Below are 53893 nucleotides of genomic sequence, written 5' to 3'. Positions count from 1 at the left end.
CGCTGCCCGCCCTCTCCCGGACTCACCGGACCCTCGCGCCGGACCTGCCGGGGCACGGCTTCACGCGGACAGGCCCGTTCGCGCGGCTCGGCCTCGTTCCCATGGCCGGGGATCTCGCCACCCTGCTCGCCGCCGAAGGGGCGGCGCCCGAGCTGATCGTCGGCCACTCCGCCGGGGGGGCGCTGGCGCTGCAGCTCGCGCTGACGCTGCCGGTCCCGCCCGCGCGGCTGGTGCTGGTCAACCCGGCCCTGGCGGACTTCCCCGGCCTCGCGGGCCTCGTCTTCCCGCTCGTGGCGAAGGGGCTGGCGTTCAACCCGCTCACCGCGCCGATCGTCGCGCGCATGGCCACGCCTGGCGCGGCCCGGCGGGTGATCGAGGGGACGGGATCGGTCATCCCGGCGGACCAGCTCCGCCACTACGGCCGCCTCTTCGCGAATCGGGCGCACGTGTCGGGCACCTTGCGGATGATGGCGTCCTGGAGCCTCGCGCCCCTGCGGCGCCGGCTGGGCGAGGTGGCGTGCGAGGTCACGATCCTCGCCGGGGCGAACGACCTCGCCGTGCCGCCCTCCGTGGCCTCGGACCTCGCCGGAAGCCTGCCCCGGGCGGAGGCCCGCCTTCTGCCCGGGCTGGGCCATCTCCTGCACGAGGAGGACCCCGAAGCGCTGGCCCGGCACCTTCCCTGAAAGGCGAAGGGCCGCCCGGCAGGACGGCCCTTCGCGGCTTCGGCCCCCCGGAGAGAGGGGGTGTGCGGCGTCAGGAATCGCCGCCCGCCGGCATCTCGGAGGCGTCCATCAGGAAGCCCTGCTGCTCCTCGGTGAGCTCCGGCCCTATCGAGACGAGGTAGGCGTAGACGTCGTAGGCCTCCTGCTCGTCGCGCAGGCGGTAGGACATCGCGCCGCGGGCGCGGCGGCTGTCGAGAACCTCGCGCAGGTGGCCGGTCGGGTCCTGGACGTAGGGCACGAAGTTCGCCTCGTCCCAGACCATCCCCTGCTCGCCCGCCTCGACCATCGAGTCGGAGTAGCGGTCGTAGGTGTCGAGCGATCCGGCCTGGCGCAGCGCGACCCCGTAGAGGTTCGGTCCCGTCCGCGAGTTGCGACCGGCCACGATCTCCCCGGCCTCGTTCTCGACGACGTGGCAGGACTGGCACTGGCTGAACACGGATTCGCCCGCGGCGGCGTCGCCGGTGACCTGGGCGAAGGCGGGCGCGGCCAGCAGGGGCAGCGCAGCGATCGCGGTGAGCTTCTTCATCGGTATCCTCCCGTAAGTGCCGATAGTTACATCCCCCAGCCAGCTAATGCGCCGCGCCGGCCCGTCCAGTTCGACCTGCGCGAAACCGGCGGCGTCATGCCATGACGGGCCCCGGCATCAGGCCACCTGCCGCGCGAGGGCGCACCGCGACCAGAGCGCGGAGAGCGCGGAGACGAGCTTGGCAGTGTCGGCCTCCGTGTGGCTCGGGCCGGGGGTGAAGCGCAGCCGCTCGGTGCCCTTCGGCACGGTGGGGTGGTTGATGGGCTGCACGTAGATGCCGTGCTCGGCCAGGAGCGTGTCCGAGATCATCTTGCACTTCACCGGGTCGCCCACGGGCACCGGCACGATATGCGAGGGGTTCGGCATGTGCGGGATCCCCGCCGCGTCGAGGGCGTCCCGCAGCCGCGCCACGGCGCGTTTCTGGCCCATCCGCTCGAAGCGCGAGGCCTTGAGGTGCCGGACGCTCGCGGTCGCGGCCGCCGCGCAGGCGGGCGGCAGGGCGGTCGTGAAGATGAAACCCGACGCGAAGGAGCGGACGAAGTCCACCAGGCTGGCCGAGCCCGCGACATAGCCGCCCATCACGCCGAAGGCCTTGCCCAGCGTGCCCTCGATCAGGGTGACGCGGCCCATCAGGCCCTCACGCTCGGCGACGCCGCCGCCGCGGGGGCCGTACATGCCGACCGCGTGGACCTCGTCGAGATAGGAGAGGGCGCCGTGGGCCTCGCAGACGTCGAGGATCTCGGCGATGGGGGCGACGTCGCCGTCCATCGAGTAGACGCTCTCGAAGGCGACGATCGGGGTCGCGCCCTCGGGCAGCGCGGCGAGCTTCTCCTCGAGGTCCCGCGGGTCGTTGTGTGCCCAGATGCGCTTCTCCGCGCGCGAGTGGCGGATGCCCTCGATCATGGAGGCGTGGTTCAGGGCGTCCGAGAGGATCACGGCGTTCGGCAGCCGCGCCCCCAGCACGGAGAGGGACGCCCAGTTCGACACGTAGCCGGAGGTGAAGAGGAGAGCCGCCTCCTTGCCGTGGAGGTCCGCCAGCTCGGCCTCCAGCTCGGCATGGAAGCGCGAGGTGCCGGAGATGTTGCGCGTGCCGCCCGCGCCCGCGCCCGCGGCGCGTGCGGTCTCGCACATGGCGTCGATCACGGCGGGATGATGGCCCATGCCGAGGTAGTCGTTCGAGCACCAGATGGTGACGTCGCGCCCGCCCTGGCCGTGATGGGCGGCGGCGGGGAAGGCGCCGACGCGCCGCTCGAGCTCGGCGAACCAGCGGTAGTTCCCTTCGGCGCGCAAGGCGTCCAGCTGCGCGTCGAACAGCGCGTCGAAGTCCCTCATGTCTTCCCCTTCGTCTTCTCGTCCGGCGCGGGCACGGCCCATCGCCACAGCTTCTCGTCGGGCAGCGGCAGCACCATCAGCCAGTGCTCCAGCAGGGCCAGGGCCGTCAACGTCATCAGCAGCGCGGCCGCCGCCGCCCCGCCCGTCGTCCCCGCAGATATAAGCCCATGCGCCCACCACGCCACCGCAGCCGACAGGGCGGTCACGGAGAACGGGAAGAGCCAGTTCATCCGGGCCCGGCCGAAATGGCTGGGAAGGTGGGCGAGCGCGTCGGGCAGGAGGTGCGCGTGAAAGCGCGGCACGCCGAGGAAGAGGTTCAGCTTGGCGCTGATCCGCGCCCCGAGCAGCGTGAGGTAGGTCCAGAGCGCGACGAGGTTCTCCGCCCCCTGCAGCGACAGGGCGACCGCCCCGAGACCGAGCAGGAGCGCGATCTCGTGATGGGCGAGCGTGCCGAAGGCCCGCCCGAACCGCATCCAGCCCCTTGCCCCCGGCTGGCCCGCCGCCCGCGAGGGGCCGGTCACGATGCCGGAGAGGAACGCCAGCTCGACCCAGCCCCAGATCGCCAGCGCCGAGAGGAACGCGCCCTGCACCCCGGCCACGTCCGTACGCGCGCCCGTCTCGCGGACGCCCCAGAGGCCGAGGAACACCATGGGCAGCGCCATCAGCACGCTGACCGTGTGCGCGTCCCCGCCCAGCCGGTCGGCGCGCTTCACCCGCCAGAGGATCGCGACCGTCGAGGCCCACCAGACCGCGACGGCCATTCCCGCGGAGGCGAGGACCTCAGCCAAGGCTCGCCCCCGTCCCGCGCGCGCAGGCGCCCCGCGGGGATCCGGCGGCGCGAGGACGCCGTCCCGCCCCGAAGGGGCCGGGCCGCGGCGCGGCCGGGCGGAGGCGGAGGCGCTCCGCCATCAGTAGGCCGGCTCCATCCGGACGCTCTCGGGCGGGGTCCGGCGCTTCACCGGCAGGGTGTAGAGGCGCACGAAGCAGGCGCCGGCGCGGGCGCCAGCGCCCAGCTTGCCCAGAAGCCCGCCCAGGCCGCCCCTCGCGCGTGCGCCCTCCATGTCGACCATCGCCCGCTCCAGCCGCTTCAAGGTCGGCACCCAGGCGGGGTGATCGATGTCCAGCTCGACGGGGAAGACCTGGGACGCGATCGCGCTGGTCTTGCGGAACACTTCCTGGTCGTACCAATCGATGTCCACGCCCAGGGCCTCGTGGAAGCGGGGCCGGGCGTGATCGCGCACCCACATGGTCGCGTAGACCGCCGTCAGGAAGAAGCGGATCCACAGGACGTTCCGCCCCGCGGTCAGCTTCGGGTCCGTCCGCATCAGGAGCGCGAAGGCCTCGCCGTGCGAGAACTCGTCGTTGCACCATTCGCGGAACCACTTGAAGATCGGATGGAACCGGTGCTCGGGATGCGCCTCGAGGTGGCGGAAGATGGTGATGTAGCGCGCGTAGCCGATCTTCTCCGAGAGGTAGGTGGCGTAGTAGATGAACTTCGGGCGGAAGTAGGTGTACTTCTTCTCGCGCGTCAGGAAGCCGAGGTTCACCGCGATCCCCGCCTCGCGCAGGGCGTCGTTGATGAAGCCGGCGTGCCGGGCCTCGTCGCGGCTCATGTAGGAGAAGAGCTCGCAGATGTCCGGGTTCGTGCCCCGGCGCTTCATCTCCTTGTAGAGCACGCAGCCCGAGAACTCGGCCGTGCAGGACGACACGAGGAAGTCGATGAACTCGGCCTTGAGGGCGGGCTCCATCCCCTCCCAGTCGATGGCGTCCCATTCCTCGTTCTTCTTGAAGTGGCCCTTGTTCGGGTCCGACTTCATCTGCGCCAGCAGCGCGTCCCAGTCCGCCCGCACGGGCGTGACGTCGATTCGGTCCATCTCGTCGAAGTCGGTCGTGTAGAACCGGGGGTTCAGCATGTGGCTCTCGGTGGCCATCGCGGTGGTGGCCTCGCTGTCGATGGCCCGCTCCGGCCTCACGTCGGTCTGCGCGTTCATGCCGCGTCCTCCAGCTTCAGGTCCTCGGAGAAGGAGAACTCGCACAGCTCCATGAACTCGAGGTCGCCGGTCAGGCGGGTCCAGGCGCGGCGCAGCGGCCCGGCGCGCCGGATCGTGGCGGTGCGCCTCTCGGTCACGCTCTCGCCGTAGCCGGCGATCACCGGCGCGCCGGAGACGGTGACGCTATCGCCCGGATGGATGACGGAGCCATCATCGAGGCGCACGTGCGCCGACAGCTCCTCGAAGACGTGGACGACCTCGACCGTGCAGGGCGCGATGTCGATCTGGCCTTTCAGCAATCCCATGATGTTCCCTTCCGTGTTGCGCGGCACCTCGTTGGCGGGCGCCGTCGGGCTCGGCCCCAGGGGCGCGCGGGGGCGCCCAGGGGCAGGTCGTCAGGTCTCGAGGAAGCGGCGGAACGCCTCCTGGCTGTCCGGCCCAAAGGAGCGCGGGTCGACCCGCCAATCCGTCTCCGGGTCGACGAGGATCAGCCGGCCGTCCTCGAACTCGATCAGGCGCACGGGGGCGGCCTGGTCGATCAGGCGAAGCGCGCGCCGCCGCTCCAGAGCGCGGGCGTAGCTGTCGATGAACCCCGCAGAGCGCCCCGAGAGGTCGGCGATCACCTCGCCGCCGTCGGTCACGAGGACCGAGCCCTCGGCCGAGCGAAGGAACCCGATGGGCCGCTCCTGCGCGATCGGGTCCATCGCGGGCACGCCCTGCAGCGGCATGTCCGTCAGCCGCGCGAACGCCACGAGGGAGAGCGCGCCGAGCATCACGGCGAACATCCCCTTGATGAGGATCGGGGGGATCATGTCGCGGTCGCGCTCGCGCAGGACGTCGAGCTGCTCGTCCGTGGGTCGCATGGCGGGTTCTCCTCCTATTCGGCCGGCACCGCGCCGGGCATGGGCGCGGGCGCGGCGGCGGGGCGCGGCACGGGCGCGCCGGTGGCGTGGCGGGCGATCAGGTCGGCGACTTCGGCCGCCTCCGCGATGGAGCGGAAGGCGGGCTGCGGCTCGCGCGCGTGCCAGGGCCGGGCGTGGGGCCAGAGGTGCCAGTAGGACAGCCGCTCGCCCCGCCCGATGGGCTGGAAGGCGATGGTGCCGTGCCCCGACCGCGAGAGCGCGAGGTCGGCCGCGCCGATCCGGTCCAGCGGCATCTGCAGGTTCAGCGTCAGCGCCGCGCCGATCCGCATCGCCACGCGGTGGGTGGTCAGCGTGTAGACGGTAGCCTTGGCCATAATCCAGGCGCAGCCGAAGAGGATCGCGAGGGCGATCCCGCAGATCAGCGCATAGGTGGCCACGACTCGCCCCGCGTCCGCCCATGTCCCGTCCGCCAGCGTCGCCCCCGCCCGCCAGAAGGCGAGCAGGGCGAACCACCCGGCGATCCAGCGCGCCTTGAGGGCGTCGACGGCCAGCCGCCACGGGGACGGCGCGCCCTGCCAGACGATCCGCTCGCCGGGCGGCAGGGCCTCGGGCAGGCCCCGGACCGGCTCGGGGCGGATGTCGTCGTCGGGGCGCGTCGTCATGGCCTCAGCTCCCCATGCGCGAGGGGTGGGCGTACATCGTGCCGCCCCCGAACCAAGCGGTGATCTTCTCCTCCTCCAGGAGGGTGATCTGCCGGTCCGACCTGACCTGGGGGATGCCCGCGAAGTGCTGCGGGAACAGCGAACGGACGTTCACCCGGTCGGCGCGGATCTTCGCGAAGTAGATCGGGATCAGCCGCTTGCCGCCGCCGTCCTCCTCGCGCAGGTCGGCCTCGAGATAGCGCACGAGATGCTCGGGCTCGTCGATCCACATGTCCGAGACCGTGCCCACGACGCCCCCGTCGGCGGCCACGACCGGCAGACCGCGCGGGTCGTTCCCGGCACTGTGGCGGAAGCCCTCAAGGTGCCGCATGGGCACGATCTTCGGATGGCCCTTGCCGTCGAGCTCGGGCACGTCGCGCCGCGGCGCCCAGGACCCCGGACCCACGCCCCCGTCCATCGGGTCGCCGAGGGGATGGAAGGGGAAGCCCTGCGTCGGGGTGGTCTTCTCGAGGGGCAGGACGCGGTCCTCCGGCTGGTAGTCCGGCACGGTCTTCTCGCCCCGCCCGTGGGGCAGCACGAAGGTCTTGGGGGCGGGCAGCGGGAACGGTCCCTGGTTCGGCGAGGGCGCGCCCTCGTCGGTCTCCAGCGGGTAGCCCTCGCGCATGTTCTCGGTCTGCAGGTAGTAGATCAGGATCGCGAAGAAGAGCCAAAAGCCCCAGATGGCGACCTGGGCCAGGTCGATGTGGTCGAGGATCATGTCGATCTCCTTCTTGCGGGCGTCACGACGGGAACTCGGCCAGCCCGACAGGCCGTCCCACTTGGATGGGGCGATGGGTCCGCACGAGCGGCCCCAGGACGATCAGGGTTACGAAGAGCAACCCGATCTCGAGGTGGTAGACCACCGAGTAGCCGGTCCCCGGCACCGCCAGCGCGGAGCCGAGGTGCCCCCCACCCGCCAGGGTGCCGACGAGGTCGCGAAGGCCGCCGCCCAGCGCGATGGCGAGGCCGGCGGCCGTCGCCTGCGCCGCCCCCCACGCCCCGAGCGCGAGGCCACGCCCGGCCTCCCCCCGCACCGGCATGGTCATGGCGGCCATCAGCGTGGCCACGGCGAAGAGACCGCCGCCCAGCCCGATCCCCGTCGCCCCGGCATAGAACAGCACCGCCGAGCCGACCGGCGCGGCGAACACCACGGCGCAGAACGCGGCGATCCCGGCCAGCACCCCCGTCGCGGCGAGGCGGTAGGGGTTCCAGCCGTTCGCGATGGCCCGCCCAGCGAGGAGGAACCCGACGAGCGCCCCCCCGGCCCAGAGAGCCGTCAGCAAGGTCGTAGCCGAGACCGAGAGACCGAGGATCTCGCCGCCGTAGGGCTCCAGGAGGATGTCCTGCATCTGGAAGCCCAGCGTGCCCAGGGCCACCACCGCCAGGAGGCGCCCGGCCTGCCCGCCGGCGGCGTAGTCGGACCAGGCGGCGCGGAAGGCGGGGCGCGGGACGGCGCGCTCGGCAGCCGTCATGGGGGCCATCCGCTCCTGCCGCCAGAGGGCGACGAGGTTCAGCACGAGCGTCGCGACGGCCGCCCCCTGCACCACCCGGATCAGCCGGACCGGCCCGAAATCCCGCAGCAGCCAGCCGACGATCACCGCCGAGACGCCCATCCCGACGAGGAACATCACGTAGAGCAGCGCCACGACCTGGTGGCGCGTCTCCTCCGTGGCGCGGTCGCAGGCCAGCGCCAGGCCGGCGGTCTGCGTCATGTGCAGCCCGATCCCGGTCATCAGGAAGGCCATGGCGGCCAGCACCTCGCCCGCCCAGGAGGGCCCCACCGCCTGCTGCCCCGACAGAACCAGTAGGGCGAAGGGCATGATCGCCAGCCCCCCGAACTGCCAGAGCGAGCCGAACCAGAGGAAGGGGATGCGCTTCCACCCGATGGCGGAGCGATGCGTGTCCGACCGGAACCCCAGCAGGGCGCGGAACGGGGCCACCAGCACGGGGATAGCGATCATTCCCGCGACCACGACCGCGGCCACGCCCAGCTCGACGATCATCACGCGATTCAGCGTCCCCAGGAGCAGAACCGAAGCCATCCCGACCGACACCTGGAAGAGCGACAGCCGCAGCAGCTGCGCCGCCGAGAGGTCGGGCGAGGCCGCGTCCGTGAACGGCACGTATCGGGACAGCGCGCTCATCCGGGGGTCCTCAGCGCCATGGCCTGCGAGAAGTAGAACCCCGACGACACCGGCGCCCCCGCCGTCATGCCCGGCATTGCCCGCAGCACCGCACAGGGGGCGTGGGGCACGATGGCCGGGCTGCGGTCCGCGCGGGGGAACGCCTTTCCTGCTAGATGCATCGCGGCCAGCAGGGGCGTGCGGGGCGCGATGGTGAAGGCGACCAGCGGCGCCATCCCCCCGAGCCGTCCCAGCGCGCCCACGAGATCGGGCATCCTGTAATGGATCAGGCTGTCCATCGCGACCACGGCGTCGAAGCGTCCCAGAGCGGGGTCCGTCATGTCGTTTGCGCGCAGGCTCACGCGGCTTCGCAGATGCGCGGGCAGCCGCCCCTCCGCCACCGCGAGGAGCGAGGGCGCGAGGTCCACGCCCACCACCTCGGCCCCTCGCTCGGCGAGGGCCACGCACATCTCGCCCGGCCCGCAGCCCGCGTCGAGCACGCGCAGCCCCCCCAGATCGTCCGGCAGGAGGTCCAGGAGGGTCGCCCGCATCCGGTCCCGGCCCGCCCGCACCGCCAGGCGCACGCGGCTGACGGGCGCGTCCGAGGTCAGCGCCTCCCACGCCTTGGACGCGGTGCGGTCGAAATACCCCTCCAACCGGTCGCGCGTGGCGGCGTATGTGCTCGGCGCGGCCATCAGTCGAAGCCCAGAAGCTCGAAGATCTCGCGGTCGGGCAGCGGCTCGGGGGCGAGCGGCTCGGTCCCGTTCCAGAGCGTGCGCGCCAGCGACACGTATTCCGCGCGGGCCATCACAATGTCCTCGTCGTCGGGCATCTCGAAGAGGGTCTTCTTCTTCAGGCGCGAGCGGCGGATCGCGTCGATGTCCGGCATGTGAGCGATCCGGTCGAAGCCCACCGTCCGGCAGTAGCGGTCGACCTCGTCCGTGTCCCTCGAGCGGTTCGCCACGCAGCCGGCCAGCCGCACGCCGTAGTTCTTCGACTTGGCCTGAACGGCGGCGATGATCCGGTTCATGGCGTAGATCGAGTCGAAGTCGTTGGCGGTGACGATCACCGCGCGGTCGGCATGCTGCAGCGGGGCCGCGAAGCCCCCGCACACCACGTCGCCCAGGACGTCGAAGATCACGACGTCCGTGTCGTCCAGCATCCGGTGCTGCTTGAGCAGCTTCACCGTCTGCCCGACCACGTAGCCGCCGCAGCCCGTGCCCGCCGGCGGCCCGCCCGCCTCTACGCACTGCACGCCGCCGAAGCCTTCCGTCACGAAGTCCTCTGGGCGCAGCTCCTCGGGGTGGAAGTCCACCTCCTTGAGGATGTCGATCACCGTCGGCTGGAGCTGCCCGGTCAGGGTGAAGGTCGAATCGTGCTTCGGGTCGCATCCGATCTGCAGCACCCGCCGGCCCATCGTGGCGAAGGCCGCAGACAGGTTCGACGAGGTGGTGGACTTCCCAATCCCCCCCTTGCCGTAGACGGAGAACACCTTGGCCCCCTCGATCCTCGCGCCGGGGTCCTGGTGCACCTGCACCGACCCCTCGCCGTCCTCTCCCCGGATGGTCGGGGGCCGTGCGTCCAAGGGGCTCATGCCGCCTCCTCTCCGGGGCCCTGCCCCTTCGATGTCGTGGAAATGCTCCGATGGGCTCGAGGGGCGACGCCCCCCGGCCCGGCCCGGCCGGGCGCGGCCGGGGGGAGGTGGAAGACCCCCCTCACGCGATCCCCTCCAGCCGGTCTTCCAGCGCGTCCGCCGCGCCCTGCAGGGCCGCCAGCGTGTCCGCATCGGGCGCCCAGTACTCCCGATCGGAAGCCTCCAGGAGGCGGTTCGCCATCCGGCCCGCGGCGACGGGGTTCAGCGCCGCCAGCCGCTCGCGCATCGCGTCGTCTAGCAGATACGTCTCGGAGAGGCGCTGATAGACCCAGGGCTCGACCTCGCCGGTGGTCGCCGACCAGCCCATCGTGTTCGTCACGTGCGCCTCGATGGCCCGCACCCCCTCGTGCCCGTGCTCCAAGAGCGGCTCGAAGAAGCGCGGGTTCAGCGCGCGGGAGCGGGTCTCCAGCGCGACCTGCTCGCGCAGCGTGCGCACCTTCGCTGCCCCCCGCGTCTGGTCCCCGATGTAGACCGCCGCCTCCGTGCCCCGCGCCCGCTTCACCGCGCGCGATATGCCGCCCAGCGTGTCGAAGTAGTGATCGACCGTGGTGACCCCCAGCTCGACCGATTCGAGGTTCTGGTAGGCCACCTCGACCCGCCCCAGCACGCCCGCGAGCAGGTCGGGCCGCGCCGCGGCCTTGCCGTCCCGCCCGTAGGCGAAGCCCTTGCGCGCCTGATAGGCGTCGGCCAGCTCGTCCTCGCCCTCCCAGGCGCCGGCGTCGATCATCAGGTTCACGTTCGCGCCGTATGCCCCTTCGGCATTGGAGAAGACGCGCAGCGCGGCCTCCTCCAGGTCGCAGCCCGTGGCCTCGGCATGGGCCAGGGCGTGGGCGCGGATCGGGTTCGCCTCCTCCGGCTCGTCGGCCGTCGCGCACTTCCACGCAGCCTCCGCCAGCATCCTGGTCTGCAGGGGCAGGAGGTCGCGGAAGATGCCCGAGAGGGTCATCATCACGTCAACCCGCGGGCGGCCCAGCTCCTCCAGCGGGATCAGGTCCGCGCCCGAGAGACGGCCGAACGCGTCGAAGCGGGGCATCGCACCCATCAGCGCGAGGGCCTGCGCGATGGGCTGGCCGTCCGATTTGATGTTGTCCGACCCCCAAAGGACCAACGCCACGGCCCTGGGCAACCCGTGGTGGGCGGCCAGCAGGAGGTCGGCTTGGCGCCGCCCTTCCTCCATCGCCCAAGCGGTGGGCATGCGGAACGGGTCGAAGGCGTGGATGTTGCGCCCCGCCGGCAGGATCGCGGGCGAGCGGACCAGGTCGCCCCCCGGCACGGGCGGGACGTAGCGCGCCGAGAGCGCCCTCATCAGCCCGTCCATCTCGTGCGTGCCGGTCAGAAGGGCGGCGGTGTCCTCCGAGGGCGCGTCCATCTCGGCCAGGGTGGCCGCCACCTGCGCCTCGGACGGCGTGCGGCCCAAGACGTGGAAGCCGTCGGTGATCAGCGACTCCTCGGTCTCCGCCAGCGTCCGCCAGAGGTCCTCCGGCTCGCCCGCGAGGTCCACCGCCGCCGCCTGGTCGCGGATCAAGTCGCGCAGCCCCTCTGGCGGCTCGGCCTCGGCGCGGAAGCGGGCGAGGGAATCCTTCAGCTCGGCCAGCCCCTTCCAGAGCCCGGCCTTGGCCAGCGGCGGGGTCAGGTGCGTCACCGTCACGGCGTTGGACCGGCGCTTGGCCAGCGACGCCTCCGAGGGGTTGTTGGCCGCGTAGAGGTAGACGTTGGGCAGGTCCCCGATCAGCCGGTCGGGCCAGCAATCGCCCGACATGCCGACCTGCTTGCCCGGCATGAACTCGAGCGCGCCGTGCATCCCGAAATGCAGCACCGCGTCCGCGCCGAAATCCTCTGCGAGCCAGCGGTAGAAGGCGACGAACGCATGCGTGGGCGCGAAGCCCTTCTCGAAGAGAAGCCGCATCGGGTCGCCCTCGGTCCCGAAGACGGGCTGAACGCCCACGAAGACATCGCCGAAGCGCGTGCCCAGGACGAAGACCCCCGCCCCGTCCGACTGGTGGCGGCCCGGCGCGGGGCCCCAGGCCGCCTCGACCTCCGCGAGCCAGGGGTTGCCCCTGACCATCGCGTCGGCCGTCACGCGGTCCGCGATCGCCGCCGGTTGTCCCTGCGCCTCGCCCCCCGAGAGCACCGCCTCGCGCAAGGCGTCCACATCCTCGGGCAGGTCGACCTCGTAGCCGTCCGCCTTCATCCGGGCGAGCGTGTTCCAGAGGCTCTCGAACACGGACAGGTAGGCCGCCGTCCCCACCGCCCCCGCGTTGGGCGGAAAGCCGTAGAGGACCACCGCGACCTTCTTCCCGGCGTTCGCCTTGCGCCGCAGCGCGGCCAGCCTCGCGACCTTGCCGGCCAGCGCCTCGACCCGCTCGGGGTGCGGGGCCATCGCCCGCTCGCCGTTGCGGCCGGCGAAGACGGTGGGGCAGGCCGCGCCGTCGAGCTCGGGCAGCGCGACGAGCATCGTCGTCTCGACCGGGCCGAGACCCTGGGCGGACCCTTCCCACTGGGCCAGGGTCTGGAACTCCAGGGGATGGGCGGCGAGATAGGGCACGTCGAGGCGCCGCAGCGTCTCCACCGCCGCCTCGCTGTCGTTGTAGGCCGGCCCCCCGACGAGGCTGAACCCCGTCAGGGACAGGAGCGCGTCGACCCCCCCGTGGTAGGCGTCGATCGCGGGCCGCCCGTCGAGGCCGCCGGCGAAGGCGGGCACGCAACGCAGGCCCCTCGCCTCCAGCGCGCGGATCACGGCCGCGTAATGGCCCGTGTCGCCCGCCAGCACGTAGGATCGCAGCATGAGGAGGCCGACCGTCGCCACGGGCCGCGCGGGGGCGGGCAGGTTGCCCGCACGGGCGGTGACGCCGACGTCCGGGTGCCAGAGGCCGAGCTCGGGATACTCGATCGGGGCGGGGGCGGTGCCGCCCTGCCAGTCCTTCGGACCGTAGCGCCCGACGAGGTTGCGCACCATCGCCTCGACGTTCTCTTCCGACCCGCCGAGCCAGTACTGCATGGAGAGGAACCACGCCCGCAGGTCCTGGGCCTTCCCGGGCACGAGCCGCAGCAGCTTCGGCAGCCGCCGCAGCATCCGCATCTGCCTCGCGCCCGAATCGCCGCTCGGCTTGCCCGAGCCGCGCAGGCGCTTCAGCAGCTTCATCGTCCCCGAGACGGGCTTGGCCATGTCGAGCCCGCCCATCTTCGTCAGCTCGACCACCGCGCGGTCCGAGATCATGCCGACCACGGCGTCCGCCTCCGGCCGCCGCGCGCGCAGGGCCGGCAGGATCGCCTCCACGTGCTCCTCGAGGAAGAGGAGCGAGGTGACGATCATGTCCGCCCGCCCGATCCCCTCGCGGGCCGCGTGCAGGGCGGCGGGGTTCCCGCCCCATTCGGCGGCCGCGAACACCTCGAGCGAGAGGCCCGGGAAGTCGCCCTGCAGCGCGGCCTCAGCGCGGGCGACGGGACCGGCGGCATGGGCGTCCAGCGTGAGGATCGCGATCCGGTAGGCCGCGACCGCCCTGTCGGGCCGGATATGGCGGCCGCTATCGAGCAAAGTGGGCCTTCGCCTCGTAGAGCGTCTCGCGGTCGATCCGGGCGATCCCGCGCTCCTGGGCGAAGCCTTCCGTATTCCGCCGCGCCTTGCCCCGCACGAAGAAGGGGATCTTCCTCAACTCGTCCTCCGCGTCCGGCAGCCAGACGACCTCCAGGCGGGTGCTCCCGCCGGCGGCGGCGGCCTCGGCGCCGGGCTGTGCGGGGGGGGCCGCACGGAGGTCGCCGGGGCGTTCCGGGACCGTCGAGGTAGCGCCGTGATGGCTGGGGCCGGCCTCGTCGCTGAACTCGAAGTCGCCCCGGAACATGTGGAGGAGGTGGTCCTCCAGCCCCATGACAAGGGGGTGCACCAGCGTGTCGAAGAGGACGTTCGCCCCTTCGTGCCCCATCAGGGGCGAGTGGCGGGCGGGGAAGTCCTGCACGTGGACGGGGGCGGAGATCACCGCCGTCGCGACGCCGAGGCGCTTGCCCACGTGCCGCTCCATCTGGGTGCCGAGGATCAGCTCGGGCGCGGCGGCCTCGATGGCGGCCTCGACCTCCAGGTGGTCGTCGGTGACGAGGGCCTCCACGCCCATCTCGCCGGCCAGGGCGCGCAGGGGGCGGGCGTATTCGCGGTTGTAGCAGCCGAGGCCGCAGACCTCGAACCCCATCTCGTCCCGGGCGACCCGGGCCGCCGCCATGGCATGCGTGGCGTCGCCGAAGACGAACACGCGCTTGCCCGTCAGATAGGTCGAATCGACCGAGGCCGACCACCAGGGCAGGCGCAGGCGGGATTCGTCCGCCTGCAGGGCGAGGCCGGTGATCCCCGCGACCTCCGCGAGGAAGCCCCGCGTGGCGTCCACCCCGATCGGCACGGTCCGGGTGAAGGGCTGGCCGTGCTCCTTCTCGAGGTAGCGGGCGGCGGCCTCGGCGGTCTCGGGATACATCAGGACGTTGAAATGGGCCGCCGGCAGCCGGGCCACGTCCGAGGGCGACGCGCCCATGGGCGCCACGACGTTCACCGCGATGCCCAGCCCCTCCAGCAGCGCGCAGATCTCCTCCGCGTCGTCGCGGTGGCGGAACCCCAGCCCCGTGGGGCCGAGGAGGTTGCAGGAGGCCTGCGCCGTCCGCTCGCACGGGGCGGCCAGCGCCCGGACGATGCGGTAGAACGTCTCGTCCGCGCCGAAGTTCTCCTTGCGCTGGTAGGAGGGCAGTTCCAGCGGGATCACGGGGACGGGCAGGTCCAGCGCGGCCGCGAGCCCGCCGGGATCGTCCTGGATCAGCTCGGCCGTGCAGGAGGCGCCGACGATCATCGCCTCTGGGCGGTGCCGCTCGTAGGCCACGCGGGCGGCGTCCTTGAAGAGCGTCGCCGTGTCCGCCCCGAGGTCCTGCGCCTGGAAGGTCGTGTAGGTGACGGGCGGGCGCTCTCCCCGCCGCTCGATCATGGTGAAGAGGAGGTCGGCATAGGTGTCGCCCTGGGGCGCGTGCAGGACGTAGTGCAGCCCCCGCATCCCCGTGGCGACCCGCATCGCGCCCACGTGCGGCGGGCCCTCGTATGTCCACATGGCCAGCTTCATTCGGCCGCCTCCAGCCGGACGTTGGGGTGCAGGCCGCGAAGCGCGGCCCGCCGCCGCAGGGGCCGCGAGAAGAGGCCGGCCAGATCGCCCGCCTGCTCGTAGAAGTGCACGGGGCTGAACACGAGCTCGATCGCCCACTTCGTCGTCAGCCCCTCCGCCTCCAGGGGGTTGGCGAGGCCGAGGCCGCAGACCGTCAGGTCGGCGCGCGCGCCGCGCGCGCGGGCCAGCTGGGCGTCCACGTCCTGCCCCTCGGCCAGCACCGGCCCTTCCGGGATCAGGTCGAGGTCGGGCCCGTGGATGCCGCGGTGCACGTAGGGAGAGGCGATCTCGACCGCCTCCATCCCGCATTCCCGCACGAGGAACCGCCCCAGCGGGATCTCCAGCTGCGAATCGGGGAAGAGGAACACGCGCCGGCCCCGCAGCGCCTCGGCGGCCTGGGCAACCGCGCGGCGGGCGCGGGCGCGGGGGGCGGCCGTCACCGCGTCGAACAGCGCCTCGTCCACGCCGAACGCCTCCGCGACGGCGCGCAGCCAGAGGGTCGTGCCCTCCTCGCCGAAGGGGAAGGGCGCGGGAAGATGGCGGGCGCCGCGCCGCACCAAAGCGTCGTGCGTCTCGGCCAGGAATGGCTGGGCCAGGGCGAACGCCGTCCCGGGGCCCACGGCCGGATGCGCCCCGGCCCGCCCACCCGGCAGGACCACCGGCTCGATCCCGAGGCCCCCGAGAAGGCGCCGCATCTCGTCCTCGACCGCGTCCGGAAGCGCCCCAGCGACCAGGAGCTGCCGCCGTTCCGTCCGCTCGAGCCCCGGCACCATGGCGGCGAGGCAGGCGTCCTCGCCCTCCGTGAAGGTCGTCTCGATCCCCGAGCCGGAGTAGTTCAGCACCCGCACGTCCGGATTGGACCCGTCCAGCCGCTCGGCCGCCTTCGCCAGGTCCAGCTTGATCACCTCCGACGGGCAGGATCCCACGAGGAAGAGCTGGCGGATGTCCGGCCGCCGCGCGAGCAGGCGCGCCACCTCGCGGTCGAGCTCCTCGTTCGCGTCCTTCAGCCCGGCGAGGTCGCCCTCCTCCAGGATGCAGGTGCCGAACCGCGGCTCGGCGAAGATCATCACCCCGGCGGCGGACTGCAACAGGTGCGCACAGGTGCGCGAGCCCACGACGAGGAAGAAAGCGTCCGGCATCTTGCGGTGCAGCCAGACGATCGAGGTCAGCCCGCAGAACACCTCGCGCTGGCCGCGCTCGCGCAGGATGGGGGCGGCGATAAGGCTCACGCCGGCACCGCCGAGCAGCGCGCGAGACGCAGCTTCCAGACGAACTGGACGAAGTTGACCGCGTAGGCCGCATAGGCCGCGAGGGCCAGCGCCATGAGCGGGCCCGGCGCAAGGAGGCCGCCGAGGAAGGCGGCGAGGTAGAGGAGGTGCAGCGCGATCACGCCCATGCTGACGACGTCCTCCCAGAAGAAGGCCGGCGCGAAGAGCCACCGGCCGAACACCTCCTTCTCCCAGATCGAGCCGGTGACCATGATCGTCAGCAGGAGCGCGGTCTTCGCGACCACGGACCAGGCGGCGGGGCCGAAGGCGCCCGCGCCCGCATACCAGCGCGCCATCAGCGCCAGGGACACGAGGAACGCGGCGAACTGCAACGGGGCGAGCACGCCTTGCACCACGGTCCAGGCGCTCGCGTCGCGGCGGCGCCGCTCCTCCGGGGTGTAGAGCGGAGGCGCGGGGCACGGCACGGGACCGAGCGGAGGGGTTCTTGCAGGGATTCTTCCGGCCGTCATGGCTGGCATCGTATACGCGATAGAGGATGTGTCAATCTGACTTGACACCATACCGTTCCGGTCGGCGGACGGTTGTCTGTAAGCTTGAGTTGACAGTGAGGCGGGCATGCGTAACCTGCGAAGGGTGCCGCGCCCGCCCGCCATCCCGGCAGGTTCCTGCGGGACGGGCATCGGAAGGCTCCGACATGCTGGATGACCAAGCCCTGTCGACAGACAATCCGCGCGCCCGGAACGGAGCGGAGGCCCTTGCGCGGGGCGTGATCCCGATCCTCGCGGGGAGGGCCCGCAGGCGCACCGACAGGATCGTCGCCGGGCGGCTCCTCGTCGCGGCCGCCTCGCCCGACCCCCGCGCGATCGGCCGGACCGCTTCCGACCTCCTCGCCGAAGGCGTGACGGCGAGCGCCATCCTCGACCATGCCATACCGGCGGCCGCACGCGCCTTGGGCGAGGACTGGTGCAGGGACCGAAGCTCCTTCGCGGCCGTCACCGTGGGCTGCATGCGCCTTCAGTCTCTGATCAGGCCGCTCGAGAAGCCGCGCCCCGATTTCGGCGGACCGAACGCCCCGAGCGCCATCGTCGTCCTGCGCAAGGGACGGCAGCACGCCCTGGGCGCGGCGGTCGCCGCCTCGCAGTTGCGGCGCGCGGGCGTCGGGACGGTCGCCGCGCTGGGGCGGCCCGACATCGAGACGCTGGAGCTCGTGCGGCACGGGCGCTTCGGGATGATCGCCCTCTCGCTGCCCTGCGGCACGGATCTTGAGTCCGAGACCAGATTCATTAGGTCGCTGCGAGCAGCCGCGCCCGGGGCGTCCATCGTCGCGGGCGGAAGCGCCGTCGAGGGCGGGGAGGCGGCCGCGCTCGCCACGCTGGGGGTTGATCATGCCGGGACCAACATCGTCGAGGCGGCGCGCCGATGCGGGCTGATCTCCGCCGAGCCGATCCCGCTGCCGCTTCCGAAGGGCTGGATGCGGTGAAGGGGGGCGAATCCTGGCACCAGGATGGCCTACCCCTCCTGTCGCCGGACCGGCTGGGCGAGGTGCTCGCATCCGTCGCGGACCTCATCCTCGTGATCGACGAAGAAGGCCGCGTGATGGGCGTCACCGCCTCCTCGGGGCTCCGGGAGGCCGAGAGCTGGCGCGGCCTCGACCTGCGCGACGCCCTCACCCGTGAGAGCGTGCCCAAGCTGGAGGAGGCGCTGGCCGCGCTGAAGGCGGGCAAGGCGCCCGCACCGGCCGAGATGAACCACCCCTTGCGCGGGGGCGGGCAGCTGTGCGTTCGCTATGGCTTCCATCCGCTGCCGGAGGGCGGCGCGCTCCTGGCGGGGCGCGATCTCGGACCGATCGCCGAGCTCCAGTCCCGCCTCGTCGAGGCGCAGGTCGCCGTCGAGCGGGAGTACGAGCGGCTGCAGTCCCTGGACACGAGGTTCCGCGTCCTCCTCTCGCAGGTGGGCGATCCGATCCTGATCCTCGCGGAGGGCACGGGCCGGATCGAGGACCTGAACCCCGCGGCCGCCACCCTCATCGGCACCCCGAGGGAGGAGCTGCAGGGCGCCGCTCTGTCCGACGTGATGGGGGGCGTGACCGCCAGTGCGCTCTCCGCGTCCGAGGGCATGGGCGTCCGGGCGAGCCTGAGCGGCGAGCGCTCGGTCGAGGTCCGCGCGACGTCCTTCCGCGCCGGGGGGGAGCGCCTCCTCCTCGCCGTGCTCTCCCCGGAGGAGGCAGCGCCCCCGCGCGACCGTCTCACGGGATCGCTGCGCGCGCTGTGGCGCGCGGCCCCCGAGGGGTTCGTCCTGACCGACGCGCGCGGAATCGTGGTCGAGGCGTCGGACGGTTTCCTCGCCCTGATCGACGCCTCCGGCGCTGCGGAAATCCGCGGCCGCTCGCTCGCCGGGCACCTGGGGCGCGGGCAGACCGACCTGAAGGTGCTCCTCGACGGGGCGGGGCGCGGCGGAGCAGTGCGCGGCTTCGCGACGCGGCTTCTCGCGCAGACGGGCCGCGAGACCCCGGTGGAGATCTCGGCCACCGCCCTCGACGGAGAGGGGCCGGCCTTCGGCTTCGTGCTGCGGGACGTCGCGCGGGCCGAACGGGGCGGCCCGGCGATGGGCGAGGACGACGCCGCGTCGGTCGCCGGCCTCGTCGGCAACGCCCCCCTCCGGGAGATCGTCGCCGACACGACCGACGTGGTCGAGAAGATGTGCATCGAGACGGCCGTGGACCTGACGGGCAACAACCGCGTCGCCGCGGCCGAGATGCTGGGCCTCTCGCGCCAGTCCCTCTATGTGAAGCTCCGGAAGTACGGCCTTCTGAACAAGGGGAGCTGACCCCCTTCCGCGGGCTCAGGCGTCCAGGTTCTCGACCGATAGGGCGTTGGCTTGGATGAACTCTCGCCGGGGCTCGACCACGTCGCCCATCAGCTTGGTGAACACGTCGTCGGCCTCGGCCATGTCCTCCACCCGCACCTGGAGGAGCGTGCGCGCCTCCGGGTCCAGCGTCGTCTCCCAGAGCTGGCCGGGGTTCATCTCGCCGAGGCCCTTGTAGCGCTGAAGCTGGAGCCCCTTCTCGCCTTCCTCGAGGATCGCGTCGAGCAAGGTGAGCGGCCCGTTGACGGGCGTCTCCCGATCCTTGCGGACGAGCCTCGCCCATCCCGCGTAGACCTCGCGCAGCGCGTCCGTCATGGCGCCCAGGCGCCGTGCCTCGGGACCGACCAGGATGGCCCCGTCCAGGGTACGCGCCTCCTCCACACCACGCAGGGTGCGGGTCAGGCGGATGCCGCGATCCTGGGTCGGGCGTCCCTGCCAGCCGCGCTCGTATTCCAGCGCGACCTCGTCGAGTCGCGCCGCGACCCGGTCCGCCGTTCCCTGCAGGTCCTCCGCGGCGCCGGCGACGAAGGCCCCCGCGATCGCCGCCTGCTCGAGGATGCGGCGGGGGTAGTGGGTGGGGAAGGACTCGACCGCGCGCCGGGCGTCGCGCGCCTCGGCCACGACGCGTGCGAGATCCTGGCCGACGATCTCCTCGCCGCCCTCCAGCCGGAGGGCGGTGCCTTCGATCCCCTGGGCGATCAGGTAATCCTCCAGCGCGGGCTGGTCCTTCAGGTAGACCTCGGACTTGCCGCGGCTGACCTTGTAGAGCGGCGGCTGCGCGATGAAGAGGTGCCCCCGCTCGATCAGCTCGGGCATCTGGCGGTAGAAGAAGGTCAGCAGGAGCGTGCGGATATGCGCGCCGTCCACGTCGGCATCGGTCATGATGACGATCTTGTGGTAGCGCAGCTTGCCGAGGTCGAACTCGTCCCGGCCGATCCCCGTGCCGAGCGCGGTGATCAGCGTCCCGATCTCCTGGGAGGAGAGCATCCGGTCGAAGCGCGCCCGCTCGACGTTCAGGATCTTGCCCTTCAGCGGCAGCACCGCCTGGTTGGAGCGGGCGCGCCCCTGCTTGGCCGAACCGCCGGCGCTGTCCCCCTCGACGATGAAGAGCTCGCGCAGGGCGGGATCCTTCTCCTGGCACTCGGCGAGCTTGCCGGGAAGGTTCGCCACGTCGGACGTCGCCTTCTTGCGCGTCAGCTCGCGCGCCTTGCGCGCCGCCTCGCGGGCCATGGCGGCCTCGACGATCTTGCCGACGATCACCTTCGCCTCGGCGGGATGCTCCTCAAACCACTCGGAGAGCTTCTCGTTCACGAGACCCTCGACCGCCGGCCGCACCTCGGAGGACACGAGCTTGTCCTTGGTCTGCGAGGAGAACTTCGGGTCCGGCACCTTGACGGAGAGCACGCAGGTCAGCCCCTCGCGCGCATCGTCGCCGGTGAAGGCGATCTTCTCCTTCCTGGCGAACCCGTTGGCCCCGGCATAGCGGGTCAGGGTCCGCGTCAGCGCCCCCCGGAAGCCCGCGAGGTGCGTGCCCCCGTCGCGCTGGGGGATGTTGTTGGTGAAGGGCAGGACCATCTCGTTGTAGCTGTCGTTCCACCACATCGCGATCTCGACGCCGATGCCGTCCCGCTCGCCCTCGATATGGATGGGCTCGGGCAGCATGGCATGCTTCGAGCGGTCGAGATGGCGCACGAACTCCTTCACGCCGCCATCGTAGTGCAGCTCGACCTCCAGGGGGTCGGCCGGACGCTCGTCGCGCAGGACGATCCGCACGCCGGAATTGAGGAACGCCAGCTCGCGCAGGCGGTTCTCGAGCGTCTTGTAGGAGTAGTTCAGGTCGCTGAAAGTGTCCGTCGACGCCATGAACCGCACCTCGGTGCCGGTGCGGTCGGTGTCGCCCATGACCTCCAGGTGCCGGACCGTGTCGCCATGCTCGAACCGGGCGACGTGCTCGTGGCCGTCGCGCCAGATGCGCAGCTCCAGCCAGTCGGAGAGGGCGTTCACGACGCTGACCCCGACCCCGTGCAGGCCGCCCGACACCTTGTAGGAGTTCTGGTCGAACTTCCCGCCCGCGTGGAGCTGGGTCATGATGACCTCGGCGGCCGAGACCCCCTCCCCCTCGTGGATGCCGACGGGGATGCCGCGGCCGTTGTCGGAGACCGAGACGCTGGAATCGTCGTGGATCGTGACCGTCACGCGGTCGGCATGGCCGGCCAGCGCCTCGTCGATGCCGTTGTCGACGACCTCGTAGACCATGTGGTGCAGGCCGGAGCCGTCGTCGGTGTCGCCGATATACATTCCGGGCCGCTTGCGCACGGCCTCCAGCCCCTTGAGGACCTTGATGGAATCGGCGCCGTACTCGATCGGCGCTGCGGCGTCTTCGGCCATGGTGGAAAACCTTTCGGAAGTTGATTGGGATATAGGGATTCGCGAGTGGGTTGTCACCCGCGCGGCACGGGATGCGGGGGGCCGAGGGCAGCCCGGATCGCCGCCAGCCCGTCGGTCAGCGCCGCCGGTCCCGGAGAGAGGATCAGGGGCGACTTGATCTCGTGGACGCGCCCGTCGCGGACGGCCGGGATCCCGTCCCAGCCAGGGCGGCGGGCGATGGTCCCGGGGCGCACCTTGCGGCCGCACCAGGAGGCGAGGATCACGTCGGGCGCGGCCTCGATCACCTCGCGGGACGTGACGACGCGCCCTTCGGCCCTGGGGTGCGCGCGACCCGCGAAGACGTCCACGCCGCCCGCGACGGCGATCAGTTCGGACACCCAGCCGATGCCCGTGATCATGGGCTCGTCCCACTCCTCGAAGTAGACGCTCGGGCCGGGGGGCGCGGGGGCCAGGCCTGCGGACAGGTCCGCGACGAGGGCCTCGGCCCGTTCGGGCGCGTTGACCAAGGCGCCGACGGTGCGGACCATCCCGAGGATGCCCGCGACGTCCCGCTGGTTGAACCCGTGCACGGCGACGCCCGCGCGCATCAGGGCGGCGGCGAGGTCCGCCTGCACGTCCGAGAACAGGAGGACGAGGTCGGGCCGAAGGGCGAGGATCTTCGGCACGTCCGCCGTCTCGAAGGCGCCGACGCGGGGCTTCTCGCGCCGCACCCGCGGCGGGCGGACGGCATAGCCCGTGACGCCCGCGATTCGGTCCTCCTCGCCCAGGAGGTACAGCGTCTCGACCGTCTCCTCGGAGAGGCAGACGATGCGGCGGGGCCCGGTCACGCCGCCCGGAGGAGGCTGGCGCCGCCGTCCTCGGAGGCGGCGACGCGGGTCGCCCCCTCCCTCAGCGCCTCGAAGAGCTCGGCACCGGTGCCGGTCATCCAGGCCTGCGCGCCCAGCGCCTCGATCTCGGCGTAGAGGGCGGCGCGGCGGCCGGCGTCGAGATGGGCGGCCACCTCGTCGAGAAGGAGGATCGGCGGCGTGCCCAGGTCCTCGGCGAGGGCGCGGGCATTGGCGAGCACCAGCGACAGGAGGAGGGCCTTCTGCTCGCCCGTGGAGGCCAGGCGCGCCTCGACCCCCTTCTCGGCCCAGAGGGCGGCGAGGTCCGCGCGGTGCGGCCCGGCGAGGGTACGGCCCGCGTACATGTCCGTCCGGCGTCCGTTTCGGAACGCCGCGGCGAGCGCCTCCTCGCCCGGCGGGTCGTCGCCGGTCAGCGACAGGCCGGCGGCGGGAAAGGCCGTGACGGCCCCCGCCTGCGCCTCGGTCAGGCGCCGGACGGCATGGAGGCGGTTGTCCTGTACGGCGGCGCCGGACCGGGCCATCTGCCGTTCGAGCGCGGCGTACCAGGCGGGATCGTCGGCGCCGTCCTTCAGAAGGCGGTTCCGCTCGCGCATCGCCTTCTCGTAGGCCAGCGCGGCCTCCGCGTGCGTCGGCTCGAAGGAGAGGGCGATCCGGTCGAGGAACCGCCGCCGCCCCTCGGCCCCTTCCGTCCAGAGGCGGTCCATCGCGGGCACCAGCCAGACGATGCGCGCGATGCGGCCCAGGGCCACCTGCGGGACGGCCTTGTCGTCCACCCGAACGGTCCGGGTCGCGCCCGGCTCGGCACGGGTGTCGATCGCGTGCCGGTCGCCATGACGGCCCACCACGGCGCCGACGCGCCAGCCGACGCCTTCGGGGCGGCGCGCGATCTCCCCCGGGCCGGCCCGGCGCAGGCCCCGCCCGGGGGAGAGGAGGCTGACCGCCTCCAGCACGTTGGTCTTGCCCGATCCGTTCGGGCCGTGGATCGCCACCGGCCCCGGCCCGACCGACAGCTCCGCCGCCCGGTGCGAGCGGAAATGCGACAGGGTCAGGGTCTCGATCGCGAGGGCCATGCCCCCGATCTAGGGTCTCGGGGCGCGGAGGTGAATCCGTTCCTCGCGAGACCTTGCGCGTGGCGGAGGATCACACCCGCATGGGCATCACGACGTAGACGGCCGTCTCGTCCCCGCCCTCGCGCACGAGCGCGGGATCGCCGGGCGAGTTGAAGAGGAAGACGGCGTTCTCGCGGTCGACCTGGGCGGCGATCTCCTCCAGGTACTTGGCGTTGAACCCGATCTCGAGCGGCTCGTCGTCATAGGCCACGGCCAGCTCGTCCTCGGCCTGACCCGCGTCGGGGGCGTTCACCGAAAGGACCAGCCGGTCCTCGTCGAGCTTCATCTTCACCGCGCGCGAGCGCTCCGACGACACGGTCGCGACCAGCCCCACGGCGCGCGAGAAGTCCTTGGCGTCCACCTCCAGCGTCTTGCTGTTCGCGGTGGGGATGACGCGGGTATAATCCGGAAAGGAGCCGTCGATGACCTTCGACGTGAGGGTCAGCCTCTCGGCCCGGAAGCGGATCTTCGTGTCCGACACGGCGACGCCGATCACCGCCTCCTCGTCCGCGAGGAGCTTCTTCAGCTCGCGCACCGTCTTGCGGGGCACGATCACGCCCGGCATGTCCTCGGCGCCCATGGGCAGCTCGGCGTCGATCCGGGCGAGGCGGTGCCCGTCCGTCGCCACGGCGCGCAGCACCTTGCCGTTCGCGTCGGCCACGTGGAGGTACACCCCGTTGAGGTAGTAGCGCGTCTCCTCCGTCGAGATCGCGAACTCGGACTTGTCGAAGAGGCGCTTCAAGGCGCCGGCGGGCAGCGAGAACTCCGACTGGTAGTCCTGGCTCGCCATCTCGGGAAAGTCCTCCTTGGGGAGGGTCGCGAGCGAGAAGTTGGAGCGGCCCGCGCTGACGGAGAGGCGGCCCGACGCGCCATCCTCGGTCAGCGAGACGGTCGAGCCGTCGGGCAGCTTGCGGACGATCTCGTGCAGGGTGACGGCGTTCACGGTGGTGGCGCCCGCCCGCTCGACCACCGCGTTCGCGCGATCGACCACTTCGACGTCGAGGTCCGTGGCGCGGAAGGTCGCGTTCGACTCGTCGGCGGAGATCAGGACGTTGGCGAGGATGGGGATGGTGTTGCGCCGCTCGACGACGGACTGCGCATGGCCCACGGCCGCCAGAAGCTCGGCGCGCTCGATGGTGATCTTCATGGACCCGTCTCCCCTGTCTCGGACGGCGGAGGCTATCGCGGGCGCCGGGCCGCGCAAGGGGATTCTGCCCCTTCGCGGCCTTCCGTTGCGCTCAGGCTTCGAGAAGGCGGCGCAGGTGCTCGACGTCCTCGGCGATGCGGGCGTCGATCTGCTGCAGTTCCTCGATGCGGCGGACGCCGTGCATGATCGTGGTGTGGTCGCGCCCCCCGAAGGACCGCCCTATCTCGGGCAGGGACCGGTGCGTGAGCGTCTTGGCGAGGTACATCGCCACCTGGCGCGGCCGCGCGATGGTGCGCACGCGCTTGGGCCCGATCAGGTCGGAAAGGCGGATCGAGTAGTGCTCCGCGACCTTCCTCTGGATCTCCTCGAGCGAGACCTTCCGCTCGCTCGCCCGCAGGACGTCCACGAGGGCCTGCTGCGTCAGCTCGAGGTCGATCGGACGGCTCATCAGGTCGGCATGGGCGAAGAGGCGGTTCAGGGCGCCCTCCAGCTCGCGGACATTGCCGGGGATACGCTGGGCCAGGAACTCGGTCACGCCGTCCGCCATCTCGATCCCGAGGTCGTCGCAGCGGGCCTCGGACTTGGCGCGCAAGATCGACAGGCGCAGCTCGTAGTCGGCGGGATGGATGTCCACGACGAGGCCGCAGGCGAGGCGGCTGGCGATCCGGTCGTCGAGCTTCGCGATCTCCCCGGGCGAGCGGTCCGCCGAGAGCACGACCTGACGGCCCATGCCGACGAGCTCGTTGAAGGTGTGGAAGAACTCCTCCTGGGTCGAGTCCTTTCCGGCGATGAACTGGATGTCGTCCACCATCAGGACGTCGACCGAGCGGAAGAGGCCCTTGAAGCTCATCACGTCGCGCTGCTGCAGCGCTTGGATGAACGTGTACATGAACTTCTCGGCGGTGACGTAGAGGACCTTCGTCTCGGGCCGGGCGGCGCGCAGCTCCCAGGCGATGGCCTGCATCAGGTGCGTCTTTCCCAGGCCGACGGAGGAATGGAGGAAGAGCGGGTTGAACCCGGTGGCGGGACCTGCGGCAACGCGCCGCGCGGCCGCGTGGGCGAGGGCGTTGGCCTTGCCCACGACGAAGCTGTCGAAGGTCAGGCCCCGGTTGAGCGGCGCGTCGACCGCCCCGGGTGCCTCGGCGGATGCGGCGGCCCGTCGCGGCGCGACCTCTCCCCCCGCCACGGCGGCCCCGGCGGATGCGGCGGCCGGGGCCGCGGACGGGCCGGCGACCTCGAAGCCGAGGCGGTCCGCCGCGCCACCGGCGCGGGCGATCTGGCGGCGGATCTCCTCGCCGAAGTTGGTCAGCACGTAGTTGCCGAGGAAGGTGGTCGGCGCGGAGAGGGTGGCGACCCCTTCCTCGATCCGGGCAAGGCCCATCGGCTCGATCCAGTTGCGGAAGTTGGCGGCCCCCACCGCTTCCCGCAATCCGCCGCGGACCGTCTCCCAGAATGTCGCTTCCATCGCGTGCGCTCTCCCCAGTGCTCTCGCGGCGGGCCCCGCGGGCACGCCCCCTTCCCCTCGACCGGTCGAGCGCGGGGCCCATGCGGCGACCCCTGGCAGGGGGCCTCGCGCATCCTCTTCCCGCCGGGGCGGGTCCGACTGCCGGCGCAGGGCCTGGCGTCGGCGGGCGAAAGGCATCCCCCGGACGCGGCGGAGGCGGCACGAAGCACGCGATCCGGCGTCCGAAGGAACGACCGACACCTCCCCAGGCGCGGCCGATGGCGCGGTATGTCCGGGGTGGGGCCCTCACCGGCCTGGAAGCACGCCGCCGAGCGGCAAGCCCTTGCTTTCCCCAGGAAACCGGCCCGCGCCAGCCCCCAAGCATTCTACGATCTGGAAGCCACGCTAGGCCGCCGCCAGGGCGAGTCGCAACGCATCTTCACGGTTGACAACACGGAATCGGAAACGGAATCGCGAACCGCGTTGAATCCCGGCTACAATCGCCTGGAAGGCGTGTGGCGCGCCCGCAGCACACCCCCGGAGTGCCTGGAACCCGCCATGAGAGAGGGCGCCCGAAGGCGCCCTCCCGCTCTCCATGTCCCGGTGTCCGGCCCTCAGGACAGGGCCTTCACCCGGCCGGAAAGACGGGACATCTTGCGGGCGGCGGTGTTCTTGTGGATCACGCCCTTCGTGACGCCGCGCATCAGCTCGGGCTGGGCCGCCTTCAGCGCCTCGGCGGCGGCGGATCGGTCGCCGGAGGCGATCGCCTCCTCGACCTTCCGCAGCTGCGTGCGGATGCGCGAGCGGCGCGCCTTGTTTATGGCGTAGCGCTTCTCGTTCTGGCGGGCGCGCTTCTTCGCCTGAGGGGAGTTGGCCATGTCGATCCGGTCCTTTCGGGGCCCGCGGGGGGCGCTGATCTGAACGCGCGGGAAACCCCTCGGGCATCCGGGTTCCGAACCGGACCTCCGGCCTTGGCGGGCCTCACGCGCATGATGGCACGGCAGATAGCGGCGGGGCGATGCCCGCGCAACCCACCCTATCGGTCGCGGAACTGCGGCTCGCGCTTCTCGAGGAACGCGGCCATCCCCTCCTTCTGGTCCTCGGTGGCGAAGAGGGACTGGAAGAGCCGCCGCTCGAAGAGGACGCCCTCGGCCAAGGTCGTCTCGAAGGCGCGGTTGACGGCCTCCTTGGCGGCCATCGCCGCCAGGAGCGAGCGGTCGGCGATCTTGCCGGCGACGGCCCGCGCCTCGCGCGCCAGGTCCTTCGCGGGAACCACGCGGGAAACGAGGTTGGCGCGCTCGGCCTCCTCGGCCGTCATGAAGCGACCCGTCAGGTGCATGTCCATCGCCTTGGCCTTGCCCACGGCGCGCGGCAGCCGCTGCGTGCCCCCGAGCCCCGCGATGATCCCCAGCGTGATCTCGGGCTGGCCGAACTTGGCGTCGTCGCCCGCGATGACCACGTCGCACAGCATCGCCAGCTCGCACCCGCCGCCGAGGCAGTAGCCCGAGACGGCCGCCACGATGGGCTTGCGGATCGCGAGGATCGCGCGGACCTCGGCGCCGAACATATCGCCCTTGAAGACGTCCGCAAAGCCCTTCTCGGCCATCTCCTTCACGTCCGCGCCGGCCGCGAACGCCTTCTCCGAGCCCGTCAGGAGGACGCAGCGCACCTTGTCGTTGGCGTCCGCCTCTCCCAGCGCCTGCGCCAGCTCGCCCATCAGGGCGGCGTTCAGCGCGTTCAGCGCGTCCGGCCGGTCCAGCCGGATGGTGGCGACGTGGTCCTCCACCTCGACGGTGATCGTCTTGTAGGCCATCGCCCCATCTCCCCGGTTGCGGCAGGGGCGAAGGGTTAGCCTGCCGGCGCGGGGGATCAACCCGTCAGCGCTGGCAGGCCGGGCAGTAGAAGGTCGAGCGGCCCGCTTGCACGATGCGCCGGATCGTCCGGCCGCAGCCGTTCGGGCAGGCGCCCCCCTCGCGTCCGTAGGCCCGGAAGGCGTGCTGGAAGTAGCCGAGCTCGCCGCTGGCCTGGCGGTGGTCGCGCAGCGAGGAGCCGCCCGCCTCGATCGCCTCCGCCAGCACCTCGCGGATGACCGGGACCAGCGCCCCGGCCCGCGCGCGCGACAGGTTGCGCGCCTGCCGCCGGGGCGAGATGCCGGCGCGGTGCAGCGCCTCGCAGACGTAGATGTTGCCGAGGCCCGCCACCACGCGCTGGTCGAGGAGCGCGGCCTTGATCGGCGTGCGCCGGCCGGCCAACGCGTCCGCCAGCACCGGGCCGGAGAAGCCGTTGCCCAGGGGCTCCGGCCCCAGCCCTGCCAGAAGGGGGTGCGCCTCCGCCCCGTCCGTCCGCATCAGGTCCATGAAGCCGAACCGCCGCGCGTCGTTGAAGGTGACCCGCGCCCCGCCCTCCATACCGAGGACGACATGGTCGTGCTTCTCCCTCGGGGGGTGGTCATGGACGAAGGCGCCGAGCTTCAGGCCGCTGACCGTCATGCGCCCCGACATGCCCAGATGGACCAGCAGCGTCTCGCCCGTGTCCAGGTCGGCCAGCACGTATTTGGACCGCCGGCGCAGCCGGTCGACCCGCGCGCCCGTCAGCCGCTCGGTCAGCCGTTCCGGCAGCGGCCATCGCAGGTCGGGGCGGCGCACCTCCGCCCGCTCGATCCGCCGCCCCTCCATCGCGGGGATCAGGCCACGGCGGACCGTCTCGACCTCGGGAAGTTCGGGCATGGACCATCCGTTCAGGTGCGCCTCCAGCGTGCGCGGAGGCCGTCGGCGTCGGGAACGGGTGCGGGGATGCCTGCCCGCCGCCGATCCTCGAAGAGGCGCAGCATGTAGGCGCGGTCCGGCCCGATCGCAACGAGGCCCGCGGGGTCCCGCGCCGCGGTGCCGCCGAAGGACGCGGCGATCCGCAGCCCGGCCCACCCGTCCCCGCCACGCGATGCCGGACGATGGCGGGGCGCCGAAGGGCCGCCGCCGCGATCGCGTCCCCGGCGGGGCCCCGCGTTGCCGGCCCGGCCAGCGCGACCCGCCGGCACCGTGCGGGCGCTCTCCCTTTGTGTCCCGGGGCCGAGGGCTATATCGCCACGACGGATGGAAGCGGGGCACGAACATGGCGGAAGACGGACGGACCACCCATTTCGGCGCGCGCACCGTGCCCGAGGACGAGAAGGCCGGCATGGTCGAGGGGGTCTTCAGCTCAGTCGCCTCGCGCTACGACGTGATGAACGACGTGATGTCGGGCGGCGTCCACCGGCTCTGGAAGGACGCCATGATGGACTGGCTGGCCCCGCGGGACGGCCAGCGCCTGCTCGACGTGGCGGGCGGCACGGGCGACGTGGCGTTCCGCTTCCTCCGGCGCGCGCCAGGCGCGTCGGCCGTGGTCTGCGACCTGACCGCGCCCATGCTCGAGGCGGGTCGGCGCCGGGCCGAGGCCGAGGCGCTCGCCGACCGGCTGGACTGGGTGGTGGGCGACGCGATGTCGCTGCCCTTCGAGGACGCGGGCTTCGATCGCTACACGATCTCGTTCGGGATCCGGAACGTGACCCGCCCAGAGGACGCCCTGCGTGAGGCGTTCCGCGTCCTGAAGCCCGGCGGCAGGCTGATGGTGCTGGAGTTCAGCCAGCTTCCCAACCCGCTCCTGCAGCGGCTCTACGACCTCTACTCGTTCAACGTGATCCCCCGGATGGGGCAGGTCGTCGCGAGGGACCGCGACAGCTACCAGTACCTCGTCGAATCGATCCGCAACTTTCCCGACCAGGAACGGTTCGCCTCCATGATCCGCGACGCGGGGTTCGCGCAGGTCAGGTACCGCAACCTCTCCCAGGGGATCGCGGCGCTCCATTCGGGGTGGAAGCTCTGAGGGGACCGCACAACATCGTCCGGCTGATCCGCACGGGCGCCACCCTGGAGCGGACGGGCGCGATGCCCGTGATCCTCGACGCCTTTCGGGCGCCCCCGACGGTCCGCTGGGTGCTGCGTGGCCTTTGCCGGCCCTTCGCGTTCCTCGGCTACAAGGGCGACCCGGAGATGCCGCCCGCCACGCGGGCGCTGACGGCGCTGGGGCCGGCCTACATCAAGTTCGGCCAGATCATGTCGACCCGCCCCGACGTCGTGGGCGACGAGCTGGCGACCCAGTTGCGCGTCCTGCAGGACAAGCTGCCGCCCTTCCCCGTGCGCGAGGCCCTGCGCATGGTCGAGGAGGAGCTGGAGCAGCCCGTCGACGCCATCTTCTCCGAGTTCTCCGAACCCGTCGCCGCCGCCTCGATCGCGCAGGTCCACAAGGCACGCCTGCGCGAGACGGGCGAGGCCGTCGCGGTGAAGGTCCTGCGCCCGGGGATCGAGCGGGCGTTCCGGCGCGACGTGGACGCCTTCTACCTCGCCGCGCGCATCATCGACCTTCTCGCCCCCCAGGCCCGCCGCCTGCGCCCCATGGACGTGATCGAGCATTTCGACGGCGTCGTCCAAGGTGAGCTGGACCTGCGCCTAGAGGTGGCCGCCGGCGCCGAGTACGCCGAGGTGACGAAGGACGACGATGGCTTCCGCCTGCCCACCGTGCACTGGTTCCTCTCCGGCCGGCGGGTGATGACGCAGGGCTGGGTCGACGGGATCTCGGCCGGCGACGTGATGGCGATCGAGGCGGCGGGCCACGACCGCTACGCCCTGGGCGAGCGGGTGCTGCGCCTCTTCCTGAACCACGCGCTGCGCGACGGCTACTTCCATGCCGACATGCACCACGGGAACCTCAAGATCGCGCCGGATGGGGCCCTCGTGGCCTACGATTTCGGCATCATGGGCCGCATCGACGAGTACACGCGCCGGGTCTACGCCGAGATTCTGTTCGGCTTCATCCGCCGCGACTACCGCCGGGTGGCCGAGGTCCACTTCGAGGCGGGCTACGTCCCCCCCGACCGCGACGTCGACGAGTTCGCCCAGGCCCTGCGCTCGGTGGGCGAGCCGATCTTCGGCATGGACGCGAGCCGCATCTCCATGGGCCGGCTCCTCTCCTATCTCTTCGAGGTGACGGAGCGGTTCGGCATGGAGACCCGGACCGAGCTGATCCTCCTGCAGCGCACCATGGTCGTGGTCGAGGGGGTCGCCCGCTCGCTGAACCCGCAGATCAACATATGGAAGGTCGCGCAGCCCGAGGTCCAGGCATACGTCACCCGCTATGTCGGACCCAGGGCGCTGGCGCGCGACCTCGTGCGGACGGCGCGGGTGCTGTCGCGGTTCGGCCCCGTCCTGCCCGAGATCGCCGAGAGCGCGCTGATCGCCGCCCGCGACCGCCGCGTGACCCCCTCCGTGCGGGTCGAGAACGCCGCGCCGGCCGCGATCGTCTTCGTGGCGGCGGCGGGCGGGGCGGCCGTCGGGCTGCTGGCAGGCGCCCTTCTACTCGCCGCGCTCCTCTAGGGCGCGCGCAGGGCCTCGATCTCGGCGGCGGGGCGGCGGGTGCCGTCCGCGGCGACGACCACCGCGCCGGTGGGGGCGGCCTCGACCTCGGCGACGGTGCGGAATACCTCGACGGGGCGGGCGAATGCCGCACCGTCCGAGGACGTCCCCTCGAGGGTGAGCGTGTAGCGCCCCGCGGGCAGCGGCGCGCCGCCCGCCATGGGCACCCAATCCACCGAGCCGCCCCCCTGCGGAGCTCCTTCGCGCGCGAGAGTCGCGCCGCCCCCGTCCCGTACCACGATCTCGGCGTCGATCGCAGCGGGCAGGCGCAGCGTGAGGGCCGTGCCGTCCACCTCGACCGGCCCGGCGATCGGCGCCTGCCTTCCGAGCCACCCGCTGGGATCGCCCAGGGCGCCGGAGGAGCCCATCCGCTCGAGAAGCTCGTTGGTCCGGACTGCCTGCTCGACCCCCGAGAAGGTCGCGAGCTGGGTCGCGAAATCCGTGCTCTCCACAGGGTTGAGCGGATCCTGGTGCTTCATCTGCGCCGTCAGCATGGTCAGGAACGTCGCGAAGTCCGACGGGTCCGCACGCCCGCCGGGCGCGATGGCCGGACCGCCTCGGGCAGCGATGGAGAGGGGGGGGATATCGGTCATGCCAGTGTTCCTTCGAGGTCAGAGACGCAGGTCCAGCCCGCCGCCTGCAAGGTCGATCAGCCGCATGGGGGACGGGGCCGGCCGCGCCGCCTCGCCAGGCGGGGCCGGGCCCTCCGCTGCGTCCGGCGGGAACGGCGGCGCGCGCTCGCGTGCGCTTCCCCCGAAGTCGAGCGTGGCCTCCCCCCCGGTCTCGCGCTGGAGGAGATGCAGCAGCTGATCCCCATGGCGCCGGAAGAGCTCGAGGGTCTCGGGCCGATCCGCCGCGACGGTGACCGCGACGCCGTTCTCCGCCGGAGCGACGCTGAGGCGCAACTGCCCCAGCTCCGGCGGATCGAGGCGCAGCTCCGTCACCCCTCCGCCCAGGGCGTTCAGGCGGACCACGGCTTCGGCCACGGCCCGGCGCGCGGAAAGGTCGATAGGTGCGCCCGCGTCGGGTACGACGACCCGAAGGCCGTCGCCCCGGGCCGGCTCCGGCGGGGCGGCGGCTCCGGCGCCTTCCGTGCCGGGAACGGGCGGCGCCGCTCCGCGAACGCGTATCTCTTCCGGGCCGGACGGCCGCGGCGCCTGGGCGAAGGGCCCGGACCGCGGGGCCCGGGTGCGGCCTTCGGCGGCCGCGGCGCCTCGCGCGGCCTCGGGGGGCACGGCGGCCGCCTCGCTCGGACCCGGACCGGCGGCGGCCCCCCCGTTCCGGACGGGCATCCCGCGGCATGGGGCGACCTCAAGGGACGCAACCCCCCCGCCGGCTGCAGGGGGGTCGGGCCGAACCGCGGGCGCGCCGCTCGCCGCGCCACTTCGCGCAATGGGCGCTTCGCCCTCGGAGCGGGGTTCGGCGTCGCCGCCCGGAACGCGAGTTGGAGCCGGAGCGGCGGGCATCCCACCGCCCCCTCCTGCCCCGCCCTCCCCGGCCTTAGCCGCGTCGCCCGCGTCCGAAGAGGGGACGGAGGCGCCAGATTCGGCGCCCCCTTCCACAAGTTCCGCGAAGGCGTCCGCGCCCGGTTCCGAGGTCGCGCCTCCAGCCGCGGGGGGGGCGCCTCGGGGCACGGCACCCGAGGGGGGCGGCAGGGGGAGAATCGGGTTCATGCGCCGATCGTGCACCCCAAAGGTTTAGAATTTGTTCACGTCTCGCTCCGATACAGGCCCCCGAAGAGGAGGTCCCCATGATCGAACCCGTATCCCCCGCCGCGATCCACGCCCCGCCGGAACGCCTGCGCCTCGTGGCCGAGGCGCTCGAAGCGAGCTTCCTGGCGGAGATGCTCCGCCATTCCGGCATCGAGGAAGGGGCATCCGCGGGCGCCGACCAGATGATGTCGTTCCGCACCCGGATGCAGGCCGAGGCGATGGTGGAGGCGGGGGGGATCGGCTTGGCCGAATCGATCCTCGACGGCTTGATGGCGCGCTCCCATGACCGGTGAGCGCATCCTCCTCCGCCAGCGCGACGCGCTCCTGCGGGGGGACCTCGCGGGGGTGGCCGCCCTCATGCCGGAGGTCGAGGCCCTCGTCGCCACGGCGGCGGCCGGCGGCGGCGACCCCCGCCTGCGTGCCGCGGCGGCGAGGAACCGCACGCTCCTCGCGGGCGTCCTCTCCGCGGTCGCCGAGCGGCGCGCGCGGGCGCAGGGCCTGCGGATCTACGCGGCGGACGGCCACGCGCGCGCCATGCGGGCCGGCCGCTGACGGGATGCCCGCCGATTGCCTCGAATGCGAGGCGAATGCCCCGCCCGCGCGGCGCCGCGCTTCACCACTTGGTAACGTCCGTCGATGCAGGCTCGCCCTCATGCCGCCCCTGCGGCCCCAGCGCGGACGACGATCCGCGACAGCAGGCCGGACCGAGCGCCGGCCAGGAAAGGACGAGCGAAAGCATGTCGAGCATCCTCACGAACACGGGCGCGATGACCGCGCTTCAGACCCTGAAATCGACCAACGCGAAGCTGGCCGACGCCCAGTCCCAGATCGCCACCGGCAAGTCGGTGGAGAGTGCGAAGGACAACGCCGCCGTCTGGGCCATCTCGAAGGTCATGGAAAGCGACGTGGCCGGCTTCAAGGCCATCTCCGAAAGCCTCAGTCTGGGCGAATCGACGGTCGCGGTGGCTCGCAACGGGGCCGAGACGGTCACCGACCTGCTGACCGAGATCAAGGGCAAGATCGTCGCCTCCCAGGAGGAGAACGTCGATCGCGGGAAGATTCAGAACGACATCGACGCGTTGACCGACCAGATCAAGGCGGTCGTCGGCGCGGCCCAGTTCAACGGCCTGAACCTGCTGTCGGGGACGGAGGACGTGAACGTCCTGTCCTCGCTCGACCGGGCAGGCGACGGCTCGGTGACGGCGAGCAACATCACGGTGAACAGGCAGGACCTCTCGACGGAGGTCGGCCGCTACGGCGGGGGCGGGAACAGCCTGGCGGGCAACCTGACCGCGGGGGCCGGAACGGTCGGCTCGGCCGGCAGCACCGTCACGCTCTCGGCGACGGACGCGGCGGGCGGCTCCTACTCGATCACCCTTGGCAAGAGCACGGTGACCGTCGCCGCGGCCGGCAGCGACGCGGACACCGAAGCGGCGATCTCGCAGGCGATCAACGGGCTCGGCCTCGAGGGGATCAGCGCGACGATCGACGGCGGCGACGTCGTCGTGACCTCCACCCGCGCCTTCGAGGACGTCGGCGTCTCGGTGGCGGCCTCCGGCGGCGCGGCGGCGCTGACCGCCGATGGCGGCGCCTCCGCCACGCTCTCCGAGCGGGCCGAGAGCGTGACCTTCTCGGCCTCCGCGCCGGTGAACGACGGCGACAGCTACCGCGTCACCCTCGGCGGCACGGACTACGACTACGTCGCCGGCAAGGGCGAGACGGCCGAGGACGTGATCCGCGGGCTGCAGACCGCCATCGGCGGCGGCGGGATCGAAGGCGTCACCACCCGCGCGGTCCAGTCGGACGGCGCCTGGACGCTGAAGATCGACAACGCCGGCGCCGACCTCGGGCTGGCGGCCACGGGCGAGGACGGGGGCGATGCCTCGGGCGGGCTCTTCGGCCTCGAGAACATCGACGTCACGACCAATGCCGGCGCCGACGCCGCCCTCGGCACCATCGAGACGCTGATCGACAGCTCCATCTCCGCCGCGGCGGAGTTCGGATCGGCGCAGGGCCGGATCGAGACCCAGGCGAGCTTCATCGGCTCGCTCACCGACAGTCTGACCGCCGGGATCGGCAGCCTGGTGGACGCCGACATGGAAGAGGCCTCCGCGCGGCTGCAGGCGCTGCAGGTGCAGCAGCAGCTCGGCGTGCAGGCGCTGTCGATCGCCAACCAGGCGCCGCAGTCGATCCTGTCGCTGTTCCGCTGATCCCAAAGGGGCCGGGCCAGCGCCCGGCCCCCTGACCATACAGGGGCCGAACCATGACCCAAGAACGAGATCGCGCCATCGGCGGCTACGGGGCCGGAACGGGCATCGCCCGCGCGCCCCGCGATGCCGAGCGCGCCGCCTTCGCCCGCGTCACGCGGGCGCTCACGGCCGCGGCGGAGGGGCCCGTGCCCGCGCTCGCCGCCGCCGTGCACGACAACCGGCGCCTCTGGACGGCGCTCGCCACGGATGCCGCGGGCGCGGCGAACGGGCTGCCGGCGGACCTACGATCCCGGATCGTCTGGCTCGCCGCCTTCGTCCAGCGCGAGGGCGCTGCCGTCTTACGGCGCGAGCGGGGGCCGGAAGGGCTGATCACGGTCAACCGCGCCGTGCTCGAGGGGCTTTCCCCCGCCGCCGCGCCCGCCGCGGCCTGATCCGAGGGGCCGCCCGCCATGAGCTTCGCCCCCGTCCTGCCGGCCGGCGGCCTCGCCGGCTGGCGGTTCCTGCAGGGCGCCGGCGGGACGATGCGCGCGGCGCACGCCGCCTCGCCCGCCGTCGCCCGCCCGGCAGACGCCTTCGAACGCGTCGCCCCCGCCGCATGGACGTCCGCCGCGATCACGGGCGACCGCCAGGTCCGAATCGTCGCGCTGACGGCGTTCGGCCTCGCGCAGGACGCGGACAACCGCGCCTTCGTGGATAGGATCCTCGCGGAAGGCGCGGGCGCGCCGGGCGCGTTGGCCAACCGCATGGGCGACGGACGCTACCGGGCCCTCGCCGAAGGGTTCGGCTTCGACGGCGCCGTCCCGCGCACCCGCGATCCGGAGCAGGTCGCAGCGATTCGCGCCCGCTACGAGGCCCAAGCCTTCGAAGCCGCCATCGGCGGGACCCACCCGGACATCCGCCTGGCCCTCTCGATGGAGCGCGAGCTGACCGATCTGGCCGGGCGGTCGCTGTCGAACGAGGGCAAGTGGTTCACCGTCCTCGGAACGCCCCCGCTGCGCGCGGTGTTCGAGGGGGCGCTGGGCCTTCCCGCCTCGGTCGGCACGCTCGACGTCGATCGCCAGCGCGAGATCTTCGGACAAGCCGCCCGGCGGGCCCTCGGAACCGACGACCTCTCCCGCTTCGCGGAAGCAGGCGCACGGGACGCCCTGGCGGAGCGGTTCCTGGTGCGCGGCGCAGCCCTGTCGGGGCCATCGCCCACGGCCCCGGGCGCGGTCGCGCTTTCCATCCTCTCCGGCCTCGCCTAGGGCGCCGCCGTCTCCGCCAGCAGCGCCGCGAGGCGCGCGACGGCCTCCTCGGGCCCTCGGGAGGCGGAGGAGAGGAACCCCTCCAGCGCCTCGTGCGAGCGAACGGCGCGGTCCGTCGCCGCATCCGCCCCCGCCTCGTAGAGGCCGGAGCGCACCATCAGCTCGACCTCCTCGCGGGCAGCGGCGCGGCGACGCCCTTCGGCGATGATCGGCCGCTCGTCGGGCGCGGCGCAGCCCGGCAGCGCGCGCGACAGCGACCGGAGCAGGTCGATTGCGGGAAAGCGGCCCCTCTCCGCTATGGCGCGCGACAGCACGACATGCCCGTCCAACACGCCACGCAGGACGTCCGCCACGGGATCGGCCATGTCCTCGCCCGGCACGAGGACCGACAGCACCGCCGTTATCGCGCCCCCCTCGCCCCGGCCGGGCCCCGCCCGCTCCGCCAGCGTGGTCAGGCGCCGGGGGGTCCACGGCGCGTGGCCGCCCGGCCCGAGGGGGGCGCCGGCGGCGATCGCGACCTCGCGCTCGGCCTCGGCGAGACGGGTGACGCTGTCGCAGAGGAAGAGGACGTCGCGCCCTTCCGCAGAGAGGGCCTCGGCCGCCTCCATGGCGGCGAAGGGCGCGCGGCGGCGCAGCAGCGGGGGCGCGTCGGCGGGGGCGGCCACGATCAGCGCGCGCGCCCCCGCCTCGGCGAGGGCCCGGCGGAGGCCCGCGATCTCGTGCTCGCGCTCGCCGACCAGGGCGATGACGACGCAGTCGGCCGCCACATCCCGCGCGAGGGCGGTCAGAAGCGTCGACTTGCCCACGCCCGCGCCGGCGAAAAGGCCGATGCGCTGCCCCAGGCACAGGGGGAGGAACGCGTCGAAGGCTGCGAGGCCCGTCCGCAGCCGCCCGCCCAGGGGGCCACGCGGCCCCGTGGCGGCCGGCGCGGCCCGCCGAGGCGCGGGCGCCGGAAGCCCGTCCAGCGGTGCGCCCGCGGGATCGACCGTCCGTCCGAGCCAGTCCGGCCCCGCGCCGAGCCGCCCGCCCGGGCGCAGGACGACGCCCGCGCCCGGAGCCAGCCCCTCGCCCTCGCCGTCGAGAAGGACGGTGGCGGCCCCCTCGTCCATCCCGACCACCTCGCCTCGAAGGCCGCCGCCGACGACCTCGACGCCGTCGCCCAAGGCGGCGGGCAGCCCCGACACGACCGCGCGCCCGGGCGAGAGCGCCGTGATCCGGCCGAGCGGGCATGGCCGGGCGGCCTCCCGCAGGGCGTCCTTCAGGGATTCGAGTTCCGGTCGTGTCATTCCTGTTCTCCTCTCAACCTCCCGTTAAGCGAATCGGGGTTAAGGACAGGTTGAACGACGAAACGGGGGCGCGCCCATGCTCGACCACATTCCGATCCTCTCCACCGCAAGCGCCCTCGCGCGGCATGCAGGCGCACGCACGGAAGGCACGGCGCGCAACCTCGCCAACGCGGACACGCCGGGCTGGCGCCCCCTCAGGGCCTCGCCCTTCGATCCGGGCGCCCCGGGCCTGCGCGCGACGCGGCCCGACCACCTGGGCGGCTCTTCCGGCGCCGCGGTCGAGTGGACCCTGGGCGCGGCCACCAAGCCCAACGGCAACGGCGTCTCGGTCGAGGCCGAGATGGTGGAAGCCGCCCGCGCCCGCGCCGATCACGGCCTGGCCCTCGGGGCGTGGCGGGGCGCGATGGACGTCCTGCGCGCCAGCGTGGCGACCCGCTGATGGCCGGCGACGCCCTCTCCATCGCCGCCTCGGGCATGTCGGCGCAGTCGCGCCGCCTGCGCCACGTGGCCGAGAACATGGCCAATGCCGACACGCCGGGCTTCCGCGCCAAGCGCGTCGCCTTCGAGGCCGACGGCGCGGGCGGCGTGCGGCCGGGCGGGGTGACGCTCGACGCGCGGCCGCTGCCCCGGGTGCACGACCCCGCCCATCCGATGGCCGGCACGGACGGCTTCTACGAAGGATCGAACGTCGACCTCGTGATGGAAATCGCCGACTCGCGGGAGGCCCAGCGCTCCTACGAGGCGAACCTGCGGATGTTCGACCAGGTCAGGCAGATGCGGACCGCGCTGATCGACCTGCTGCGCCGATAGGAAGGGAACCCCATGATCGATCTCAACGCAAGCGCCGCGCTGCGCGGCTATGCCGCCGCCCTGCGCGAGGCGCCCGCCGCCGGGCCCGAGGCCGCGATCGGCCGGGCCGCCGACGGCTTCGCCCGCACCGTAGCCGAGGGCGAGCGGGCGGCCGTGGCCGCCATGACCGGCCGCGCCGACCCCCAGGCGATGGTCGAGGCCCTCGCGCGCACGCAACTCGCCGTCGAATCCGTCGTCGCCGTCCGCAACAAGGTCGTCGAGGCCTATCAGGAGATCCTGAGGATGCCCGTATGATGAGCGAGGGCGTCCTCTACGACGTGCTGCGCGACGGCCTCTGGGTCTCGGTCGCGATCAGCATGCCGATCCTGGCCGTCGCCCTGGCCGTGGGCCTCGCGATCGGGCTGCTGCAGGCGCTGACCTCCGTGCAGGAGATGACGCTGACCTTCGTGCCCAAGCTCGCCGCGATCGGTGTGACGTTCTGGATCACGATGGACATGATGACCCGCGCGCTCGTCGATCTCTGGACCGGGCGGCTGATGCCGCTCGCCGCCGGGATCTAGGGGATGTCCGGCTACGTCACCCTCGCGCGCGCCTCCGGCCTGATGGCCGAGATGCAGGGCATCGCGCACAACATCGCCAACGCCTCGACCACCGGCTACCGCCGCGAGGGCGCCGTCTTCGCCGAGCACGTCACCGCGCTGGAGGGGGCCCCTTCGGTCAGCCAGGCGCACCTGCACGGGCGGGTCACGGACCGCACGCAGGGCGCGCTGACCGGCACGGGCGCGCCCTTCGACCTCGCGATCGAGGGCGAGGGCTTCTTCCAGGTCGAGACGCCCGGCGGCCCCCGCCTGACCCGCGCGGGCGCGTTCACCCCTGACGAGGCGGGCGTCCTGCGGACCGCCATGGGCCACGCCGTGCTGGACGAGGGCGGCGCCCCCATCCTGCTGCCCGCCGACGCGGGGCCCGTCGCGGTGGCGCCCGACGGCACCATCTCGACGCCGCTCGGTCCCCTGGGGCGCATCGGCCTCGTCCGGCCGGAGGACCCCGCCGCCGCAACGCGCGAGGTGGGCACCCTCTTCCGGGCCGAAGGCGCCGTCCCGGCTGAAGGCGCCCGCGTCGTCCAGGGCGCCCTCGAGCAGTCCAACGTCGAGCCCGTCACCGAGATCGCCCGCATGATCGCCGTCCAGCGCGCCTACGAGGCCGCGTCCGCCTTCTCGCAGAAGGAAGGCGAGCGGCGGCGCGAGGCGATCCGAACCCTTTCCCGATAGGAGAAACCCGATGCGCGCCCTCCAGATCGCCGCAACCGGCATGTCGGCCCAGCAGATGCGGGTCGAGACCATCTCGAACAACCTCGCGAACATGAGCACCACGGGCTACGACGCCCGCCGGGCCGAGTTCGCCGACCTCCACTACCAGCAGGCCACCGCGCCCGGCGCCATCTCGGCGGCGGACGGGACGGTCGTGCCCGTCGGCGTCCAGCTCGGCCTCGGCGCGCGCGCCGCGGCGGTGGGGATGCAGCTCGCGCAGGGCTCGCTCGCCGAGACGGGAGGCGACCTCGACGTCGCGATCGAGGGGAACGGCTATCTCGAGGTGGCGCTGCCGGACGGGCGCCCGGGCTTCACCCGCGACGGCGCGCTCAAGCGCACGGCCGAAGGGCTGATCGTCAACTCGGACGGCTATCCGGTCGCCGGCGACGTCACGATCCCGGCCGACGCCCGGTCCGTCTCCATCAGCCCGGAAGGCGCCGTCTTCGCCTATTTCGCCGACGCCGCCGAACCCGAGGAGCTGGGCCGGATCGGCCTCGCGACCTTCACCAACCCCAAGGGGCTGGAGGCGCGTGGCTCGAACCTCTTCACGGAGACGGCCGCCTCTGGACGCGCCATCCCCGGCGCCGGCGGGGACGAGGGCTTCGGCGTCCTGCGCCAGGGCTACCTCGAGGAGAGCAGCGTCGATCCCGTCCGCGAGATCACCGAGCTGATCGAGGCGCAAAGGGGGTACGAGCTCAACTCCAAGGTCGTGACGGCCGCGGACCAGATGCTCGGCGCGGCGGTGCAGGTCCGATGACCCGCTGGATCCTCGCCGCCCTCCTGATCCTCGCCGCGCGCGCCGTGCCGGCCCAGGACGTCCTCGCGGCCCGCACCCTGCGTGCCGGCACCGTGATCGCGCCGGCCGACCTCCGGGCGGGCGACGCCGCCGCCGTCGACGCCCTCGCCGGCATGGAGCTGCGGGTCGCCGTCTATGCCGGCCGGCCGGTCGGCCCCGGCGACGTCGGCCCGCCCGCGGTGATGCGCCGCAACGACCCGGTTCGCCTCGTCCACGCGGGGGGCGGCATCCGCATCGCCACCGAAGGGCGCGCCCTCGGCCGCGCCGCCGCCGGCGAGCGGGTGCGCGTCATGAACCTCGCCTCGCACGCGACCGTCGAAGGCGTCGCCCGCCCCGACGGCACCGTTCTGGTGCTGCCATGAGGGGCGCGCTGATCCTCGCCGCGGGCCTGGCCGCCTGTGCCCCCATCCGGGAGGTCGGGCGCGCCCCGGTCCTGACCTCGCCGGCGAACACGCCCGAGAGCCACGCGCTGACGAGCACCTCGCTCGCCGAGGCGTCGTCCTTCGACGAGCCGCCTCTCGCCGCCGCCTCGACCTGGGCGGCCGGGGCGGGCTCGCTCCTCGATCTGCCGCGCGCGCGGGGCGTGGGCGACATCGTGACCGTGGTCATCGAGATCGACGACGAGGCCAGCATCGAGAGCGACGCGCGCCGCTCGCGCTCGGACCGCCAGCAGATGGGCGTGGACGGCTTCCTCGGCCTGCCCGAACGCGCAGCGGCGCACCTGCCGGCCGGGGCCTCCCTCGCCACGGCCGTGGACACCAGCTCCTCCTCGGGCTTCGACGGCAGCGGGCGGGTCTCGCGCGCCGAGAGCCTCGAGCTGCGGGTCGCCGCCGTCGTCACCGCCGTCACCCAGAGCGGCGCGCTCGCGATCAGCGGCACGCAGGAGGTGCGCGTCAACGCCGAGCTACGCGAGCTGACCGTGAGCGGGTTCGTCCGGCCCGAGGACATCTCCCGCCGGAACGAGATCCCGTCGGACCGGATCGCCGCCGCGCGCATCGGCTATGGCGGGCGCGGCCGCGTGTCCGAGGTCCAGCAGCCCCGCTACGGCGCGCAGCTGGCCGACCGGCTCCTGCCCTTTTGATGGGGCGCATCCTCGGCTTCGCCTTCGCCATCCTCGCCGGCGCGGCCGCGGGCGGGGGGGCCGCATGGTGGACCGCGCCGCCCGCCGGCCAGCCCGGGAAGACGGAGGAGGGCGAGCCGCCGCCCGAGACCCCGGAGGAGACCACCCCCGGACCGACGGCCACGGTGACGCAGCGCCTCGCCAACCAGTTCGTCCTTCCGCTCATGTCGGAGGAGGGGCTGCTCGGGCATGTGGTCCTGACCCTCGCCGTCGAGATGGACGAGGGTGCCCCCGACGTCCATCCTCAGTCGCCGCGGCTCCGCGACGCCTTCCTGTCGGCCCTCTCGGCGCATCGAGCGGATGGCGGGTTCGGCGCGGACGTGGCCTCCCCCGAGGAGCTCGAGGAGCTGCGCGCCGTTCTTCTGCGCGCCGGCCGGTCCGTCCTCGGCGAGGACCTGCGCGCCGTGCTGATCGGGGACCTCTCGGTCAGCCCGGTCGCGCGCTGAGGGCGCGCAGCACCTCGGCCCGGGCGGCGTCCCGGGCTGCGCGCCGGCCCTCCGCGCCCGCCTTCGCCGCCGCCATCGCCTCGGCCCCGCGCGCGCGGAGGAGCGCCGCCTCGCGGCCCGCCTCCGCGAGGGCGAAGCCCGCCCCCGTGATACCTTCGGACGTGCGGGCGGCGGCGGCCGAACGCACCGTCCCGCCCAGGCGGTCACGCTCGCGCTCGGCCCGGGCGGCGGCGGCGGCCGAGCGGGCCGCGACGAGCGCCGCCAGACGCGCGAGGTTTCGCGCGCCGTCCGTCACCGGGCGCGCCGCATGGCGTCGGCGAAGCGGATGAGGGCGGCGACGGCGCGCCAGGTCTCGGGCGGGACCTCCGATCCGATCTCGGCGGCCGCGTGGAGCCCGCGCGCGAGCGGCGGGTCGACCTTGACCGGCACGCCCGCCCCTTCGGCCGCCGCGCGGATCCTCAGCGCGACCTCGTCGAAGCCCTTGGCGACGCAGACCGGGGCCGAGCCGGGCGCGCGCGACCATTTCAGGGCCACCGCGTAGTGCGTCGGGTTCATCACGACCACGTCCGCACCCGGCACGTCCGCCATCATGCGGGTGGTCGCGATCTGCTCGGCGCGGGCCCGGCGGCGGGACTTGAGGTGCGGGTCGCCCTCGGCCTCCTTGGCCTCGTCGGTCTGCTCCTTGCGGGACATGCGGTTGCGGCGGCGATGGTCGAAGCGCTGCCAGATCAGGTCGATCGCGCCGACCCCGGCCGCCAGCGCCACGACGGGGCCCAGCATCGCCGCTGCCGGGCCGAAGCTCGCGGCGATGGCGGCCCTGTCCGGCAGCGCGGGCATGCCGGCGATGCGGTCCAGCTCCCGCAGGCCGATGATGACGAGCACGCCGCACAGAAGGCCCAGCTTCGCGGCGCTCTTGGCGAACTCGAAGAGGCCGGAGGGCCCGAACTTCTGCTTGGCCTGCGCGAGGGGCGAGACCTTGCTCGCCCTCGGGGCCAGCTTGCCGGGCGCGAGGACCACCGTGCCCTGCGCCGCCAGCCCCGCGACCACCAGCGCCGCCGGAGCCGCGACGAGGCCGGCGAGCGGCCCGGCCGTCCCGACGACCTGCGCAAAGGACGGCACGCCGCCCGCGCCCGCCAGCCGGAGCAGCCCGGCGAGCCGCTCGCCCGTGGCGAGGAAGGCGGAAGGCCCCGCGAGCGCGAGGAACGCCGCCGCGCCCGCATAGGAGAGAGCCGTGAGGAGGTCCTGCGACTTCGGCCCCTCGCCCTTCCTGCGCGCATCCTCGAGCTTCTTGGCGCTCGCCTCCTCGTTGCGCTCTCCCTGGTCCTCCTCGCCGCTCACGGGCCGAGCGGATCGCGCAGCCGGTCGCCCAGCGCGTCGAGCCAGACCGGAAGGAGGAGGGGCGCCGTCGCCGCCAGCAGCGCCAGCGCGGCGAGCGAGATCGCCGGTGCGCCGACGAGGGCGACCATCAGCTGCGGCATCGCCCGGCTGACCACCCCGAGCGCCAAGTTGTAGGCCAGCCCCACCGCCACGAAGCCTGCGGCCAGCCGCACCCCGAGGGCAAAGGCCGCGCCGGCCCGCGCGATGGTCCAGTCGGCCCCCTCGCCGGCCCCGAGGCCCAGGCCGGCCGGCAGCGCCTCGTAGCTCGCGGCGAGGGCCGCGGCCGCCTCCGCCGGCAGGCCCGCCAGCGCGGCCAGCGCCAGGGCCGCGACGGTCAGCACGTGCCCGATCGCCGGCAGCGGCTCGGAGACCGGCGAGCCGAGGAGCTGCGACAGCGACACCGCCTGCGCCGCCACCGAGCCCGCGATCTGCAGCGCCATGACGAGGGCCCGCAGCCCGAACCCGATCAGGAGGCCGGCCGCCGCCTCGCCGATGAGGAAGAGGGGCCCCGCGCGCTCGGGCAGCCCAGGGGCGACCACGGGCGCCACCACCGCCGTGAGGGCGAGGGCGAGGACTAGCCGGATCCGGGCTGGGACGACCCGTTCGCCGAAGAGGGGGAGGAGGAAGGCCGCGGCACCGATCCGCGCGAAGACCCCGGCCGCGCCCAGAAGCTCGGCGCGCGCCGCCTCCGCGATGGGCAGGACCAGCTCGACGAGGGCGTTCACGCCGGGACGCGCCCCACGAGGGAAGGCCGCGCCTCGAGGCCGATCTCGTCGTAGGAGAGCACCGGCGCGGTCAGGCCCGCGGCCGCCGCGACCGTGCGGAGGAACCGCCGGCGGCGGCCCGAGGTGACGACGGCGACGTCCGCGCCAGCGGCTTCGGCCAGCTTCTCGCCGAGGCCGGCGGTCAGCCGGCCGAAGAGGTCGGGGGGCAGGGCGACGTCGGCGTCCGGCGTCTCGTGGGCGGCGAAGCGCTCCTCCCATTCGGGGGCAAGCTGGATCAGCGGGATCGTCCCGTCCGCGCGGCGCAGCGGCGCGACCAGCTGGAAGCCGAGGCGGCGGCGAACGTGCTCGACCACGGCGTCGGCGCGCGGATCGGCGGGCCGGATCTCGGCGACGGCCTCGAGGATCGCGCCGAGGTTCCGGATCGACACCTCCTCCTCCAGGAGGGCGCGCAGCACCGACAGGAGGAGGTCGACCGGCACCTTGTCGGGGATCAGCTCGTCGAGGAGGCGGCGGTTCGCGGCCGCGCGCGCCGGATCGGACGGCTCGGCGAAGGCGTCCAGCAGCCGGCGCAGCGACTTCAGCGTCAGGAGGCGCCCGAGGTCGGACTTCACCACCTCCAGCAGGTGGGTGGCCAGAACCTCCGGCGGGCTGACGACGGTGAAGCCGTCCATCTCCGCGGCAGGCGCGGCGCCCGCGTCGATCCAGGCGGCCGGCGCGCCGTAGACCGGTTCGGTCACGGCCTCGCCGGGCGGGGGCGGCCCGCTTCCGGCGAGGGCGAGCATCCGGCCGGGGCGCAGGACCCCCTGCCCCCGCTCGACCCCCTGGACGGAGACGGCGTAGCGCCCCGCCTCGAGCGCGGGATCGTCGGTCAGGCGGATCTCGGGCAGGATCAGCCCGTAGCGCCGGGCGACGTGATGGCGCATCGTCTCGATCCGCGCCTCGAGGCCGGTGCCCGCGCCCATCACCGCCGGGACGACGTCGGAGGCGAAGGTCAGGTGGATGTCGTCGAGCTCGAGCACGTCGCCGATCGAGGGGCCCGCCGGCGCCGGGGCGACGTCTTCGGCGGGGGCCGCCTCGGCGGGGCGGAGGCTCAGCCGCCAGGCCCCGAAGCCCAGGCCCGCGGCGAGGGCGAGGAAGGGCAGCGCCGGCAGGCCGGGCACCGCGGCCAGCAGCATCATCAGCGCGGCGACGGCGCCCACGGCCTCGGGCCGGCGTCCGAACTGCGCCAGCATCGCGCCGTCCGTGGTGCCGGTCGCGCCGCCCCGGGCCAGCAGCAGCGCCCCCGCGATCGAGATCACGACGGCCGGGATCTGCGTCACGAGGCCGTCGCCCACGGTGAGGATGGCGTAGGTCTCCAGCGCGGTGGCGGCGGGCATGCCGTGCACGATCGTGCCGATTGCGATGCCCGCCACGACGTTGAGCAGCGTGATGAGAAGGCCCGCGACCGCGTCGCCCTTCAGGAACTTGGACGCCCCGTCGAGCGAGCCGAAGAAGGTTGTCTCGGCCAGCTCGGTCTCGCGACGGCGGCGGGCCTCGGCGTGGTCGATGGCGCCGGCCGACATGTCCGCGTCGATGGCCAGCTGCCGGCCCGGCATCCCGTCGAGCGCGAAGCGCGCGCCCACCTCGGCCATCCGCCCGGCGCCCTTGGTGATGACCATGAAGTTCACGATCAGCAGGACGAGGAACACCACGAGGCCGATCGACAGGCTGCCGCCCATCACGAAGGAGGCGAACCCCTCGATCACGTCGCCCGCGGCGTCCGTCCCGGTGTGCCCCTGGCTGATGATCAGCTTCGTCGAGGACACGTTCAGCGACAGCCGCAGCATCAGCGAGGCCAGAAGGACGGTCGGGAAGATCGAGAAGTCGAGAGGCCTCTCGACGAAGAGGGCGGTGGTGAAGATCAGGATCGCCAGCCCGAAGCTCAGCGCCAGCCCGAGGTCCAGCGCCCAGGTCGGCATGGGCAGGATCATCATGAGGATGATCGCCAGCAGCGCGACGGCCATGCCGATGGCCGGGTTCAGGAGGGCGGCGGCGGCGGCGCGCATCTCAGCGCCCCTCCAGCACGGCGCGCACGGCGGCGAGCGCGCGGTCCGCGCTCTCGACCGCGACGCGGGCGGCCTCCGCGGCGTCCCCGGGCGGCGGGGCGGGCGCCGCGGGCGGCGCGCCCGGGGCCCAGGCCGCCTCCGCCGGCGCGACCTCGGGCGCGGGCATGGCGGGGGCCGCGGGGATCGACGCGTCGGCGGGGCCCCAGCCATCGGCGACGAGCCTGCGCTCGATCCGCGCCCAGAGATCCGGATGGATGGGCGCCTCTTCCAGGACGTCCGCCCATTGCCGCGACAGGCGGACGGCCTCGGCGGTCGGCGCGTCCGCGAGATGGCGCGCGATCGCCGCCCAGGCGAGGGGCGGGTCCCGCGGTTCCAGCACCTCGAGCGCGGCGTCGGGCCGCCCCTGCGCCAGCGCGGCGGGGACGGCGACCTCCAGCAGCGCGCGGCGCAAGGGGTCGCCCGGACGGTCCTGCGCGAGGCGCAGCGCCGCATCCGCGACCGCCGCGTCCGCCGGCCGGCCGCGAAGATAGGACGCCGCGGCCTCGACCGCCTCGGGCGAGGTGCCGAGCGCGAGGGGCCGCAGCGCGTCCAGCCCCGCCTCGCCCTCTTCCAGGAGGGCGGCGGCGAGCAGCGCGGGGGGTTCGCGATCGGCCTCCGGCAGCATGCGGAGCATCCGGCGTGCGGCGCGCGCCCCGTCGGGCCCGGCCTCCATCAGCGTCCGCGCCGCGGGGGGAACCGCGATGGCGGCGAGGCGCGGCGGGACGGCGAGCGCGGCGGACGCGATCTCGCCTGGGGGCGGCACCGGGACCTCGCCGGCCACGGCCTGCCAGAACGCCGCGGGGGGCGCGCAGGCGGCCCAGCCGGGGGGCGTGCGGTCGGTCAGCGCCGCCGCGACGGCGAAGAGCTCGCCCCGTTCCGGCCCCTCGGGGACGAGGCGCAGCACGGCCCGCGCCTCCTCGGGCAGCCCGTTCGCCAGATGCCTTCGCGCCATGTCCAGCGCCGCGGCGGGGTCGACGCGGTCGAACTCCCCGAAGAGGGGGGCCGGCGCCGCCCGGGCGGCGAGTGCGGGGGCGCCCGCCTCCGGGCAGGACGCGGGAACGGGCGGCGGCGCGGCGCGCGGATCGAGGCGCAGCGTGCCGCCGGTCTCGAGGCGCTCGATCCGCTCCGGCAGCGGCGGCGGATCGGCCGCCGGATCGAGAAGCCCCCTGTCCACCCCGATTGACAGCGCCCCCGCAAGGGCCGCGCGCAGGGGGTCGGGCTCGATCTCCCGCCGCGGAGGATCCGCAGGGGCCGTCGCCGGGACGCGGAGGGCCTCGAAGCGCGGCAGGAGTGGAAGGACGCCGGCCCCGGCCTCGGGCAGCGCCGGGCCGCGCTCCTCGGGCGCGGCCCCGAGAGGCGGGCGCTCGACGGCGGCGACCTCCGGCCCGACGTCGAGCGCGAGGATGGGGCCGGGATGCTCTGTCGCCGCCAGGTCGCATTCGCAGCCTGCGACGAGGGTCAGCCGCCCCTCGCCGCCCGAGGCGACGGCCGCGATGCGCGTGCGGCCGATGCGCGACCACGTGTCCGCGAGGTCGAAGGCGCCGCCGCCCTCTACCAGAACCTCCCAGCCCTCGCCGGTGGGCAGGATGGACCAGCCGCCGGCCTTCGGAAGCGGAATGGCGAGGCGGGTGAAGCCCTCGTGCTCGCCGCCGCGGACGGGGATCTCGGCCCGGGCGGCCGCCCCCCCCGCGAGCGCGAGCGCGACGAGAAGCGCCCGGATCATGCCTGCTGCGCCTTCAGACCGCGCAGGCGCTCCTCGAGGTCGTCGAAGGAGGGCCGCCAGTGCGAGGGCGTGTTCTGCCGCCCGACCTCGATGCAGATGTCGACCGCATGGCGGTGGAGGTTGGCCACCAGGACCTCGCGCACGAGATCCTGGAAATGGGCGTCCTCCTCCATGACGACCTTCAGGCGCGCCGCGAGGGGTCCGACGATCCCGTATGCGAGGAACACGCCGAGGAAGGTGCCCACGAGGGCGCCGCCGATCAGCTTGCCCAGCACCTCGGGCGGCTGGTCGATCGAGCCCATCGTCTTGATCACCCCGAGCACGGCCGCGACGATCCCGAGGGCGGGCAGCCCGTCCGCGACCGTCTGCAGCGCATGGCTGGGGTGAAGGGAATGGTCGCGGTTCGCCTCCGTCCGCTTGTCGAGGACCTCCTCGACCTGGTGGGGGTCGTCGTAGTTCATCGAGGCCGCGCGCAGGGTGTCGCAGATCATGGCGACGATCTCGCCGTCGGCGCGGATGCGGGGGTAGCGGGCGAAGATCTCGGACTCGCCGGGCTTCTCGACATGCCCCTCCAGGGCGAGCGCGTCCTGCCGCGCCACGCGCACCAGCTCGTAGAGCAGGCACAGCAGGTCGCGGTAGTCGTCGGGCTTCCACTTCGGCCCCGCGAAGGCGCGCAGCACGCCGCGCCCCGTCGCCTTCACCTCCGCGATCGAGTTCGAGACGAGGAACGCGCCCGTCGCGGCGCCGCCGATCATCATCATCTCGAAGGGCAGCGAATGGAGGATGATCCCAAGCTTGCCCCCGGCGGCGAGGTAGCCGCCGAAGACCATCACGAAGACCACCGCGATCCCGAGAAGGCCGGTCATCGGTCGCCGTCCCCCGCCGGCGGCAGCCCCAGGCGCTGCGCCCGGCCCGCGACGACCGCCGAGACCGCGTAGGCGTCCTCCGGCGCCATCGCGGCGAGGATGCCCGCGGCCGCGTCGGCGGGCATCCGGCGCAGGAAGCCGGCGGCGAAGCCCGCCTCCATCACCGCGAAGAGGGCCGCCGCGTCGCCGGGCCGCATCGCGGCATAGGCGCTCGCCAGCCGCTCGACGTCGCGCCCCCCCACGCCCTCGGCCTCCGAGAGGAGGCCCGACAGGGCCTCGGCGGCGCCGCGGACCTCTTCCGCTGCGGCCTCCAGCTCGCCCTCGGCGCGCGCCAGCTCGGCCTCGCGCGCGTCGAGCGCGGCGCGGCGGGTACGGGCCTCCCGCTCCAGCTCGGCCTCGCGCGCGCCGAGGGCGGCACGGCGGGCGCCGATCTCCTCGATGAGCGCCTCGGCGGCCTCGGGCGGGACGACGACCTCGCCGACGGCCGCCGCGGCGCCGGGCAGGCCGGGGGCGAGCCGGAGCCCGGCGGAGAGGGCGAAGGCCCCCGCGACCAGGGTCAGGGGTCCGGCGGCCCTCATGCCGCCACCTCGGACCGGCGGAAGACGGGTCCGGCCGCGGAGGTGCCCAGAGCAGAACCGGGGGCCGAATCGGGGGCCGAATCGCGATCCGGGGCGGGTTCCGGCGCGGCCGCCCGCGCAGGGGGCGCGGCGGCGGCGGGCTCGCGGTCGGCGGCCGTCATCAGCAGCTCGATGCGCTGCGCCAGGCGCTCGGCCCGGTCCGACGCGCGGTCGAGCGCCGCCAGCCGCGCCAGCGTGTCCTCGCCCTGCGCCTTCGCGCCCCGGATCGTGCCGGCCAGGGCGTCGGTCTGCTCGGAGAGGGCCGCGAGCGTGGCCCCGAGGCCGCTCTCCGTGTCGGAGAGGCGGGCGATCCGGCGCGACAGCACGAGGCAGTAGAGCCCCGCGCCGGCGGCGGCCGCGACGAGGAAGAGGTCGGAGAGGAAGGCGGTCATAGGGTCACCAGCTCGGTCAGGAGAAGGTCGCGCACGGCTTCGCGGCCCGTGACGATGCGGACGCGGCGCAGAAGCTGGCCGCGCAGGCGGACATGGGCCGACCGCTCGAGCAGACTGTCCGGCTCGACGGCGCGCAGATAGGCGTTCATCGCGTCGAGGATGCGCGGCATCGCCTGCGCGACGGCGTCGGCGGCGTCCGGCGCGACCTCCAGCTCGGCCGAGAGGCGCAGGTTCGCGCGCCCGTCGGGAAGAAGGAGCGTCACGGTCAGGGCCGGCACGGAGACGAAGACGGGCTTCTCGGACGCCGCGGCCGCCACCTCGGCGGCAGGCTCCGCGGGGGCGCCGCCGTGCCCGTCCGCGCCGCCGCCCCCGAAGGACGGCACCCCGCCCAGCGCCACGGCCGCATAGGCCCCCGCGCCCGCGAGGGCGGCCAGGACCAGCGCGATGAGCGGCCCTCTCTTGCCGCGCCCGCCGCTCTCCGGGGGCGCCGGCGCTTCGGGGTCTGGGGTCTCGGTCGTCATCGGTCGGCTCCTCCTGGGTCCGACTCGGGGTCTAGGGGGAAGACACTAACGTCCTGTTAATCTCGATCGTGAAAGGTGGCCCCGTCGCCGCGATTCCCGCGGCGCGAATCGACGGAGGCGCCGGATGGACATCGCGGGATCATGGAACGCCCTGGGGGCGCGGCGCCGGATGGCGGTCGCCGGGGCGGCCGCGCTCGCGACGGTGCTGGCCGTCCTCGCCTTCGCCTGGGGCGGTCCCGCGCCCCGGATGGAGCTTCTCTACGGCGGCCTCGACGAGCGGGCGGCCGGGCAGGTCCTCTCCGGCCTCGAAGCGCGGGGCGTCCCCTACGAGGTGCGCTCGGGCGCGATCTACGTGCCCGGCACGCGGCGCGACGCGCTGCGCCTGCAGCTCGCGGCCGAGGGGCTGCCCGCCGCCGGGCCAGAAGGGTACGAGCTGCTCGACGGCCTCTCCGGCCTCGGCACCACCGACCGCATGTTCGACGCCGCCTACTGGCGCGCCAGGGAAGGCGAGCTCGCGCGCACCATCGCGGCGGCGATGCCCGGGCTCGCGGTGCGCGTCCACCTCGCGGCGGCGCCGGCGCGGGGCCTCGCCCGGCGGGCCGAGCCCTCCGCCTCGGTCAGCCTGACGGGCGGCGCGATGCCCGCCGCGCCCCGCCTGCGCGCGATCCGCCACCTAGTCGCCGCGGCCGTCCCCGGCCTCGATCCCGCGGCCGTCTCGGTCATCGGGCCCGACGGGGTGGTCGTGGACGGCGAGGTCGCGGCCGAAGGCGCGGACGGGCGCGGCGCGGCCATCGCCGCACGCGCCCGGCGCCTGCTGGAGGCGCGCGTCGGCCCCGGCCGCGCCCGGGTCGAGGTCGGCCTCGAGCTGGTGGACGAGGTCGAGACCCTGCTCGAGCGGCGGATAGACCCCGAGAGCCGCACCGTGATCTCGACCGAGACGGAGGAGAGCGAGCGCGAGGGCGGCGCGCCCGGCGGCGCCGTGACCGTCGCGAGCAACCTGCCCGACGGCGACGCCGCGGCCCCCGGGGGCCCGGCCGCGTCCGACAGCCGCCTGCGCTCGCGCACCAACTACGACATCTCCGAGAGCGAGCGACGCGTCGAGCGCGCGCCCGGCGCGATCCGCCGCATGACGGTCGCCGTCCTCGTCGACGAGGCGCGCTCGGCCGACGGCACCCCCGCCCCCCGCACGGCGGAGGAGCTGGAGGCCCTGCGCGCCCTCGTCGCCTCCGCGGCGGGGCTGGACGAGGGCCGGGGCGACGTCCTCGTGCTCCATTCGATGGCCTTCGACGACGCCGGCGCCGGCACCATCGCCGAGGCCGCCGGGGCCCCCGCCGCGCCCCTGCCGCTGGCGCTGATCGTGAAGGCGGGCGCGGCCCTCCTCGCGATCGTCTTCGTGGGCCTCTTCGTCGTGCGCCCGCTGACCCGTTCCCGGCCGGAACCCCTCCCCGCGGGGCCCGCGCCGACCCCTGCGCTGCCTCCCGCCGCGCCCTCGCCGGCCGGCGCCGTGCAGGACACCGTCCCGCTCGAGCCCTCTCGCGCGCCGGTCCCGATCCCGGCTCCGCCGGCCCCCCCACCCGATCCCCGCGTCCTCCTAGGCGAGATCGTCGCGGAACGCCCCGACGAAGGCGTGGCCGTGATCCGCCGCTGGCTCGAGGAGGAGGACGCGTGACCCTGCCGCTGGAGGATTTCTCCGCCGACCCCGACGCCCGCGCGCCCGCCCTGAGCGAGGCCGCCCGCCTCGCCGCGTTCGAGGCCGGCTACGCCGAAGGCTGGGAAGACGCCCTGAAGGACGCGGTCGAGACGCGCGACCGCGTTCGCCGTGCCCTCTCCGCACGGCTCGAGGACCTGTCCTTCACCTACCACGAGGCGCGAGAGGCGACCCTGTCCCAGCTGCGCGAGGTGATCGCGGCGGTGGCGGAGGGGGTGCTGCCCCGGCTGGTCGCCGACGGGTTCGGCGCCCGCCTCGCCGACGCGGCGCTGGGGATGGCGGCCCCGCCCGGGGCCCCGGTGACGATCGCCGTCGCCCCTGCGGAGGCGGCCGCCGTTCGCTCGGTCCTCGAGGCGCCCGAAGCGCTTCGCGTCGACCTCGTCGAGGATCCGGAGCTGGAGATGGGTCAGGCCGTCCTGACGCTCGGCTCGGACGCCCGCCGCATCGACGCCGCCCGCCTCGCCGAGAAGGCGGCCGAGGCCCTGCGCGCCCACCTTTCCGAAGCACTCGACAACCCCAAGGAGGTCGCCGATGGCTGACCGCGCCGCATTCTCCGACATGCCCATCGAGGTCACGATCGCCCTCGGCAACGCCCGCCCCACCCTGGGCGAGCTGATGGCCCTGACCGATGGCAGCGTCCTGCCGCTGGACCGGGGCGTCGAGGATCCCGTCGACCTCTTCGTGGGCGAGCGGCTGATCGGCCGCGGCATCCTCGAGGAGGGGCCCGACGGCGAGGGGCTGCAGGTGCGGCTGGTCGAGGTCTCGGATGATTAGGGGCGCCTTCGCGGCCCTCGCCCTGCTGCTCTCGGCGCAGCCCGCCCTCGCGCAATCCGTCAGCGTCGACTGGGGCGAGGGTGGCCTCGCGGGGACGAGCCTGGGGCTGATCGCGGCGATCACGCTCCTCGGCCTCGTGCCGGGGCTCGCGGTGACGGTGACGTGCTTTCCGTTCGTGGTGACGGTGCTGTCGATCCTGCGGCAAGCCATCGGCCTCCAGCAGTCGCCGCCGAACATGCTGATCGTCACGCTGGCGCTGTTCCTCAGCTGGTTCGTGATGGACCCGGTCCTGACGGCCGCCTGGGAAGGCGGGGTCGCCCCCCTCATCGCCGGCGAGACGAACGCCGAGGAGGCACTTCCGGCGATTACCGGGCCGTTCCGCGACTTCATGGGCGCGCGCGTGGACCCGCCCACGCTCGACCGGCTGTCTGAGCTGCGCGGCACGCCGGTCGGCCCTCCCGAGGTCGCGCCCCTCTCGGTGCTGACGCCCGCCTTCCTCCTCAGCGAGCTGTCGCGCGCCTTCCAGATCGGCTTCCTGATCTTCATCCCCTTCCTCGTGATCGACCTCGTCGTCGCGGCGGTCCTCATGGCGATGGGCATGATGATGGTGCCGCCCGCTATGGTGGCGCTGCCGTTCAAGCTGGCCTTCTTCACGGTGGCCGACGG

Annotated in this window: 58 protein-coding genes (2 of these 58 cut by a window edge); 23 read left to right on the top strand and 35 right to left on the bottom strand. The window is 73.6% G+C overall.

From position 1 onward, the window contains the following. Positions 1–683, top strand: partial view of an alpha/beta fold hydrolase BchO gene (bchO, locus tag BCF33_RS10405; protein ID WP_106160860.1) — the 3' portion only. Its footprint begins 160 nt before the window's first position; the window shows 683 of its 843 coding nt (coding positions 161–843); its start codon lies beyond the left edge, outside the window; its stop codon occupies positions 681–683. 70 nt (positions 684–753) lie between these two features. Here bchO and BCF33_RS10400 read toward each other — a convergent pair whose 3' ends face one another. From BCF33_RS10400 to bchF, 15 genes are all read right to left on the bottom strand, one after another. Beyond that, a complete protein-coding gene (locus BCF33_RS10400) occupies positions 754–1248 on the bottom strand; it encodes a c-type cytochrome (RefSeq protein WP_106160859.1) in 495 nt (164 codons plus the stop codon). Positions 1249–1365: 117 nt separating this feature from the next. Beyond that, complete coding sequence (gene hemA, locus BCF33_RS10395; RefSeq protein WP_106160858.1) at positions 1366–2580, bottom strand: 5-aminolevulinate synthase; 1215 nt, start codon at positions 2578–2580, stop codon at positions 1366–1368. Further along, positions 2577–3368 carry a putative photosynthetic complex assembly protein PuhE gene (gene puhE / locus BCF33_RS10390; protein ID WP_245883812.1) on the bottom strand — a complete coding sequence of 264 codons (792 nt, stop codon included), beginning with the start codon at positions 3366–3368 and terminating at the stop codon, positions 2577–2579. The genes hemA and puhE overlap by 4 nt, the downstream gene beginning before the upstream one ends. 120 nt (positions 3369–3488) lie before the next feature. Further along, a complete protein-coding gene (acsF, locus tag BCF33_RS10385) occupies positions 3489–4571 on the bottom strand; it encodes a magnesium-protoporphyrin IX monomethyl ester (oxidative) cyclase (protein WP_106160857.1) in 1083 nt (360 codons plus the stop codon). Continuing rightward, positions 4568–4876, bottom strand: a complete 309-nt coding sequence (locus BCF33_RS10380) for a hypothetical protein (RefSeq protein ID WP_106160856.1) — start codon at positions 4874–4876, stop codon at positions 4568–4570. Before BCF33_RS10380 ends, acsF begins: the two co-directional genes overlap by 4 nt. 90 nt (positions 4877–4966) lie before the next feature. Then, positions 4967–5434: a photosynthetic complex assembly protein PuhC gene (puhC, locus tag BCF33_RS10375; protein ID WP_106160855.1), complete on the bottom strand. Its 468-nt coding sequence runs from the start codon at positions 5432–5434 to the stop codon at positions 4967–4969. Between the two features lie 14 nt (positions 5435–5448). Then, a complete protein-coding gene (puhB, locus tag BCF33_RS10370) occupies positions 5449–6096 on the bottom strand; it encodes a photosynthetic complex putative assembly protein PuhB (RefSeq protein ID WP_106160854.1) in 648 nt (215 codons plus the stop codon). A 4-nt stretch (positions 6097–6100) separates the two neighbouring features. Beyond that, complete coding sequence (gene puhA, locus BCF33_RS10365; protein WP_106160853.1) at positions 6101–6853, bottom strand: photosynthetic reaction center subunit H; 753 nt, start codon at positions 6851–6853, stop codon at positions 6101–6103. A 22-nt stretch (positions 6854–6875) separates the two neighbouring features. After that, positions 6876–8279, bottom strand: a complete 1404-nt coding sequence (locus BCF33_RS10360) for an MFS transporter (protein WP_106160852.1) — start codon at positions 8277–8279, stop codon at positions 6876–6878. Further along, positions 8276–8953, bottom strand: a complete 678-nt coding sequence (gene bchM / locus BCF33_RS10355) for a magnesium protoporphyrin IX methyltransferase (protein ID WP_106160851.1) — start codon at positions 8951–8953, stop codon at positions 8276–8278. The genes BCF33_RS10360 and bchM overlap by 4 nt, the downstream gene beginning before the upstream one ends. Beyond that, complete coding sequence (bchL, locus tag BCF33_RS10350; protein WP_106160850.1) at positions 8953–9852, bottom strand: ferredoxin:protochlorophyllide reductase (ATP-dependent) iron-sulfur ATP-binding protein; 900 nt, start codon at positions 9850–9852, stop codon at positions 8953–8955. The genes bchM and bchL overlap by 1 nt, the downstream gene beginning before the upstream one ends. 121 nt (positions 9853–9973) lie before the next feature. After that, positions 9974–13426 carry a cobaltochelatase subunit CobN gene (locus BCF33_RS10345; RefSeq protein ID WP_106161579.1) on the bottom strand — a complete coding sequence of 1151 codons (3453 nt, stop codon included), beginning with the start codon at positions 13424–13426 and terminating at the stop codon, positions 9974–9976. Positions 13427–13436: 10 nt separating this feature from the next. After that, a complete protein-coding gene (gene bchB / locus BCF33_RS10340; protein WP_106160849.1) occupies positions 13437–14999 on the bottom strand; it encodes a ferredoxin:protochlorophyllide reductase (ATP-dependent) subunit B in 1563 nt (520 codons plus the stop codon). Further along, on the bottom strand, positions 14996–16267 hold the full coding sequence (locus BCF33_RS10335) for a ferredoxin:protochlorophyllide reductase (ATP-dependent) subunit N (RefSeq protein WP_245883810.1): 1272 nt from the start codon (positions 16265–16267) through the stop codon (positions 14996–14998). Before BCF33_RS10335 ends, bchB begins: the two co-directional genes overlap by 4 nt. Beyond that, positions 16264–16776: a 2-vinyl bacteriochlorophyllide hydratase gene (gene bchF / locus BCF33_RS10330; RefSeq protein WP_106160848.1), complete on the bottom strand. Its 513-nt coding sequence runs from the start codon at positions 16774–16776 to the stop codon at positions 16264–16266. Before bchF ends, BCF33_RS10335 begins: the two co-directional genes overlap by 4 nt. 185 nt (positions 16777–16961) lie before the next feature. Here bchF and BCF33_RS10325 point away from each other — a divergent pair, with 185 nt between their 5' ends. Both BCF33_RS10325 and ppsR read left to right on the top strand, forming a co-directional pair. Continuing rightward, complete coding sequence (locus tag BCF33_RS10325) at positions 16962–17747, top strand: cobalamin-dependent protein (RefSeq protein WP_158259407.1); 786 nt, start codon at positions 16962–16964, stop codon at positions 17745–17747. Then, positions 17687–19093, top strand: a complete 1407-nt coding sequence (ppsR, locus tag BCF33_RS10320) for a transcriptional regulator PpsR (RefSeq protein ID WP_106160846.1) — start codon at positions 17687–17689, stop codon at positions 19091–19093. Before BCF33_RS10325 ends, ppsR begins: the two co-directional genes overlap by 61 nt. 15 nt (positions 19094–19108) lie before the next feature. On the opposite strand, the gene gyrB is transcribed toward ppsR, so the two are convergent. The 8 genes from gyrB to mutM form a co-directional block, all read right to left on the bottom strand. After that, complete coding sequence (gene gyrB / locus BCF33_RS10315; RefSeq protein WP_106160845.1) at positions 19109–21520, bottom strand: DNA topoisomerase (ATP-hydrolyzing) subunit B; 2412 nt, start codon at positions 21518–21520, stop codon at positions 19109–19111. Between the two features lie 53 nt (positions 21521–21573). Then, positions 21574–22347 carry a cobalamin-binding protein gene (locus BCF33_RS10310; protein ID WP_106160844.1) on the bottom strand — a complete coding sequence of 258 codons (774 nt, stop codon included), beginning with the start codon at positions 22345–22347 and terminating at the stop codon, positions 21574–21576. Further along, complete coding sequence (gene recF / locus BCF33_RS10305; protein ID WP_106160843.1) at positions 22344–23435, bottom strand: DNA replication/repair protein RecF; 1092 nt, start codon at positions 23433–23435, stop codon at positions 22344–22346. The genes BCF33_RS10310 and recF overlap by 4 nt, the downstream gene beginning before the upstream one ends. Before the next feature lie 70 nt (positions 23436–23505). After that, complete coding sequence (gene dnaN, locus BCF33_RS10300) at positions 23506–24621, bottom strand: DNA polymerase III subunit beta (RefSeq protein ID WP_106160842.1); 1116 nt, start codon at positions 24619–24621, stop codon at positions 23506–23508. Between the two features lie 91 nt (positions 24622–24712). Further along, positions 24713–26086 (bottom strand): chromosomal replication initiator protein DnaA, encoded by a 1374-nt coding sequence (gene dnaA / locus BCF33_RS10295; RefSeq protein ID WP_106160841.1) that lies wholly within the window; start codon positions 26084–26086, stop codon positions 24713–24715. A 593-nt stretch (positions 26087–26679) separates the two neighbouring features. Further along, positions 26680–26943, bottom strand: coding sequence for a 30S ribosomal protein S20 (rpsT, locus tag BCF33_RS10290; RefSeq protein WP_106160840.1), 264 nt, complete (start codon positions 26941–26943; stop codon positions 26680–26682). 158 nt (positions 26944–27101) lie between these two features. Continuing rightward, a complete protein-coding gene (locus tag BCF33_RS10285; RefSeq protein ID WP_106160839.1) occupies positions 27102–27878 on the bottom strand; it encodes an enoyl-CoA hydratase-related protein in 777 nt (258 codons plus the stop codon). Positions 27879–27942: 64 nt separating this feature from the next. Continuing rightward, the gene (gene mutM, locus BCF33_RS10280) at positions 27943–28791 is read right to left on the bottom strand and encodes a bifunctional DNA-formamidopyrimidine glycosylase/DNA-(apurinic or apyrimidinic site) lyase (RefSeq protein ID WP_106160838.1); all 849 of its coding nucleotides are present in this window, start codon (positions 28789–28791) and stop codon (positions 27943–27945) included. 382 nt (positions 28792–29173) lie between these two features. On the opposite strand from mutM, the gene ubiE reads away from it, so the two are divergent. Together ubiE and ubiB are read left to right on the top strand one after the other, a co-directional pair. Then, positions 29174–29923: a bifunctional demethylmenaquinone methyltransferase/2-methoxy-6-polyprenyl-1,4-benzoquinol methylase UbiE gene (gene ubiE, locus BCF33_RS10270; RefSeq protein ID WP_106160836.1), complete on the top strand. Its 750-nt coding sequence runs from the start codon at positions 29174–29176 to the stop codon at positions 29921–29923. Next, positions 29920–31470: a 2-polyprenylphenol 6-hydroxylase gene (gene ubiB, locus BCF33_RS10265; protein WP_106161575.1), complete on the top strand. Its 1551-nt coding sequence runs from the start codon at positions 29920–29922 to the stop codon at positions 31468–31470. Before ubiE ends, ubiB begins: the two co-directional genes overlap by 4 nt. Here ubiB and BCF33_RS10260 read toward each other — a convergent pair. Both BCF33_RS10260 and BCF33_RS14080 read right to left on the bottom strand, forming a co-directional pair. Beyond that, a complete protein-coding gene (locus BCF33_RS10260; protein ID WP_106160835.1) occupies positions 31467–32102 on the bottom strand; it encodes a flagellar hook capping FlgD N-terminal domain-containing protein in 636 nt (211 codons plus the stop codon). The genes ubiB and BCF33_RS10260 overlap by 4 nt on opposite strands. An 18-nt stretch (positions 32103–32120) precedes the next feature. Then, complete coding sequence (locus tag BCF33_RS14080) at positions 32121–32495, bottom strand: flagellar hook-length control protein FliK (RefSeq protein ID WP_158259406.1); 375 nt, start codon at positions 32493–32495, stop codon at positions 32121–32123. Positions 32496–33259: 764 nt separating this feature from the next. On the opposite strand from BCF33_RS14080, the gene BCF33_RS10250 reads away from it, so the two are divergent. The 5 genes from BCF33_RS10250 to BCF33_RS10230 all read left to right on the top strand — a co-directional run bounded on the left by BCF33_RS10250 (position 33260) and on the right by BCF33_RS10230 (position 36675). After that, complete coding sequence (locus BCF33_RS10250; RefSeq protein WP_106160833.1) at positions 33260–33514, top strand: flagellar biosynthesis protein FlgJ; 255 nt, start codon at positions 33260–33262, stop codon at positions 33512–33514. Continuing rightward, entirely contained in the window at positions 33504–33773 is a 270-nt protein-coding gene (locus BCF33_RS10245; protein WP_106160832.1) for a hypothetical protein, read from the top strand. The genes BCF33_RS10250 and BCF33_RS10245 overlap by 11 nt, the downstream gene beginning before the upstream one ends. A 185-nt stretch (positions 33774–33958) precedes the next feature. Continuing rightward, positions 33959–35431 carry a flagellin gene (locus BCF33_RS10240; protein WP_106160831.1) on the top strand — a complete coding sequence of 491 codons (1473 nt, stop codon included), beginning with the start codon at positions 33959–33961 and terminating at the stop codon, positions 35429–35431. A gap of 53 nt (positions 35432–35484) precedes the next feature. Further along, on the top strand, positions 35485–35862 hold the full coding sequence (locus tag BCF33_RS10235) for a flagellar biosynthesis regulator FlaF (protein WP_106160830.1): 378 nt from the start codon (positions 35485–35487) through the stop codon (positions 35860–35862). An 18-nt stretch (positions 35863–35880) separates the two neighbouring features. Beyond that, positions 35881–36675, top strand: coding sequence for a DUF1217 domain-containing protein (locus BCF33_RS10230; protein WP_106160829.1), 795 nt, complete (start codon positions 35881–35883; stop codon positions 36673–36675). Here the strand turns inward: BCF33_RS10230 and fliI are convergent. Next, on the bottom strand, positions 36672–37961 hold the full coding sequence (gene fliI / locus BCF33_RS10225; RefSeq protein ID WP_106160828.1) for a flagellum-specific ATP synthase FliI: 1290 nt from the start codon (positions 37959–37961) through the stop codon (positions 36672–36674). The two genes, BCF33_RS10230 and fliI, sit on opposite strands and share 4 nt — an antisense overlap. 76 nt (positions 37962–38037) lie before the next feature. On the opposite strand from fliI, the gene BCF33_RS10220 reads away from it, so the two are divergent. The 9 genes from BCF33_RS10220 to BCF33_RS10180 are packed head-to-tail and all read left to right on the top strand — an operon-like array spanning position 38038 to position 42440. Continuing rightward, the gene (locus BCF33_RS10220) at positions 38038–38400 is read left to right on the top strand and encodes a hypothetical protein (RefSeq protein WP_106160827.1); all 363 of its coding nucleotides are present in this window, start codon (positions 38038–38040) and stop codon (positions 38398–38400) included. Next, positions 38400–38771 carry a flagellar basal body rod protein FlgC gene (gene flgC, locus BCF33_RS10215; protein WP_106160826.1) on the top strand — a complete coding sequence of 124 codons (372 nt, stop codon included), beginning with the start codon at positions 38400–38402 and terminating at the stop codon, positions 38769–38771. Before BCF33_RS10220 ends, flgC begins: the two co-directional genes overlap by 1 nt. 15 nt (positions 38772–38786) lie before the next feature. Beyond that, positions 38787–39065 (top strand): flagellar hook-basal body complex protein FliE, encoded by a 279-nt coding sequence (gene fliE / locus BCF33_RS10210; protein WP_106161572.1) that lies wholly within the window; start codon positions 38787–38789, stop codon positions 39063–39065. Continuing rightward, a complete protein-coding gene (locus BCF33_RS10205; protein ID WP_106160825.1) occupies positions 39062–39331 on the top strand; it encodes a flagellar biosynthetic protein FliQ in 270 nt (89 codons plus the stop codon). The genes fliE and BCF33_RS10205 overlap by 4 nt, the downstream gene beginning before the upstream one ends. A 3-nt stretch (positions 39332–39334) precedes the next feature. Beyond that, a complete protein-coding gene (locus BCF33_RS10200) occupies positions 39335–40039 on the top strand; it encodes a flagellar hook-basal body complex protein (RefSeq protein ID WP_106160824.1) in 705 nt (234 codons plus the stop codon). A 10-nt stretch (positions 40040–40049) separates the two neighbouring features. Further along, positions 40050–40835, top strand: a complete 786-nt coding sequence (flgG, locus tag BCF33_RS10195; protein ID WP_106160823.1) for a flagellar basal-body rod protein FlgG — start codon at positions 40050–40052, stop codon at positions 40833–40835. Further along, the gene (gene flgA / locus BCF33_RS10190) at positions 40832–41236 is read left to right on the top strand and encodes a flagellar basal body P-ring formation chaperone FlgA (protein ID WP_106160822.1); all 405 of its coding nucleotides are present in this window, start codon (positions 40832–40834) and stop codon (positions 41234–41236) included. The genes flgG and flgA overlap by 4 nt, the downstream gene beginning before the upstream one ends. Continuing rightward, positions 41233–41955 (top strand): flagellar basal body L-ring protein FlgH, encoded by a 723-nt coding sequence (flgH, locus tag BCF33_RS10185; protein ID WP_106160821.1) that lies wholly within the window; start codon positions 41233–41235, stop codon positions 41953–41955. The genes flgA and flgH overlap by 4 nt, the downstream gene beginning before the upstream one ends. Next, positions 41955–42440: a flagellar basal body-associated FliL family protein gene (locus BCF33_RS10180; RefSeq protein WP_106160820.1), complete on the top strand. Its 486-nt coding sequence runs from the start codon at positions 41955–41957 to the stop codon at positions 42438–42440. Before flgH ends, BCF33_RS10180 begins: the two co-directional genes overlap by 1 nt. Here BCF33_RS10180 and BCF33_RS10175 read toward each other — a convergent pair. Genes BCF33_RS10175 through BCF33_RS10135 form a run of 9 tightly spaced genes read right to left on the bottom strand, consistent with a single transcriptional unit; the run spans position 42421 to position 50745 of the window. Beyond that, complete coding sequence (locus BCF33_RS10175; protein ID WP_106160819.1) at positions 42421–42735, bottom strand: hypothetical protein; 315 nt, start codon at positions 42733–42735, stop codon at positions 42421–42423. The two genes, BCF33_RS10180 and BCF33_RS10175, sit on opposite strands and share 20 nt — an antisense overlap. After that, complete coding sequence (locus tag BCF33_RS10170) at positions 42732–43778, bottom strand: EscU/YscU/HrcU family type III secretion system export apparatus switch protein (protein ID WP_106160818.1); 1047 nt, start codon at positions 43776–43778, stop codon at positions 42732–42734. Before BCF33_RS10170 ends, BCF33_RS10175 begins: the two co-directional genes overlap by 4 nt. Further along, complete coding sequence (locus BCF33_RS10165) at positions 43775–44542, bottom strand: flagellar biosynthetic protein FliR (protein WP_106160817.1); 768 nt, start codon at positions 44540–44542, stop codon at positions 43775–43777. Before BCF33_RS10165 ends, BCF33_RS10170 begins: the two co-directional genes overlap by 4 nt. Then, complete coding sequence (locus BCF33_RS10160) at positions 44539–46587, bottom strand: flagellar biosynthesis protein FlhA (protein ID WP_106160816.1); 2049 nt, start codon at positions 46585–46587, stop codon at positions 44539–44541. The genes BCF33_RS10165 and BCF33_RS10160 overlap by 4 nt, the downstream gene beginning before the upstream one ends. Before the next feature lies 1 nt (position 46588). After that, on the bottom strand, positions 46589–48349 hold the full coding sequence (locus BCF33_RS10155; RefSeq protein ID WP_106160815.1) for a hypothetical protein: 1761 nt from the start codon (positions 48347–48349) through the stop codon (positions 46589–46591). Next, entirely contained in the window at positions 48346–49215 is an 870-nt protein-coding gene (gene motA / locus BCF33_RS10150) for a flagellar motor stator protein MotA (protein ID WP_106160814.1), read from the bottom strand. Before motA ends, BCF33_RS10155 begins: the two co-directional genes overlap by 4 nt. Then, positions 49212–49793, bottom strand: a complete 582-nt coding sequence (locus BCF33_RS10145) for a MotE family protein (RefSeq protein ID WP_106160813.1) — start codon at positions 49791–49793, stop codon at positions 49212–49214. Before BCF33_RS10145 ends, motA begins: the two co-directional genes overlap by 4 nt. Next, a complete protein-coding gene (locus tag BCF33_RS10140; protein WP_106160812.1) occupies positions 49790–50224 on the bottom strand; it encodes a hypothetical protein in 435 nt (144 codons plus the stop codon). Before BCF33_RS10140 ends, BCF33_RS10145 begins: the two co-directional genes overlap by 4 nt. Further along, positions 50221–50745, bottom strand: coding sequence for a flagellar basal body-associated FliL family protein (locus BCF33_RS10135; protein WP_106160811.1), 525 nt, complete (start codon positions 50743–50745; stop codon positions 50221–50223). Before BCF33_RS10135 ends, BCF33_RS10140 begins: the two co-directional genes overlap by 4 nt. Positions 50746–50869: 124 nt before the next feature. On the opposite strand from BCF33_RS10135, the gene BCF33_RS10130 reads away from it, so the two are divergent. The 4 genes in view from BCF33_RS10130 to BCF33_RS10115 are tightly spaced (each overlapping or abutting the next) and all read left to right on the top strand, a layout consistent with a single transcriptional unit that may run on beyond the window. Next, complete coding sequence (locus BCF33_RS10130) at positions 50870–52414, top strand: flagellar M-ring protein FliF (RefSeq protein WP_106160810.1); 1545 nt, start codon at positions 50870–50872, stop codon at positions 52412–52414. Next, a complete protein-coding gene (locus BCF33_RS14075; RefSeq protein WP_106160809.1) occupies positions 52411–52992 on the top strand; it encodes a FliH/SctL family protein in 582 nt (193 codons plus the stop codon). Before BCF33_RS10130 ends, BCF33_RS14075 begins: the two co-directional genes overlap by 4 nt. Further along, positions 52985–53227 carry a FliM/FliN family flagellar motor switch protein gene (locus tag BCF33_RS10120; protein WP_106160808.1) on the top strand — a complete coding sequence of 81 codons (243 nt, stop codon included), beginning with the start codon at positions 52985–52987 and terminating at the stop codon, positions 53225–53227. Before BCF33_RS14075 ends, BCF33_RS10120 begins: the two co-directional genes overlap by 8 nt. Next, positions 53220–53893, top strand: partial view of a flagellar type III secretion system pore protein FliP gene (locus tag BCF33_RS10115; protein WP_106160807.1) — the 5' portion only. The gene runs 49 nt beyond the window's last position; only the first 674 of its 723 coding nucleotides appear in the window; the start codon lies at positions 53220–53222; the stop codon falls past the right edge of the window. Before BCF33_RS10120 ends, BCF33_RS10115 begins: the two co-directional genes overlap by 8 nt.

The organism is Hasllibacter halocynthiae, assembly GCF_003003095.1.
Classification (GTDB): domain Bacteria; phylum Pseudomonadota; class Alphaproteobacteria; order Rhodobacterales; family Rhodobacteraceae; genus Hasllibacter; species Hasllibacter halocynthiae.
The sequence above is the reverse complement of the archived record's forward strand: the minus strand, read 5'-3'. Positions and strand labels throughout refer to the sequence as shown.

What these genes read in the sequence shown, in the direction of transcription:
- bchM (WP_106160851.1), bottom strand. Translation starts at nt 8,953, where the DNA reads ATGGCCGCGCCGAGCACATACGCCGCCACGCGCGACCGGTTGGAGGGG.
- fliI (WP_106160828.1), bottom strand. Translation starts at nt 37,961, where the DNA reads ATGACACGACCGGAACTCGAATCCCTGAAGGACGCCCTGCGGGAGGCC.
- dnaN (WP_106160842.1), bottom strand. Translation starts at nt 24,621, where the DNA reads ATGAAGATCACCATCGAGCGCGCCGAGCTTCTGGCGGCCGTGGGCCAT.
- hemA (WP_106160858.1), bottom strand. Translation starts at nt 2,580, where the DNA reads ATGAGGGACTTCGACGCGCTGTTCGACGCGCAGCTGGACGCCTTGCGC.
- BCF33_RS10180 (WP_106160820.1), top strand. Translation starts at nt 41,955, where the DNA reads ATGGGGCGCATCCTCGGCTTCGCCTTCGCCATCCTCGCCGGCGCGGCC.
- flgG (WP_106160823.1), top strand. Translation starts at nt 40,050, where the DNA reads ATGCGCGCCCTCCAGATCGCCGCAACCGGCATGTCGGCCCAGCAGATG.
- BCF33_RS10135 (WP_106160811.1), bottom strand. Translation starts at nt 50,745, where the DNA reads ATGACGACCGAGACCCCAGACCCCGAAGCGCCGGCGCCCCCGGAGAGC.
- BCF33_RS10235 (WP_106160830.1), top strand. Translation starts at nt 35,485, where the DNA reads ATGACCCAAGAACGAGATCGCGCCATCGGCGGCTACGGGGCCGGAACG.
- puhA (WP_106160853.1), bottom strand. Translation starts at nt 6,853, where the DNA reads ATGATCCTCGACCACATCGACCTGGCCCAGGTCGCCATCTGGGGCTTT.
- gyrB (WP_106160845.1), bottom strand. Translation starts at nt 21,520, where the DNA reads ATGGCCGAAGACGCCGCAGCGCCGATCGAGTACGGCGCCGATTCCATC.
- BCF33_RS10285 (WP_106160839.1), bottom strand. Translation starts at nt 27,878, where the DNA reads ATGGCCTACAAGACGATCACCGTCGAGGTGGAGGACCACGTCGCCACC.
- BCF33_RS10260 (WP_106160835.1), bottom strand. Translation starts at nt 32,102, where the DNA reads ATGACCGATATCCCCCCCCTCTCCATCGCTGCCCGAGGCGGTCCGGCC.
- bchB (WP_106160849.1), bottom strand. Translation starts at nt 14,999, where the DNA reads ATGAAGCTGGCCATGTGGACATACGAGGGCCCGCCGCACGTGGGCGCG.
- motA (WP_106160814.1), bottom strand. Translation starts at nt 49,215, where the DNA reads ATGACCGGCCTTCTCGGGATCGCGGTGGTCTTCGTGATGGTCTTCGGC.
- ubiE (WP_106160836.1), top strand. Translation starts at nt 29,174, where the DNA reads ATGGCGGAAGACGGACGGACCACCCATTTCGGCGCGCGCACCGTGCCC.
- BCF33_RS10360 (WP_106160852.1), bottom strand. Translation starts at nt 8,279, where the DNA reads ATGAGCGCGCTGTCCCGATACGTGCCGTTCACGGACGCGGCCTCGCCC.
- BCF33_RS10220 (WP_106160827.1), top strand. Translation starts at nt 38,038, where the DNA reads ATGCTCGACCACATTCCGATCCTCTCCACCGCAAGCGCCCTCGCGCGG.
- BCF33_RS10160 (WP_106160816.1), bottom strand. Translation starts at nt 46,587, where the DNA reads ATGCGCGCCGCCGCCGCCGCCCTCCTGAACCCGGCCATCGGCATGGCC.
- BCF33_RS10380 (WP_106160856.1), bottom strand. Translation starts at nt 4,876, where the DNA reads ATGGGATTGCTGAAAGGCCAGATCGACATCGCGCCCTGCACGGTCGAG.
- BCF33_RS10230 (WP_106160829.1), top strand. Translation starts at nt 35,881, where the DNA reads ATGAGCTTCGCCCCCGTCCTGCCGGCCGGCGGCCTCGCCGGCTGGCGG.
- BCF33_RS10130 (WP_106160810.1), top strand. Translation starts at nt 50,870, where the DNA reads ATGGACATCGCGGGATCATGGAACGCCCTGGGGGCGCGGCGCCGGATG.
- BCF33_RS10325 (WP_158259407.1), top strand. Translation starts at nt 16,962, where the DNA reads ATGCTGGATGACCAAGCCCTGTCGACAGACAATCCGCGCGCCCGGAAC.
- puhC (WP_106160855.1), bottom strand. Translation starts at nt 5,434, where the DNA reads ATGCGACCCACGGACGAGCAGCTCGACGTCCTGCGCGAGCGCGACCGC.
- puhB (WP_106160854.1), bottom strand. Translation starts at nt 6,096, where the DNA reads ATGACGACGCGCCCCGACGACGACATCCGCCCCGAGCCGGTCCGGGGC.
- recF (WP_106160843.1), bottom strand. Translation starts at nt 23,435, where the DNA reads ATGGCCCTCGCGATCGAGACCCTGACCCTGTCGCATTTCCGCTCGCAC.
- bchF (WP_106160848.1), bottom strand. Translation starts at nt 16,776, where the DNA reads ATGACGGCCGGAAGAATCCCTGCAAGAACCCCTCCGCTCGGTCCCGTG.
- rpsT (WP_106160840.1), bottom strand. Translation starts at nt 26,943, where the DNA reads ATGGCCAACTCCCCTCAGGCGAAGAAGCGCGCCCGCCAGAACGAGAAG.
- ppsR (WP_106160846.1), top strand. Translation starts at nt 17,687, where the DNA reads ATGCGGGCTGATCTCCGCCGAGCCGATCCCGCTGCCGCTTCCGAAGGG.
- BCF33_RS10245 (WP_106160832.1), top strand. Translation starts at nt 33,504, where the DNA reads ATGACCGGTGAGCGCATCCTCCTCCGCCAGCGCGACGCGCTCCTGCGG.
- flgC (WP_106160826.1), top strand. Translation starts at nt 38,400, where the DNA reads ATGGCCGGCGACGCCCTCTCCATCGCCGCCTCGGGCATGTCGGCGCAG.
- acsF (WP_106160857.1), bottom strand. Translation starts at nt 4,571, where the DNA reads ATGAACGCGCAGACCGACGTGAGGCCGGAGCGGGCCATCGACAGCGAG.
- BCF33_RS10120 (WP_106160808.1), top strand. Translation starts at nt 52,985, where the DNA reads ATGGCTGACCGCGCCGCATTCTCCGACATGCCCATCGAGGTCACGATC.
- BCF33_RS10140 (WP_106160812.1), bottom strand. Translation starts at nt 50,224, where the DNA reads ATGACCGCCTTCCTCTCCGACCTCTTCCTCGTCGCGGCCGCCGCCGGC.
- BCF33_RS10240 (WP_106160831.1), top strand. Translation starts at nt 33,959, where the DNA reads ATGTCGAGCATCCTCACGAACACGGGCGCGATGACCGCGCTTCAGACC.
- flgH (WP_106160821.1), top strand. Translation starts at nt 41,233, where the DNA reads ATGAGGGGCGCGCTGATCCTCGCCGCGGGCCTGGCCGCCTGTGCCCCC.
- BCF33_RS10145 (WP_106160813.1), bottom strand. Translation starts at nt 49,793, where the DNA reads ATGAGGGCCGCCGGACCCCTGACCCTGGTCGCGGGGGCCTTCGCCCTC.
- BCF33_RS10200 (WP_106160824.1), top strand. Translation starts at nt 39,335, where the DNA reads ATGTCCGGCTACGTCACCCTCGCGCGCGCCTCCGGCCTGATGGCCGAG.
- BCF33_RS10205 (WP_106160825.1), top strand. Translation starts at nt 39,062, where the DNA reads ATGATGAGCGAGGGCGTCCTCTACGACGTGCTGCGCGACGGCCTCTGG.
- BCF33_RS10250 (WP_106160833.1), top strand. Translation starts at nt 33,260, where the DNA reads ATGATCGAACCCGTATCCCCCGCCGCGATCCACGCCCCGCCGGAACGC.
- dnaA (WP_106160841.1), bottom strand. Translation starts at nt 26,086, where the DNA reads ATGGAAGCGACATTCTGGGAGACGGTCCGCGGCGGATTGCGGGAAGCG.
- mutM (WP_106160838.1), bottom strand. Translation starts at nt 28,791, where the DNA reads ATGCCCGAACTTCCCGAGGTCGAGACGGTCCGCCGTGGCCTGATCCCC.
- bchL (WP_106160850.1), bottom strand. Translation starts at nt 9,852, where the DNA reads ATGAGCCCCTTGGACGCACGGCCCCCGACCATCCGGGGAGAGGACGGC.
- flgA (WP_106160822.1), top strand. Translation starts at nt 40,832, where the DNA reads ATGACCCGCTGGATCCTCGCCGCCCTCCTGATCCTCGCCGCGCGCGCC.
- BCF33_RS10155 (WP_106160815.1), bottom strand. Translation starts at nt 48,349, where the DNA reads ATGATCCGGGCGCTTCTCGTCGCGCTCGCGCTCGCGGGGGGGGCGGCC.
- BCF33_RS10400 (WP_106160859.1), bottom strand. Translation starts at nt 1,248, where the DNA reads ATGAAGAAGCTCACCGCGATCGCTGCGCTGCCCCTGCTGGCCGCGCCC.